Source organism: Micromonospora sp. NPDC048947 (assembly GCF_040649495.1).
In the GTDB taxonomy this organism is placed as follows: domain Bacteria; phylum Actinomycetota; class Actinomycetes; order Mycobacteriales; family Micromonosporaceae; genus Micromonospora; species Micromonospora alfalfae.
In genome coordinates this window covers 1-55,585 of record NZ_JBEZFO010000021.1, presented here as the reverse complement: position 1 = coordinate 55,585, position 55,585 = coordinate 1, and the positions used below count along the sequence as shown (strand labels likewise).

Sequence of the window (55,585 nt, the reverse complement as noted above, 5' to 3'; positions counted from 1 at the left end):
TGACCAACCGCCTGGATGGCGTCGGTGTGGAAGGGCACACCGTGTTCGGCGGCGACGGCGGCCAGTTCGGCCACCGGCTGGACGGTGCCCACCTCGTTGTTCGCCCACATCGCGGTGACCACTGCCACCTGGTCGGCGTGCGCTGCCAACTCGGCGCGCAGGGTCTGCGGGTCGAGCCGACCGACGGCATCGACCGGCAGCCAGCCGACCTCGGCGCCCTCCTGCTGGGCCAGCCAGTCGACAGCGTCCAGCACCGCGTGGTGCTCGACGGCGCTGGAAACCACCCGGCGGCGGTCGGGCCGGGCTGCTCGGCGGGCCCAGAAGACGCCCTTGACCGCGAGGTTGTCGCTCTCCGTGCCACCACCGGTGAAGATCACCTCAGAGGGCCTGGCGCCCAGCACCGCCGCCACCTGTTCGCGTGACTCTTCGACCCGGCGGCGGGCACGGCGGCCCGACGCGTGCAGGGAGGACGCGTTGCCGACCTCGCGGGCGGTAGCGACGTACGCCTCCAGTGCCTCATCGAGCATGGGAGTCGTCGCCGCGTGATCCAGGTAAGCCATCGCCGTTCAGCGTACGGCCGACACCTTGGGGACCGGATGCCGGAGGGGACTGCACGCAACGGCCGGGGTGGAACTCCACCCCGGCCCGATGCGCGCGGACCTGGTCAGACGGGCACCGCGGTGACGACGATGTTGTCGCGGTACTTGCGCGCCTTGGCGTCGAACGGCCCACCACAGGTGATCAGGGTCAGCCGCGGCTTGCCGTCGCGGGCGAAGTACCTGTCCAGCGGGATCCTGGTCTTGGCGTACTCCTCCCGGGCGACGACCCGGTAGCGCCTCGCCTCGCCGTCGCTGCCTGTCGCTGTCAACGTGTCGCCCTGGTCCAGCTCACGCAGCCGGAAGAACGCCCCCTTGCCCTGCTTGGCGCTGTCCACGTGGCCGGCGATGACCACCGAGCCTGCCTCCGCCTCCAGGCCGGGGCCGTAGCGGTACCAACCGATCTGATCGACGCTCGGCGGCACCTCGAACTCGTTGGTCCGCTCATTGATGCCGACAGCGTTGACGGTGGCGGTGACGCCGATCTCCGGGATCAGCAGCCGCACCGGCGGGATGATCTTCGGACCGGCGGGCAGTTCACCCGCGGTGACCGACACCGACGGGGCACTGGCGGCGGTCGGTGCGGGGCTGGCCAGCGTGCTCGCCTCCTCGGCCCCCACCGTCCCGGCCGGCTGGTTGGCGCACGCCACCAGAGCGGCGGCGGTGAGCGCGGCAACGCCGGCGGCCACTGCCGCCAGCGCGCCGCGATTGCGCACCGTCACTTGCGGCCGGTCCGCGCGGTCGCCATCCGCACCCCACCACCAAGCAGCAGGAGTACGCCGGCACCGGTGAGCACGTACCACCAGGTGTCCACGCCCGTGCCGGCCTGGCCGCCGTCACCGCTGGGCACGCCGCCCGGGGCGGAGTGCAGGCCGGTGATGGTCTGGGCCACCACGTCGAGGGTCTTGCCCTCGGCGGAGCCGATCGCGTAGACGATAGTGGCGGTGCCCTCCTTGAGGTTGAGGTCCGCCGGGCCGATGGCGACTGTGTCGGTGCCGGCCAGCACCACGTCCGCCTTCACCTCGCCCGCGTCGACGTCACCCTTGGCCTCGTTCGGGTTGGTGAGGCCCTCGAAGACCGGGGTGCCACCGGCGCGCACGTCGACCGTCGGGGCGGCGGCGGTGTGCCGGACGATCAGCCGCGCCTTGCCGGCGCCGACCTTCGAGACGTCGTTCACGAACGGGGTGATCTTCGGCTTGCCGGCGGCGTCGAGGTGGGCCGCGATGCTGATGTTCGCACCGCCCGGCACCGCGGCGTTGTCGACGGTGAGGATCGCGCTGCCGATCGGCTCGCCCGGCTTGGTGAGCGCGATGTCGTAGTCGCCCTCCTCCAGGTTCAGCGGCCCGGCGACGTCGCCGGGCTTGAAGTTGTCGAGCGTCTTCTTGCCGTTGACGTAGACGTCGACCGGGGTGTCCGGAATGCCGTGCACGACGGAGACCTTCGACGTGGCGGCGTACGCGGGGCTGGCGGTGAGGGCACCGACGCCGGCGAAGGCCAGCGCGGCGACCGCGCCGCCCGCGGCGACCCGACGGAAGTACGAGAGCTGCATGTCTGCCTCCTGGTATTTGGTGCTGATTCGTCAGGCCTGGCTTGCAGAACGGGTTACGCCGGCTCTCGGACGGGCGGATGCGCCCCGGAGGCACTTTTCTTTTTTGGCCACGACCGCATCCGCAGCGGCGTCCGGGGACGAATAGCTGGTGAGATGACATCGACCGGGGAAGTGGGGCGGAGACTGTGGCAGCTACAGTCGGGCATGCCCCATCGAAGGCGAGCCGCCCGATGACGGCGCTACGACAGGAACCGGATCCTCCGGTGGACGACCTCGACCGCAGGTTCCGCGACGGTGACGACGTGGCGCTCCGCGAGGCGTACGACCGCTACGGTCGTGCCGTGCTTCACCTGGCCACGTCCATGCTGGCGAACCGCAGCGACGCCGAGGACGTCACCCAGGCGACGTTCGTCGCCGCCTGGTTGGGTCGCGACACGTTCGACCCGTCCAAGGGGTCGCTGATCGGTTGGTTGCTCGGCATCGGCCGGCGGAAGGTGATCGACCGGATGCGCGCCTCGGCCCGGGAGACCCGGGTGGTGGAGACGGTCCGACAACTGCCCGAGCCGGCGCAGACCCAGCCGGATCCGGACCGCGTGGTTGACCGGTTGGTGATCGCCGACGAGTTGGCTCGCCTCCCGGACGACCAGCGACGGATGCTGGAGCTGGCCTTCTACGACGACCTGACACACCAGCAGATAGCCACTGTGACCGGTGTGCCGTTGGGCACCGTGAAAAGTCACATCCGACGCGGCATGGCGAGCTTGAAGCGCAGATGGGAGGTGGACGGTGCAGCACCTGGACCACGACCGGCTGGTATTTCTGGCACTCGGTGAGAGCGAGGCGGACAACGGGGAGAGCACCCACCTCGGCACCTGCGCGCTCTGCCGGGCGGAGGTCGCGAGCCTTCAGCAGGTGGCGGGGCTCGGCACCGAGACGCAGGGCCTGGCCGACCTGCCGGACCCGCCGGAGCATGTCTGGCAGGGCATCGAAGCCCAGGTCAGGGCCGCGGAGGCCGGGCCGTTGCTGACCGGGACCCGTCGACACCGGGTGCCCGAGCAGGCCGACATCACGACGACCGAGCAGGCCGACTTCACCACCATCGAGCAGAGTTTCGGCGCGGCGGCCGAGGCGACGGTGACCCGACTGGACCCGGCGCGGCGGTCCCGTCGGGGTCGCGGCTGGTCCGGTTGGGTGGCCACCGCGGTGACAGCGGCCGCTGCCGCGGCGGTCGGCGTGGTGGGCACCGTCTCGGTGCTCCGACCGGAGGATCCGACGCCCACCCCGACGCCGGTGGTGGTGGCGAGCGCGCCGCTGGCGGCGTACGGGACGACCCCGCCGACGGCCACTGGTGACGCCCGGGTTTTCCGGGACGGCCAACTACATCTGCATGTGGCGAATCTCCCGAGCGTCGCGGGGTACTACGAGGTCTGGCTCATCAACCCGACGACGATGGAGATGTTCTCGGTCGGCACCCTGGGTGGCGGCTCGGACGCGCTGCTACCCCTGCCCCCGAATGTCGACCTCAAGAGCTATTCGGTGGTCGACGTCTCCGCGGAGCAGTACGACAACAACACCCGCCACTCCGGCGACAGTCTGCTGAGGGGCTCCCTGACGGGCTGATCGGCGGGCCGGCTCAGCTCCCCGGCTCGCCGATCAGCTCCCGATACGGCAGTGGCCGCCCGTTCGAACGGGCGGCCACTGTCGTATCGCTGGCTTACTTGCGCTTGCGGATCTCCTCGGCGGCCTGCGGGACGATCTTGAACAGGTCGCCCACCACCCCGAAATCGGCCAGCTCGAAGATCGGCGCCTCGCCGTCCTTGTTGACAGCGACGATGGTCTTCGAGGTCTGCATGCCGGCCCGGTGCTGGATGGCACCGGAGATGCCGAGGGCGACGTAGAGCTGCGGGGAGACCGTCTTACCGGTCTGGCCCACCTGGAACTGGTGCGGGTAGAAGCCGGAGTCGACGGCCGCGCGGGACGCGCCGACGGCGCCGCCGAGCAGGTCGGCCAGCTCCTCGACCAGCTTGAAGTTGTCGGCGTTGCCGACGCCCCGACCGCCGGAGACGACCACGCCGGCCTCGGTCAGCTCGGGGCGGGAGCCCTTCTGCTCGGCGACCCGCTCGACGACAGTGGCCAGCTTGTCGGTGTCGGTGACCGACACACTGAGCTGCTCGATCGCCGGGGTGGCCGCTGCCGGGGCGGGGGTGACCGAGTTGGGCCGGACGGTGACCAACGGCAGGCCCCTGGTGACCTTGGACTTGACGATGGTGGAGCCGGCGAAGGCAACCTGGGTCGCGGTGCCGTCGGCGTCCAGGCCGACAACGTCGGTCAGGATGCCGTTGTCGAGCTTGACGGCGAGCCGGGCGGCGATCTCCTTGCCCTCCTGGGCCGACGCCAGCAGCACGGCGGCCGGCTGCACCCGCTTGACCAACTCGGCAAGCACTGTCGCCTTCGGGGCCACCAGGTAGCCGTCGATCTCGTCACCCTCGGCGGCGTAGATCTTCTCCGCGCCGTACTCGCCCAGCTTGCCGCTCAGCGCCTCGGCGGCGCCAGCGCCGCCGAGCACCACAGCGCTCGGGGTGCCCAGCTCACGCGCGAGGGTGAGCATTTCCAGGGTGACCTTCTTGACGCCGAATTCCTTTGTGGCTTCGACGACGACGAGAACCTCGGACATGTCTGACCCCCCTCTCACACGAACTTCTCGGTGGCGAGGAACTCGACAAGCTTGACGCCGCCCTCGCCCTCATCAGTGATCTTGGCGCCGCCGGAGCGCGGGGGACGCTTGGTGTGCTCGACGACGGCGCTGGTGGCGCCGTCGAAGCCCACCTCGTCGGCCGCGACCCCGAGGTCGGCCAGCGAGAGCGTCTGCACCGGCTTCTTCTTGGCGGCCATGATGCCCTTGAAGGAGGGGTAGCGCGGCTCGTTGATCGTGTCCCAGACGGAGACCACGGCCGGGGTGGCGGCGGTGACCACCTCGTAGCCCTCCTCGGTCTGCCGCTCGACGGTCAGCGTCGCGCCGTCGACGGTGAGCTTGCGGGCACCGGTGAGCGCCGCGACGCCCAGCCGCTCGGCGATCATGTGCGGCATGACCTGGACCCGGCCGTCGGTGGACTCGGCGCCGCAGATGACCAGGTCGGCATTGAGCTGACCGAGAGCGGCGGCGAGCACCTTCGAGGTGGCGACGGCGCACGAGCCGTGCAGGGCGTCGTCGAGGACGTGCACTGCCTTGTCCGGGCCCATGGAGAGCGCCTTGCGGATCGACTCGGTCGCCCGGTCCGGACCCATGGTCAGGATGGTGACCTCGCCGCCGTGCGCCTCCTTGATCTTCAGCGCCTCCTCGATGGCGTACTCGTCCATCTCGTTGATCACGTTGTTCGCCGAACCGCGGTCGACGGTGTTGTCGTCATTGCGCAGGTTGCGGTCCGCGCCCGAATCAGGCACCTGCTTGACGAGTACGACGATGTTCATCGCGCTTCGACGACCCTCCTGTGTGGTGTTGCGATTCGCTCGCCCGGTCTGGGGCGCAGCGTCGCGCGTCGGTCGACGCCAGGTCAACCGCGGGCGGTTGTGCAGTTGCCCACGGCGCAATGTTACCTGCCAGTAGGTTGCGCTCCCGCAGCACTCAGAGTGACACAGCTCACCGACGCGCCGCCGGTCAGGCCGGCTCTGCCAACGCGACCCGGATCTGGTCGATGGCCGCCGCCTCGGCGGGTGCCACTCCGTCGTGCGCGCGGGCCACCTGGTCCGCGGCGGCCAACACCAGTTCGCGGTACGCGTCCACATCCCGTGGGGACTTCTCGCGCAGGATCCGCACCGCCTGCCCCAGCGCCGGCAGCACCACCGACTCGATCTCCAGCTGCGAGTCCCGGGGAAGTCGCGGCAGCGGGCCGGTGGTCAGCGCCTCCTTGACAGTGCCGCTGGCACCGGCCAACGCGCCGGACGCGGCGATGCTCTCCCGGATCACCCCCAGCACACCGGGGTCGGCGTTGGAGACCAGGAAGACGGCGCCGAAGGCACCGGTCTTGAGGGTCAACCGCTCCTCGTCCGTCAACCGCTGCTCCATGATCACGGAGTGTAGACGTACGGGGTGGTGGTGGTGACCGGGACGAGGCCGAGCCGCTGCAGGATGGGCCGGCTGTCCTCGGAACAGTCGACCTGCATGAGCGTGCGACCCCGCTGTTCGGCCAGCCGCGCCCGGTGGTTGACCAGCGCCCGGTAGATGCCCTTGCGCCGCCACTGCGGCAGCGTCGAGCCACCCCACAGCGTGGCGAAGCCGGTGTTCGCCGGGAACCGCACCCAGCCGGCGCTCACCACGGTCCCGTCCGCCTCGGCCACCACCACTGTGATCGAGTTCGGGTCGGCGTCGATCTCCTTGGCCAACCCGGTGACGAGGTGTGAACGGTCCGCCTGCCAGACCTCCTCCTCCATGGCGGCGATCCGCTCCAGATCCTCCCGGGACGTCACCTCACGTAGGCGTACCCCCTCGGGGGTGACCGGCAGCGCGGCGGCCAGCGGCGCTACCGGGCCGACCACGACGGTCTCCCGGTCCTCCGGCACGAAGCCGGCGGCGCGCAGCCGATCCGCCAGGTCCGCCGGTTCGTCGTGCTCGTTGAGCTTCCACTCGACCGACAGGCCGCGCTCGCGGAACAGCCGCACCTGCCGGGCGATCAGCTCGTCCAGCGCGTCACCGGTCAAACCGCCCAGGTCGCGGTAGGTGAGGAACCCGCCGGCGTCGAGCCCGATGATGCGGACCAGCGGCCCGTCCCGCTCCACAGTGACCCCGGCCGGAACCGGGTCGGGAATCTCCGGGCGGAGTTGGTTGTCGTAGGCGGTCCGCAGCGTCTGCACGTCGAGATCAGTCACCGGACCAGGCTAAGCGGAATGGGAAGCGGATATTCTCCCACTGTGTGGGAGGCGATCAAGCGGTGGTTCGACCCGGCGGAGCTGGGCTCGGTCGGTGAGACACCTGACTACCGTTTCTCGCTGGCCAACGAACGGACCTTCCTCGCCTGGCTGCGCACCGGTCTGGCGCTGGTCGGAGGCGGATTGGCCGCCGCGCAGTTCCTGCCGCCCCTGCCGATGAGTCACCTGCGCGAGGTGATCGCGGTGGCGCTGCTGCTGCTCGGCGCGGCGGTCGCGGTCCGCGCGGTGGACCACTGGGCGCGTACCGAGCGGGCCATCCGGCTCGGCCAGGAGCTGCCGGCGTCCCGGTTCCCCGCCATCCTGGCGCTCGCCGTCGGCGTCGGCGCGTTGCTGCTGGTCGCCGCCGTCCTGATGCGGGCGGTCGGCGGGCGGTGAGCGCCGGACGCGACCCGGGGCTGCAACCGGAGCGGACCCGGCTGGCCTGGCGGCGCACCCTGCTCACGGTGACAGTGGTGACGGTGCTCGCCGTCCGGCTGGCGTCGACCGGCGACCCGACCGGTGCGCTGATCGCCGGTGGCACCGTTCTGGTGTGGGGCGCCCTGCTGGTGCTCTGCTGGCCACGGGGCACCGGCACCGGTCCGGCCCGCACCGGCGGCCGGACACTTCCCCTGGTCACCGTGGGCACTGTGGTGCTGGCGTCACTGGGAGTGCTGCTGGTGCTGCGCGGACTGTGGTGACGCGCGCCGGTGCGTCATCATGGGTGCATGGCCCGGCTTGGCGTACTCCTCTTCCTGGTGCAGATTGTCCTCGCCGTCTGCGCGCTGATCAGCTGCCTCTCCGCCGAGGAGGGCAAGATCCGTGCCCTTCCCCGGATCGCCTGGGTGCTGATCATCTTGTTCTTCCCGCTGGTCGGCTCGATCGCCTGGTTCATCGTCGGCCGGGAGCCCAGCCCCGGCGTGCGCAACGGCTGGTCGGGCGGCGGCGGCGAGCGGCAGCGCCCACGGCCGGTGGCCCCCGACGACGACCCGGAGTTCCTGCGCTCCGTCGAGGAACGCGCCCAGCAGCAGGACCAGGAGCTGTTCCAACGCTGGGAGGAAGACCTGCGGCGACGCGAGGACGACCTTCGCCGCCGCGACGGTGAGCCGCCGCGGGAGGGCGACCGACCGGAGGTGTGAACGCGCCGCCGCCGCCGGCGCAGGAGCGACGGCGGCGGCGGGTGCGACTCAGGCCAGGTTCGACGACCGGGGGTACGCGTCGGTCGGGTCGGTGAGCACGTTCACCAGGTACGGCACTCCGGAGTCGAACGCCCGCTGGAGCGCCGGGCCCAGGTCGGCCGCCTTGGCGACCGTCTCCCCCGCCCCGCCGAGCGCGCTGACCACGGTGTCGTAGCGCAGCTCCGGCTGGAGGTCGGCGGCCACGTCGTAGCCGTACATGGCCCGCATCGGGTGCTTCTCCAGCCCCCAGATGCCGTTGTTGCCGACGACGATCACCACCGGCAGCTTCTGGCGGACCAGCGACTCGACGTCCATCAGCGAGAAGCCGGCCGCGCCGTCGCCCATCAGCACGCAGATCTGCCGGTCCGGGTGACTGACCCGGGCGCCCATCGCGTAACCCATGCCGGTGCCCAGGCAGCCGTACGGGCCCGGGTCCAGCCACGTGCCGGGCTGGGCCGGCTCCAGGTACCGTCCGGCGTACGACACGAAGTCGCCGCCGTCGCCGATGGTGATCGCGTCCGGGGCGAGCGCCCGACGCAGCTCGCCGTAGATCCGGGCCGGTCGGATCGGGTCGGTCTCGGCGGCCATCTCCGCGGCGTCCCGAGCCTTCGCCGCGTCCTCGGCGACGCGCAGGTCGGCGATCCAGTCGGCGTGGTCGGCCCGATCGCCGGAGTGATCGGCCAGCGCGGAGAGGATCAGGCGCAGGTCACCGGCGGGCGCGACGGCCGGCTGGACGTGCGTCGCCCGCTGGCTGGGGGCGTCGACGATGTGCACCACCTTGGCGTCACCGAAGTCACCGAAGCTGAGCCGGAAGTCCAGCGGGGTGCCCACCACCACGACCACGTCGGCGCCGGAGAGCGCAGCCCGTCGGGCCTTGGCGAACGCCAGCGGGTGCTCCGGCGGGAGCGAGCCGCGACCCATGCCGTTGGTAAAGACCGGCACCTGCAACGCCTCGGCCGCCTCGCGCAGCGCGGCGACCGCGTCGCCCGCGTACACGTCGGAGCCGGCGATGATGACCGGCCGCTGCGCACCGGCGATGAGCATCGCCGCGCGGCCGACCTCCTCCGGGTCCGGTACGACCGGGTCGACGCCCGTCACGGCGGGCAGGTCGGTCTCGGCGACCGAGAAGACCGTCTCCAGCGGGAAGTCGAGGAAGGCCGGGCCGCGGTGCGGGGTGAGCGCCGCGTTCAGCGCCGCACCCACCGCACGCGGGATGTCGTCGGTGCTGAACACCGTTTCGGCGTGTTTGGTGACCGGGGCGACCAGCGGCAGGTGGTCCATCTCCTGGAGGCTGCCCGAGCCCCAGCGGAACGCGGGCGCGCGCCCACCGAGCACCAGCACCGGCGAGGCGTTGAAGAACGCGCTGGTCATGCCGGAGATGCCGTTTGTGACACCGGGCCCGGCGGTGAGCACGGCGAGGCCGGGGCGGCGCTGGAGCTTGGCCACCGCCTCGGCGGCGAAGACCGCGGACTGCTCGTGCCGGACGTCGTAGATCGGGAAGTCGGTCTTGTACGCGGCGTCGTAGAGCGGGAAGACGTGCCCTCCGGACAGCGTGAACATCTCCCGTACGCCGTGCGCGCGTAGTGCCGCGAGCGCCAACTCGCCGCCGTGACCCTCGATCCGCTCCGTCATGTCGCTCCCATCGTCCGTGGCCGGGATCACAGGTTACCGGCCAGTCACATGGCCCTGCGACCGTGGCCCCGGCCACCGGACGTTGCCAAGGTCAGGGCGCCGCCGGGGGGGACGGTGTCGGATCAGCGGCCCGGGTCGGGCGGTGCCGGATCAGCGGCCGGTGAAGCGCGGCTTGCGCTTCTCGACGAAGGCCGCCATGCCCTCGCGCCGGTCGTCGGTGGCGAACAGCGCCGCGAAGAGCTGACTCTCCCAGGCCAGGCCCGAGTTCAGGTCCATGTCCAGGCCACCGTCGACAGCCAGCTTCGCCGCGCGCAGCGCCTGCACCGGCCCGGTCAGGTACGGGGTGATCAGCGCGACGGCGGTGTCGTACACCTCGGCGGCCGGGACGACCCGGTCGGCCAGGCCGATGCGCAGCGCTTCCTGCGCGTCCACCATCCGCCCCGACATGATCAGGTCCTTGGCCCGGGCCGGGCCGACCAGGCGGGCCAGCCGCTGGGTGCCGCCGGCACCCGGGATGATGCCCAGCTTGATCTCCGGCTGGCCGAGCTTGGCGTCCTCGGCGACCACCCGCCAGTCACAGGCCAACGCCAGTTCACAGCCGCCACCCAGGGCGTACCCGGTGATCGCGGCGACCACCGGCTTGGGGATCCGGGCGATCGCGCCGAGCGCGCTGGACAGGTTCGCCGCCCGGTCGGCCATGTCCACGTAGGACATGTCGGCCATCTGCTTGATGTCGGCGCCGGCGGCGAAGACCTTCTCCCCGCCGTACACGATGACGGCGCGGACCTCGGGGTCGGCGGTGGCCGCCGTGGCGGCGGCGCGCAACTCCTCCTGCACCTGGGTGTTGAGCGCGTTCATCGGCGGCCGTTCCAGCCGGATCGTGCCGATGCCGTCAGTGGTCTCCAGCCGAACGAACTCGCCCACGCTGCCCTCACTTCCTCGTCGAAGTCGCGTGCCAACCTTACGACCCGGCTCGTTTGGGTAAGTAGTGTGGTGTCAGCCCCGTGGGCGGGAGTCCAGCCATGATCACGTATTACGACGACAAGTCGGTGCAGGTCACCTCCACCACCCTCCGTGTCGACGGTCGCAGCTACCAGCTAGCCGACATCACAATGATCTGGCACCGCCGTGGCACCCGTTCCTGGCGCGTGCTGGTGGGGCGGGGTGCGATCGGTGCCGCGCTCGCCGGCCCACTGGTCGCCGCGGTGCTCGGCATCGGTGTGGCCGTCTGGCTTCACCGCTCACCCACAGTGACGATCGCGATAGTCGGCGCGTCGGTGCTGGTCGGGTTGGCCGTCGGGCCGGTCGCCGACTTCCTCTTCGAACACCTGGACCGCTCGTACGCCCGGGGCAGCCGCCAACTGGAGATCTGGGCCCGTTGGCGGGGTCAGCCGGTGCGTCTGCTGCGCACCGGTGACGCGCTGCGCTTCGGGCAGATCTACCGGGCGGTGCAGCGCGCGGTGGAGCACAGCCAACCGGCCCGCCCCGGCACCCGCCGCTAGTCAGCCTGGTTCCGCCGCACGTCCCGACCTGACCGAGGGCCGGTCCCCACCGGTGAGACCGGCACAGCGGGCGCGGCGTTCCCTCAGGGGGCGGGCGGGCGCAACGTTCCCGCAGCGCCTTTGGAGCTGATATCGAAAACGAATCGGACCGAGGGCCTGCGGTGCCGCTGTGCCGTACCGCCGCAGTTCGCAAGGCCACGGCCCGGCGGGGCGCGGCGGACGCGCGATGTCGCAGACGATTCAGCTCCAAAGGACCGCCGCAACACCACCGCTACCGTCGGGCGGCCCGTCGGATCCTCTGTGAGGAGGCGCCGATCTTCTGCGAAGAAGGCCAAGCGCCGTGGTCCGCGCGAGGCGAGGTTTGCCTGGCGGTGGTTAGGCTTAGTGATGACCCTCTATTACCGGGACGACGCGGTGCAGGTGACCTCCGAGTCGATCCGGGCGGGCGGTCAGGTGATCGCCCTGTCTGACGTGACGTTCGTCTGGCACGCCCGGGGGCAGAAAACTCTCGCCGTGCGCGGCCGTGTGCTGGGGCGCGGTGTCCTGGTACTGCTGCTCTCGCTGCCGCCGCTGGTCGCCGTGGTCTGCGTGCTGTCGCTGGCCTGGTCGGCTCAGGATCGGGGCAACTGGCAACTGGCGCTGATCATCCTCGCCGGCTGCGCGGTCGGGGCGCTGGTGTCGCTGCCGTTCCTGGAGATCCCCCTCGGCTGGCTGGACCGCTCCTACGAACGCGGCAGCCACGTGCACGAGCTGTGGGTGCAGCACCACGGCCGGGAGGATCTGCTGGTGCGCACCCCGGACGCGCTACGGTTCGGGCAGATCTACCGGGCCGTGCAGCGCGCCGTCGAACAGCAGGGGGACCATCGATGACCACCCGTCGCGGCGAGGCAGTCGCGCTGGCCGGCCTGCTCGCGGCGGCCGGCGTCACCCACCTGCTGCGACCCGGCGTCTACGACCCGATCGTGCCGCGCGCGTTGCCCGGCCCGCCCCGATTCTGGACGTACGCCAGCGGCGTCGCCGAACTGGCGGTGGCGGCGACGGTCGCGAACCCGGCCACCCGGCGGGCCGGCGGTCGGGCCGCCGCCGCACTCTTCGTCGCCGTCCTACCGGCGAACGTGAAGATGGCAGTGGACTGGCGCGAGCGCCGCCCGACGAAGCGGGCCATCGCGTACGGCAGGGTGCCGTTGCAGGTGCCGCTGATCTGGTGGGCGCTGCGGGTGGCCCGCGCCGCCACCGCCGGTCGACGGCCCCGCTGACCGGCTCCGTCGGGCGGTTGTGGTGCGGCCGACGCACACTTGACCCCATGGCGATTCCCCTCCCCACCCCGGCCGCCGTGGTAGGCCTGACCCGCTCCGCTCTCGACCAGGCGCTCGGCTCCGCGGCCTCGATGGCGGCCGTGCCCGCCCGCGCGTTCGCCGTACTGGACGGGGTGGAGGTGCTGCTGGCCCGGATCAACGGCGTGGTCGACCGGATCGAAACGACACTGGATCGGACCGATCAGGTGCTCACCGACGCCGAGGCCGCGGTCCGCGAGGTGGCAGTCATCAGCGCCGCCGCGACCACCGCCATCGACACCGCGACCGAGGTGGCCACCGCCGCCGCAGTGGTGGTCGCCGAGGCCGACCGGGTCTCCCGGGTGGTAGGCACTGTGGTCGCGGAGGCCGACCGGGTCGCGAACCGCGCTGCCACCACGGTGGGCACCGCGACGGAGGCCGCCGCCACGGCGGCAGAACTGCTGGCGGCGTACGAGCCGGCGTTGCGCCGGGCCGCGCCGATGGCCGGGCGGTTCGTGGAGGAGCTGAGCCACGAGGAGATCAGCGCGGCGATCCACCTGATCGACGAGTTGCCGAAGCTCAAGGAACACCTGACGGCGGACATCCTGCCGATCCTGGCCACGCTGGACCGGGTCGGGCCGGACCTGCACGACCTGCTGGACGTGACCCGCGACCTGAAGCTCGCCGTGGCCGGCATCCCCGGGTTGGGCATGCTGCGCCGACGCGGCGAGAAGCTCACCGACGAGCCCGTCGCCTGACGACCGGCCCGCACGGGCGAGCCGGCCGGTGTGCTGCGGGTGCGGTCAGGCAGGTACGTACAGCTCGTCGATCTCGGCGCGTTGCGGTAGCGCCACCGAGGCCCCGAGCTTGCGAACGCAGGCAGCGCCGGCCGCCGACGCCCAGCGCACCGCATCGACCAGGTCGCGCCCTTCGCCCCAGCCGACGGCCAGCGCGGCGGTGAACGCGTCACCGGCGGCGGTGGAGTCGACCACGTCGACAGGTACCGCCGGCACGTGCACCTCGGTGCCGTCCCGGTCGACGTACCAGGCGCCCTCACCGCCAAGAGTGAGCACGGCCCGGGGGGTCAGGTCGAGCAGCGCGCGCGGCTCCTCCCGACCCCGGCCGGCGAGCGCCTGCGCCTCACCCTCGTTGACTACCAGCAGGTCCACGGCGGCGAGCAACTCGGGTGGGAGGTCCCGCGCCGGTGCGGCGTTCAGGATGACCCTGGTGCCGGCCTCGCGGGCGGCCACCGCGGCGGCCGCCACGGTCTGCACCGGGATCTCCAGTTGGGCGACGAGGACGTCCGCCGCACGCACAGTGGTCAACTCCTCCTCGGTGAGGCCGACCAGGGCGTCGTTCGCGCCCGGGGTGACCACTATGGCGTTCTCCCCCTGGGCGTTGACCATCACCAGCGCCACTCCGGAGGCGCCGTAGACCACCCGAAGCTGACTGGTGTCCACGCCGGCCGCGGTGATGCGGGCCTTGAGGGTGACGCCGAAGGCGTCCGAGCCGATCGCGCCGAGGAAGGCGCAGGAGGCGCCGGCCCGGACCGCGGCCACGGCCTGGTTGGCGCCCTTGCCGCCGGGCACCATCACGAAGTCGGTGCCGAGCATGGTCTCGCCCTGTCGAGGCAGCGCGGGTGCCATCGCGACCAGGTCCATGTTGGCGCTGCCCACCACGGCAACCCGGGTCTGCGGCACGACCGTCTCCGCCTGTCCGGCGCTCAGGCGGCGCGAGCCGTGAAGCGGTCGCCCGACCGCTCGACCACAAGTGGCAGCCCGAAGGTCTTGGAGAGGTTGTCACCGGTCAGCGTCTCGGCGAGCAGGCCCTGGGCGACCACCCCACCCTCGCGCAGCAGCATCGCGTGGGTGAACCCGGGCGGGATCTCCTCGACGTGGTGGGTGACCAGCACCATCGCCGGGGCGTCCGGGTCGTACGCCAGCTCGGCCAGACGGGCGACCAGGTCTTCCCGACCGCCCAGGTCGAGCCCGGCCGCGGGCTCGTCGAGCAGCAGCAGCTCCGGGTCGGTCATCAGGGCACGGGCGATCTGCACCCGCTTGCGCTCACCCTCGGAGAGGGTCCCGTAGCGGCGTTCGGCGAGCCCACCGACGCCGAGTTGACTCAGCAGTGCCCGCGCCCGCGCCTCGTCGCCACGGTCGTAGTTCTCCCGCCAACGGCCGACCACCGACCAGGCGGCGGTCACCACCACGTCGCTGACCCGCTCGTCGGCGGGCAGCCGCTCGGCGATCGCGGCGGTGGTGAGCCCGATCCGGGTACGCAGCTCGTTGACGTCGGTGCGGCCGATCCGCTCGCCGAGCACGTGCGCGACACCAGTGGTGGGGTGCAGCCGACCGGCGGCGAGGTTGAGCAGAGTGGTTTTGCCGGCACCGTTGGAGCCGAGCACGACCCACCGCTCGTCCAGTTCGACGCGCCAGGTCAGGTCCTGTAGGAGGGCGGTGCCAGAGCGGCGTACGCCGACGCCGTCGAGGCTGACCACCAGATCCGGGTCCACGAAAGCGGCGGCAGGCGCGGCGCCGGCAGCGCCGGGGATCAGGTCACCAGTCACCACACCATCCAACCACGCAGCGCCTCGGTGCCCCCCATGGGCGGCACCTCAGCCATAGGGTGAAGCGCCGTGTCGTTGATCACCAAGCCCGAAGGACGGCCCATGCCCCGCCCACGTACGGAGCCGCGCGGATGAGCGCGGTCATCGAGATCGAGGGTCTGCGCAAGACCTTCCACAGCCTGCGCAGCGGCCGACGGGTGGCGGTGGACGGGTTCGACCTGCTGGTCGAGGCGGGCCAGGTCCACGGTTTCCTGGGCCCCAACGGCTCGGGCAAGACCACCACCCTGCGTGCCCTGCTCGGGCTGGTACGCGCCGACAGCGGCCGGATGACGGTGCTCGGCCAGCCGTCGCCGGAGCTGCTGCCCCGGGTGGCGGGTCAGGTCGGCGCAATCGTGGAGAGCCCGCAGTTCTTCGGCAACTTCACCGGCCACCGCACGCTGCGGTTGTTGGCCCGCGCCGGTGGGGTGCCGGTCTCGCGGGTTGACGAGGTGCTGGATCTGGTGGGCCTGTACGACCGGGGCGATGAGCGGGTGAAGGGCTATTCGCTGGGCATGAAGCAGCGTCTGGCGGTGGCGTCCGCGCTGTTGAAGGACCCGCGGTTGCTGATCCTGGACGAGCCGGCGAACGGGCTGGACCCGGCGGGCATCCGGGAGATGCGCGACCTGACGCGGTCGCTGGCGGCCAACGGGGTGACAGTGCTGGTGTCCAGTCACATCCTGGGCGAGATCCAGCTGATCTGTGACCACGTCACGATCATCTCCCGGGGGCGGCGGGTCGCTACCGGTCGGGTCGACGAGGTGCTGGCGGGCCACGACCGGCACGAGTTCCTGGTGCGGGTGGCCGAGCCGGAGCGGGCCGTCGAGCTGCTGCACGCGGCCGAACTGACGGCGGTCGTGGACGGCGGGGCGTTGGTGGTGAGCGGGGTGGACGACCCGACGGTGGTCAGCCGGGTGCTCGGTGAGCAGGGTCTGTGGGTGGGCGAGCTGACGCCGCTGCGGCCGGATCTGGAGAGCGTCTTCCTGGAGCTGACCGACGCGTACGAGCATCCGTCGGTGCCCCGGCAGGTCGGCGACTCGTCGCTGCCGCAGGGCGAAGCTGTGATCGACCTCGATCGGGGAGTGGAAGCGTGAACCTGGTGCGTGCCGAGTTGGAGCGGCTGTCCGCGCGTCGCTTCGTGCAGCTCATGGTCGTCCTTTTGGTGTTGGCGTTCGCCGTCACGGCGGCGACCACGCTGGCCGGTTCCCACAAGCCGACCGCCAGTGAACTGAACTCGGCGCGGCAGCAGGCCGTCGACGCGCGACGGAGTATGGAGACCACGCACCAGGAGTGCCTGGCCCGCCTGCAGGAAAGGTCGCCGACCGACACGAGCGAGTATTTCGCCGACTGCGCGGACCTCGACCCGATCCGGCAGGACCGGCTGCCGATCGCCGCCGACTTCCTGCCGGGGGTGTTCAGCTTCGCTGAGCAGGCCGAGTCGTTGCTCCATTTCCTGATCGCGTTCCTGGTGCTGTTCGGGTTCCTGGTCGGCGCCTCCTACATCGGCGCGGATCTGAACTCGGGCGGTGTGGTGAATCTGCTGCTCTGGCGACCGCGCCGGTTGACTGTGCTCGCGGCGAAGTTGGGCACCCTGCTGGGCTCGGTGCTGGTGCTGTCCCTGCTGGCGTCGGTGGCCTACCTCGCCACGTTCTGGATGATCGGGCAGAGCGCCGGGTTGCCGGGCCGGCTCGACGACGGCTTCTGGCGTTCGCTCGGTGCGGTGCACGGCCGGGGCCTGGTGTTGGTGCTGCTGGCCTCGGCTGTGGGCTTCGCGATCGCCACGCTGGGTCGGCACACCTCTGCGGCGCTGGGGGCGGTGGCGGCGTACGCGGTGGTGTGGGAGTTGGGCGGTCGTCTGGTGTTGCAGATCATCGACGTCCGACGGTCGGACCAACTGATGCTCTCCAGCTACATCGGGGCGTGGCTCAGTGGCGAGTCGCGGTTCTTCGACCCGCGGCTCTGTGCCGGCACCTCGGGTACCGGCTACTGCTCGGGCCTCTACAGCCTGACCTGGGGCCCGGCGCTGCTGGTGCTGGTCGCGGTGACCGGCGGGCTGACCGCGGCGGCGTTCGCCGTGTTCCGTCGCCGCGACCTGATCTGAGTTGCGGTCCGCCGGGGGCTGACGCGGCCCTCGGGCTCCCCCGGCGGGCCGGAACCGGCAAGAGCTTGCGACTCACCATGTAGCGGTGAAATATTCCTTCACGTGACCGCCGCGACGGGCTCAGCCGACGGTGGAGCCGAACACCTCGTCGCGTACCGCGTCCAGGGCGGTGCGCAGCGCGCCGTGCAGGATCGGCTCCTCGGTCAGCCCGGTCGGCACCACTCGCGGCTGGACCAGGGTGATCGCCGCGACCTCCTGCTGCACCCGGTCGGCGAGTGCCGCGCCGCCGGCCTGGCCGACCTCACCGGCGAGCACTACCAGCGGTGGGTCCAGCACCACGCAGGTGCTGGCCACGCCGAGCGCGAGCCGACGGGCCAGTTCGTCGAGCATCGGACCACCGTCGGCACCGGCCGCGACGGCCGCGCGGACCGCCTCGGCGGCGTCGGCGTCCGGGTAGCCGTGCTCGCGGGCCACAGCGCGCACCGAGTCCGCACCGATCAGCTGCTGAAAGGCCGGCTTGGCACGACGGGAGACGTCGCGCGGAATGGGCGCGCCGGGCACCGGCAGGTAGCCGATCTCGCCGGCCGCGCCGCTGCTGCCGTGGTGCAACCGCCCGCCCAGCATGATCGCCAGACCGACGCCGGCGCCCACCCAGACCAGCACGAAGTCCGACAACCCCTGCGCTGCGCCGGACTGCGCCTCGGCCACCGCGGCCAGGTTGACGTCGTTCTCGAAGACCACCGGTGTGTGCAGGTCGTCCCGCAACGCGGCGAGCAGACCGCTGTGCCAGCGCGGCAGATTGAAGGCGAAGGTGATGTCGCCGGTGCCGGGGTCGACCAGGCCCGGCGTACCGAGCACGATCCGTCGTACGCTGCTCAGCTGCGCCTGGGCGCTGCTCGCCGCCTGCACGACGGCGTTGTGCACCACGCCCACCGGGTCGTCGGTGTCCCGGGTCGACTGCTCCACCCGGCCGATGACCGCACCGGTGATGTCGGCGCAGGCGGCCACCACCCGGTCCGGCCCGACGTCCACGCCGACCACGTGCGCGCTGCCCGGGCGGACGGCGTAGAGCTGGGCGTTCGGCCCCCGCCCGCCGGCCTGCTCGCCGACCCGCGCGACGAGACCGCGCTCCTCCAGCCGCTCCACCAGTTGCGAGGCGGTGACCTTCGACAGCCCGGTCAGCTCGCCGAGTCGAGCCCGGGTCAGCGGGCCGCGTTCGAGGAGCAGTTCCAGCGCGGCACGGTCGTTGAGCGCCCGCAACAGACGGGGGGTGCCGGGCAGCCGGGTCGCACTCATGACACGTCCTCTAGTTTTAGTAAACTTTGCTAACTGTAAACCTACCTGCGAACGGGTAGCCGTAGCGTAACGGCCACTCGACTGTGGGACGCTCCGCCAAGTCGGCAGGGCCAGGACCACCACCGGTACGACGTTTCGTACCCGCGGGGCACCGAAGGGGGAAGATCACGTGGGGTTGGATCCAGGACTGCGCCGGCTCGCGCTGGGCACGCTGCTGGCCGCGTACCCGGGACCGGTCCCGCCCGACTGGGCGGTCGACCTGCTGGCCGACGGGCTGGCCGGGCACACCCTGTTCGGCACCAACGTGCACGACCCCGCGCAGGTGGCGGCGAGCACCGCAGCGCTGCGCGCCGGTCGACCCGACGCGCTGATCGCGATCGACGAGGAGGGTGGCGACGTGACCCGGCTGGCGCACGCCACCGGCAGCCCGTACCCCGGTAACGCCGCCCTCGGTGCGATCGGCGACGTGGCGCTCACCCGACGGGTCTACCAGTCGATCGGCGCCGAACTGGCCGCGCTCGGCATCACTGTCAACCTCGCCCCCACTGTCGACGTCAACACCGCCGACGACAACCCGGTGATCGGCACCCGGTCCTTCGGCGCGGATCCGGTGCGGGTGGCCGCCCACTCGGCCGCCGCCGTGGCCGGGTTGCAGGCTGCCGGCGTGGCCGCCTGCGCCAAGCACTTCCCCGGGCACGGCGCCACGGTCACCGACTCCCACCACGAACTGCCCACAGTGGACGCCCCGCTGGGCCTGCTCCGCCAGCGGGACCTACCGCCGTTCGCGGCAGTCGTCGCCGCCGGGGCGCGGGCCGTGATGACCGCGCACATCCGGGTGCCGGCGCTCACCGGCGCCGACCCGGCCACCTTCAGCCGGGCCGTCCTTGTCGACCTGCTGCGCACCGAGTACGGCTTCACCGGCACCGTCATCACCGACGCGCTGGAGATGAAGGGTGCCGCGGTGGCCGCCGGCGGGGTCGGGCCAGCTGCGGTCCGGGCCCTGAGCGCGGGTGCCGACCTGCTCTGCATCGGCGCGAAGGTGGACGCCGAACTGGTCGAGCGGGTGGCCGCCGAGATCGTCGACGCGCTCGCCGACGGCCGGCTGGCGAGGGCGCGGGTCGAGGAGGCGGCCGGCCGCGCCGCCGATCTCGCCGCCTGGACCCGGGCCGCCAGCGGGTCGCCGGTCACCGGCGACACCGAGCTGGGGTACGCGGCGGCGCGCCGGGCGGTCCGGGTGGACGGCCTGCTCACCGGCCTGGAGCAGCCACTGGTGGTGCAACTGCACACCGAGTCGACGATCGCCGAGGGTCGGGTGCCGTGGGGCCTCGGTCCGCACCTGGACGGGGTGCCGGAGATCCGGGTGATCGCCGCGGAGACCGACCCGGACACGCTGCGCGGATTGGCGGGCGACCGTCCCATCGTGCTGGTCGGGCGACACCTGCACCGGCTACCCGGCGGCCCGGAGCTGATCGCCGACCTGGCCGCCCAGCACCCCGTGACAGTGGTGGAGATGGGCTGGCCGGCACAGTGGCGGCCGGCAGGCGTCCGCGCCTTCGTCACCACCTACGGCGCGAGCCACGCCAACGGTCGCGCAGCGGCCGAGGTGCTCGGTCTGGCCGGCTGAGCCACGGCGCTCTCCGGCCGGGCGGAAACGCTCGGCCGGGCGTCGCGCTCCAGCGCCGCGCCGGAGTGTCCACAGTCACTCGTCGCCACTTATTGAACATGTTCAACAACGGCCCTAGTCTGATGACATCGGTAGTTGAACACGTTCAAGAAGGGCGTCCACATGGACATCAAGGTCTGGATGTACGTGATCTACCTGGCGGTCAGCGTCGGCCTGACCATCTGGGTGGCGCGAGCGCTGTCCCGCAACGGGCTGGTCTTCCTGGAGGAGGTCTTCGCCGAGAAACGACTCGCCCAAGCGGTCAACAGTCTCCTGGTGGTCGGGTTCTACCTGCTCAACCTCGGCTACGTCACGGTGGCGATGAAGCACTCCGACCCTGTCGATTCGACAAGCCAGGCCATGGAGGAGCTGTCCCTCAAGATCGGCCTGGTGCTGCTGGTGCTCGGCGCGCTGCACTTCTTCAACGTCTTCGCGCTCGGCCGCTACCGCCGAAACCGACTCCGCCAGCTCGCCACCCACCCCCCGCTCGCCCCGATCGGCCGACTCCCCATGCAGTCCGCCCCTCCCGGATCGCAATTGGTCGGCGCGTACCCGGGCGGACCACAGCCGACCGGCGCGCACCCGACCGGCCCTCAGCCGGCCGGTCCGCAGCCGGCCGTCGGCCCGACGAACAACCCACCAACCCGATGACAGTGCCCCCGACCGGTGGCGGCGGTCGGCTCCCGGATCCCACCGCTCACTCCGGCGGTGGGATCCGGGGGTTCACCGTCCTGTTCGACGCGGCCTGCCCACTCTGCCGCGCCGCCCGCCGCTGGTTGTCGTCCCGCGCCCAGCTCGTACCCCTGGAGTTCGTGCCGGCCGGGTCCGCCGAGGCCCGGCGGCGCTTCCCCGGCCTGGACCACGACGCGACGCTGCGCGACCTCACGGTGATCGCCGACACCGGCGAGGTGTACGCGGGCGACGGCGCCTGGTTCGCCTGCCTCTGGGCGCTGACCGACCACCGGTCCACTGCCGAGCGGCTGGCCCGACCACACCTGCTGCCCCTCGCCCGGCAGACGGTGGCCGCCGCCTCGGCGATCCGGGAGCGGATCCGCGACCCGTGGGCCGAGCCGACCGACGAACCGGCGGGATACGGTGACCCCGATGACCGAACAGCCTGCGCAGACGACCACTGCGGGTGACCCAGCCACCGCCCGAGGCGAGCAGACCCGGCAGCTGATCCGGGACACCGCGATGCGGCTGTTCCGCGAACGCGGGTACGCCCAGACCACGATGCGGGCGATCGCGCAGGAGGCCGGCGTGGCGGTCGGCAACGCCTACTACTACTTCGGTTCCAAGGACCACCTGATTCAGGAGTTCTACGCCCAGTCCCAGGTCGAGCACCGGGCCGCCGCGCAGCCCGTGCTCGACCGGGAGGAGGCGTTCGGTCCCCGGCTCGCCGGGGTGCTGCACGCGGGGATCGACGTGTTGACTCCCTCACACGGATTCGCGGCGACCTTCTTCAAGACGGCGGCGGAGCCCACCTCCCCGTTGAGCCCCTTCTCCGCGGAGTCCTCCGGCCCCCGACAGGCGGCCATCGACCTCTTCGGCGAGGTGTTGACCGGATCGACGGCCAAGGTCGACGCCGAACTGCGCCCACAGCTGCCCGAGCTGCTCTGGCTCGCGTACATGGGCGTGATCCTCTACTGGGTGCACGACCGATCGCCGGGCCAGACCAAGACCCGCCAGCTCATCGACGGGGCCGTACCCCTGATCGACCGGCTCGTGGCGCTGTCCCGGCTCCGGGTCCTGCGGCCGGTGACCCGCCAGGTGCTCGACCTGATTCGCACGCTCCGTCACTGATCCGGCCGGCTCCTTCGGCCGGCGAAGCAGCAGGTCAAGTCCACTTTTCGACACTCCGAACCGACAGCTTCAACCTTGCCCCGAGCCTGTTCGATACGTAGCGTGATCGACACGTAGCGGCACGCCGCTACACCCGGAACCGGGGCCTGGGGGGAGGTTGCGGACCGTGGATCCGGCCCGGGATCCACGGTCCGCGCCCAATGCCCGTTCAGCGCCCCGCCCCGCCGCAACCCCGCCTCCCGCGCCGATCTTGCAGTCTCGGTTGCCGAGATGCATGAAATGCCCGCTATGCCGCAACAGAAAGTGCAAGATCGCGGGCCTCTACAGCTTCGGGCCTTGCTCAGCGCGGATAGACCCCGTACGCGCGCCAGCCCCGGTCCGGAAAACCCGCCGCTTCGGCGACCCGGGCCGAGGCGTGATTGTCCCGCTCGTGCAGGTAGGTGGGGACCGCCCCCTCGTCGAGCACCCGCCGCGCCGCCTGCGCCACCAGCCGACGGGCGAGGCCGCGCCCCTGGGCGGCCGGCACGGTGCCAACTGCCAACTCGTGCCCGTACGCGTCGTGCCGCTTGATCCCGGCACCGGCCAGATAGCCGCCGTCCGGGTCACGGACCACCAGCACCGGCCTGTCGAAGAGTCGCAGCCACGGCGGCAGCCCGGTGGCGGTCGGCTCGGTCCACTCCCCCACGTCGGGCAGCGGGGCGGGCGACACGCTCCACCGGAAGGGGCCGTCGTGTACGCAGAATTCGGGCCGTCCGACGGCCTCCGGCAGCGCGGCGAGCAAGCGAGCCGGCGTACGGCGAACCAGCGCGCGGATCGCCGCCACACGGTCCGGCGCCACGGAGAGCACGGCGCTCTGCCCGGTGTCCACGGCGAGCGCGGGGCGTAGCCGGCCGTCCCAGGCCGGTTCGGCCCGCCGCTGCGAGGCGACCACGTGCAACCCCGGCCCGGCCGGCCACTGGCCGAGCCAGGTGGCCAGGTGCAGGTGCAGTCGCCGGTCGAGCATGCGCACCTCCCCGCGTCACCCGACCCGTCGTCGATCACCGTACGCCGGACGGCGGGGCCGGGCGCAGGATACGTCAGGGCCGAACGGGAAAGGGTGCCGGAACCGGGCGGGCAGATCGACCGTCATATGTATTTCCATATATGGACACCTTTGTTTGGGACGGTGAACGCATGCCGATTCAGCCGAGCGACCACTACCAGCAGGACCCTGAGCGACTCTGGCAGGCGGCGGAGGCCGTCGGAGGCAATCCGCCCCAGCCGCGCTACCGGAACCCTCGGACAATCGGCGGCAGTGCCCTGTCGTGGGCCGGTCTGAACAAGCTGTCCGTCGGCAGCTCCGGTAGGCACCGCCTGAACAACCACTGACGCAGCAACGAGTGGGTGGTGGCACCGACGGGCAGCCTCTGACGTTGGCCCGGGGGCCGACACACCGGAGGAGGTCCAGCGGCGGCTTTCGCACACCTGTCGGGTAATTTCTTGTGGTCCGCCATCCCGGCCTACGACAGGAGAAGCTCCGCGCATGGGCAAGAAGACGATCCACGTCTCCGACTTCACCGGCACGGTTCTGCAGCAGGACGACGAGGTGGTCCGTGTCGTCGTGCTGGAGCACCCGGACCTGGTCGCCGGGCCCGTGCAGTTGGACGCCACCCCGGGCGAGGTGGAGAACATCGACGACGCCGCGCTGGACGTGGCGGTGGTGGAGATCCACGACCGGCACGGTGGCGGCGAGCCCCGCCGGGTGGTGTTGACCGCCAGCGAGTTCGACGCGATGGCCACGGACGTGCCGATGGCGCAACTGTTGAAGACGGCCGAGCGAGTTCGCCCACCCAAGGCCCGCAAGACCACCGAGAAGATCGACTACGGCACGCTGGAACACGCCGGCAAGCCCCACCGGGGCCGGGTCACCGAGGAGGAGGCCCGCCTGGTGCGCGAGCATCTCGACGAGGTCAACAAGCGCCTCGCCGACGCGGGCATACGCCAGATCGACACTGCCGATCCGGAGCACGCCCTGCGCTACGGCTTTCCCGAGGCGTCCTGACCCAACTGCGTCAGCACACCTTCTTCGCCCGATCGCGGAAGGCGGTCTCGGTGACCGCCTTCCGCTTTGTGCCGCCGTCATTCACGAGGACCTGGTCCGGCCTGAGCCCGGTCACCTCGGCCAGGATGAAGTGGACGGGGAGGGCGTTGTGCCGATCCCCGTAGGCGGCGACCGAGTATTCAACGCCGGGTTCGAATGCGGTGAGCGTCTGCTCGTCGGGCGTCCAACCCGCCGGCAGTGCGAAAAAACTCACCTCCGTCACGTCGCCGTCGCCGTCGCCGTTCCGGTCGATTGTCCAACTCGTGGCCGGCGTGGCGTCAACGGTGTAGACGCTGATCCGGTCCGCGGTGAATTCGGCACACTCGGCGACGACCAGAGCAGGTTGCCCGCCGACCACGTGCAGGGCAAGCACCGGCTTCTCCGCCGGAGTGCAGGCGGTCAGCCCTGCCAGCGCCGCGAACGCCACCAGGACACCCATCGCTGTGAATGAGTTTCTCAGGTCGCTCCCCCGTTTCACCGAACGGCCGTGCGTCGATTGGCACCGCACACTGAACCGAGGCTAGGTGAGTGCGATCAAGCGCGAGAACCGCGACGACATTCGCACCTTTCCGGACGTCAGTCGTGCGACCGATGGCTGCCGAGGTTCCTTCCGGGTCGTGCCACCGCGCCGGCCTGGAGTGGCCTGGCCACTCCAGGGCGGCGCGGACGATTTCGGGATGCCTAGCCGGCGTCGTCGCCCTTTGACGCGGCGCTGACCACGGCGGCGAGGGCGGTGGCGAGGTCGGCTTCCACAGTCGCCTTCTCCAGGCCGAGGCTGGTGAGCACGCCGGCGCCGTCCTCCTGCTCGAGCAGGGCGAGCAGGATGTGCTCGGTGCCGATGTAGTTGTGCCCGAGGCGCAGCGCCTCCCGGAACGTCAGCTCCAACGCCTTCTTGCCGCGCGCGTCGTACGGGATGAGGTCCGGAACCTGCTCGGCCCGTGGTGGGAGGACGGCAGCGACCGCCTCCCGTACCACCTCGGGGGTGGCGCCGCGACCAGCCATCACCCTGGCGGCCAGCCCTTCCGGCTCGGCCAGCAGGCCCAGCACCAGGTGCTCGGGGCCGATCTCGGCGTTGCCGCTGGCCCGGGCCTCCTCCTGCGAGGCGATCACCACGTTGCGGGCACGTGGGGTGAACCGGCCGAAGCCGGCGTTGGGGTCGAGCGCGGCCGCCTCGGTCGCCTTCGGCACGAAGCGCTTCTGGGCGGCCTGCTTGGTGACCCCCATGCTGCGGCCGATGTCGGTCCAGGAGGCGCCAGAGCGCCGGGCCTGGTCGACGAAGTGCCCGATCAGGTGATCGGCGATCTCGCCGAGGTGATCGGCGGCGATGACCGCGTCGGTGAGTTGGTCGAGCGCGTCGGTGTGCGCCGTCTTGATCGCCTGGATCAGGTCGTCGAGCTTGACGGGGTTACTTATCTGGAGAGGATCTGTCATGCGTCAACCATAGGTTGACGCACTCCTTGCGTCAACCATGAGTTGACGATCGGCTCCGTTCAGGCGGCATACTCCGGCAGGAGCTGGGCGACGGCCGCCGGCGAGGGCATGGCGGCGATCTCCTCGGCGATCAGGCGTGCAGCGTCTCGCTGCTCGACCTGGCCGTGCCGCGGGAGCAGGCGGTGTGCCTGCTCGGCGATGGCAACCGCATCCACCTCGCCGGGAAGGAGCCGCACTGCGACACCGGCGGCGGTAAGCGTGTCGGCGTTGGCGAACTGGTCGGCGCCCTGCGGCAGCAGCAACTGCGGTACGCCAGCCGCGAGCGCGCCGAGGGTGGTGCCACTGCCACCGTGGTGCACCACCAGGTCGACGAGCGGCAGCAGCTCCGCCTGCGACACCCACTGGTGCACGCTGACGTGGTCGGGGATCTCGCCCAGTTGTTCCACTGGCACCCGGCCCGCCGCGACCACCACCTCGGCGTCCAACGCTGCCAGGCCTGCGATGGCGGTGCGGAGCAGCTCCGGCGTGCCGAACGCGGTGCCGAGGGTCAGATAGATCAGGGGCCGGGACGTCCGACGGCCGACCCGTTCGGGCAGCGGGGCGGTTGTCGAGAAGGCCACCGGTCGCAGCTCGATCCGACGTTCGGTGGCGAGGAAGTTCCTGTCCTGAAGGGAGGGCGGCCAGATGTCCAGGTGCGGCCGACCGATGACCTCGGCGTTCCTGGTGGGCAGTTCCAGGCCGATGCCCTCGGGAAACATCCGGCCGAACCCGTGCCACAGGCCCGGGATCCCGGCACGGTGAGCCGCCACGGCCGCCCCCGGCAGCCCCCACTCGTGCACCACCAGGTCGGGGCGCAGCCGCGCCAGCTCCGGTGCGAGATCCTCGGCGTACACCTCGTAGAAGGCGTCGCCGGGGCGGAACGGCCGCAGGCCGTGCGCGGCGAGCGGCGGGTGCACCTCCGCCCCGGCGGCGAAGTGCACCTCGTGCCCGGCGTCCCGGACGGCGATCGCCAGCGGGATCAGCGGGTAGGTGTGACCGACGGACGCAAGACTGGCGAACAGCACACGCATGGCGTCGGACCCTACCCGCCGCACCGTGAGGCGGGCCCGGTCCGCTGGCCCGTATACGGTGGGCTCCGGTCGAGCGCGGTCACCGGCGGGAAGGGCGGTCATGCGTCTGCACGTGGGGTGCGCGATGTGGAGTCACAAGTCGTGGCCCGGCCACCGGCTGCCGCCCACCGAGCGCCTGCGGCACTACGCCAGTTGGTGCGACGCCGTGGAGGGCAACACCACGTTCTACGCGACCCCGGCCCGGGACACCGTGGCCTCGTGGGCCGCCCAGACGGATTCCGACTTCCGGTTCGTCCTCAAACTTCCCAAAGTCATCACGCACGAACGCCGGCTCACCAACGTCGACGAACCGCTGCGCGTCTTTCTGGACGCCATCGAACCGCTCGGCCCGCGCGCCCATGCCCTCTGGATCCAGTTGCCCGGCTCGTTCGCGCCCGCCGATGTCCCGGCCCTGGGCCGTTTCCTGGAGCAGCTTCCGCAGTCCCACCGGTACGCGGTGGAGGTGCGCCATCCCGCGTTCTTCAGCGACGCCCGCGCGACCCGGCTGCTCGGGGCGACCCTCGCCGCCGCCCGCGCCGAGTGGATCCCCTTCGACACGACCGCCTTCTTCGCGAGCCCACCGACCAGCGATGCGGAGCGGGACGCCTGGACCAAGAAGCCCCGCGTGCCGCTCCGGTCCCTCGCGCTGACCGACCGGCCGATCGTCCGCTACCTCGGTCGAGACGACCCGACGCGCACTGTCGAGGGGTGGCAGCGCTGGGTCGACGTGACTGTCACCTGGCTCCGCGAGGGGCGCTCCCCGACGATGTTCATCCACACCCCGGACAACGCCGACGCGCCGGCGCTCGCCCGCCGGTTCCACGACGAGGTACGAGCACGCGTACCCGGGCTCGGCGCGTTGCCCGAGCCGATCCCGGTCGAGCCGCTGACGCTGTTCTGACCCGACGGGTCAGCCCTGCTTGTCGAGCAGGTCGTCGAGGTGGGTCGCCGTGCTGATCAGCGAGAGGTGGCTGAACGCCTGCGGGAAGTTCCCGATCTGCTCACCTGTCGGCGCGATCTCCTCGGAGTAGAGACCGAGCGGGTTGCTGTAGGTGAGCATCTTCTCGAAGGTCAACCGGGCGTCGTCGATCCGGCCGGCCAGGGCGAGCGCCTGCACGTACCAAAAGGTGCACATGTTGAAGGTGCCCTCGGTGCCGGCGAGACCGTCCGGCGAGGCGTTCGGGTCGTAGCGGTAGACCAGGCTGTCGGAGACCAGGCCGGTGTCCATCGCCCGCAGTGTCGACTCCCACATCGGGTCGGTCGGCGAGATGAAGTTCAGCCCCGGCATCGCCAGCAGCGACGCGTCCAGGATGTCGGACCCGTAGTGCTGCACGAACGCGCGACGTTCCTGGTTGAACCCACGAGTCATCACCTGCTCGTAGATGGCGTCACGTTCGGCGGACCAGCGGGCGATGTCGCCGGGCCGGCCCCGGCGTCGCGCGATGCGGATGGCCCGGTCCAGCGCGACCCAGGACAACACCCGACCGTAGGTGAAGTCCTGCCGGCCGGAACGGGTCTCCCAGATGCCGTCCTCGGGCTGGTCCCAGTGCGCACAGAGCCAGTCCATCAGCCCAGCCGTCTTGCGCCACCCCTCGTACGGCGCGACCAGCCCGTTGCGGTCCGCGAGCTCCAAGGAGACGAGCGCCTCGCCGTAGATGTCGAGCTGGAGTTGGCCCGCGGCACCGTTGCCGATCCGCACCGGCGCGGAGCCGCGGTAACCCTCCAGGTGACCCAGCACCTCCTCGGGAAGGTCCGGTGAGCCGTCGATGCGGTACATGATCTGCAAGGGGAGGTTGCCGTCCCGTGCCTCGCGGATGCGCGCGTCGAGCCAGAGCAGATACTTCTGGGCCTCGTCGGTGAAGCCCAAACGCAGCAGAGCGTGCACGGAGAAGGACGCGTCCCGGATCCAGGTGTAGCGGTAGTCCCAGTTCCGCTGCCCGCCGATCTGCTCGGGCAGCCCCGCGGTGGGCGCGGCGACCAGGGCGCCGGTCGGTGCGTACGTCATCAGCTTGAGGGTCATCGCCGACCGCTCGACCACCTCCCGCCAGCGGCCCTTGTACCGGGAACCGCTCACCCACCGCCGCCAGTAGTCGCGGGTCTCGGCGAGCAGTTCGCACGCCTCGTCGGTGCTGAGTGCTCGGGGCGCGTGCGGGCAGGCCGTCTCCAGGACCACTCCGCCGACGTCGCCGGCGTGCAGGGTGAACGACGCGGACACGCCGTTGGCGTCGCGTTGGACGTCCCTCGTGCCGAACTGACGCAGCGAGTTCTTGAAGGCGGCGAGGGTGAGGGTCGTCGTCTGGCTGCGGAAGACGTCGCCTTCGGGGTGCACCTCCAGTTCGTACGGATCGCGCCCGTAGTTGAACCGTGGGTGGCAGTGGAAGCGGAACTGCATGCTTCCCCGGACCATCCGGACCAGCCGGATCAACCGGTGCCGGTCGGTGGCCTCCGCACCGGTGACGGGCATAAAGTCCAACAGCTCACCGACACCGTCGGCGCTGTGGAAGCGGGTGATCAGGATCGGCGTACCGGGCAGGTAGAGCTGCTTGCTCGTGTAGTCGACGCCGTCGGGCGAGAGCTGGAAGTGGCCGCCGTTGCGGCGGTCCAGCAGCGCGCCGAAGAAGCTCGGCGAGTCGAAGCGGGGCGCGCAGAACCAGTCGACAGTACCGTCCGTGCTGATCAGTGCCGCAGTCTGTAGATCACCGATCAGACCGTGGTTCTCGACTGCCGGGTAGCTGTCCACGCTGTCCCCCGCCACTCTCGTACTGGCAATGGCGGCGACTACCCGGGAGCCAACGAAAGATGCGGTCCGCGGCTCGACACGGTCGAGACCCACCGCTCATTGCGGAAGCAAAGCTTCCGCAATCGTCGATAGCGTCGACACCAACGACATCGACGAGGGGACAACCTGATGAGCCTGCGAGGATTTGCCACACTCAACATCTGGGCGGACGACGTGGCAGCGGCCACCGCCTGGTACGCGGACTTTCTCGGCGTCGAGGCGTACTTCATGCGCCCCGGCCCCGACGGACGCCCGGCATACACCGAGTTCCGCATCGGGGACTACCAGGCCGAACTCGGCATCATCGACAGCAGGTACGCACCGGCCGGCGCGGCGACCGGGCCGGGCGGCGTGGTCATGCACTGGTGCGTCGACGACCTCGACGCGACAGTCGAGCGGCTGCTGGCGATGGGTGCCACGGAGTACCAGCCGACAACTCCCCACGGGGACGGGGGGTTCATCACCGCGGCGGTGGTCGACCCGTTCGGCAACGTGTTGGGAGTCATGAAGAACCCGCACTACCTGGACGTGCTCGCCTCGCTGAAGGCGGCCTGACGCTCGACCTTTCCGACGGGCGGCTGACGGCTGAGCAGTCGTGACAGAGATGCCGGGCAGCTCAATCCCACTCGTCCGGGTCTGCCGTCCGTCGCACCAGCGCTACCGCTTCGCGGGCATCCAGTCCACTGGCCATGAGCAGGTCGTGCGCCGAGGTGCGGAAGTCACCAGCGGCGATCATGCCCGAGTAACCCAACCGGTGGGTGTGCGGGCGGGTGGGATCCGATGCGACATCTCCCTGCGCCTTCCCAACCAGCTCAACGGCGGCCAGGATCTGCTGACGCGCCTCCCGCGGCTCCGCCTGCGTACGGATCGCGCATCTCAGGGTCTGCACACTGACGGCCAGCAGGTCAATGGCCGCCGGTAACTCCTCCGGCAGCGGCTCGTCGTCGAGGACGGCCCTCGTGAGCCGCCTCGCGATCCCGCGACAGCTGTACAGGCTGCGCTCCATATGTCGGACTGCGTCGGTGTAGTAAGACAACGACGGGCGTTCGTGCCAGCGCAGCGGCGCCAGTCGCACCACCTCCTGTGCAGCGTTGAGCCCATCATCCAGTGCGACCAACCGAGGGCCAAGGAGACGTAACGCGCCCAGGCTCCGCTGGGCGCCGTCAAGATCCCGGAGGCGCAGCGCGGCGGCCAGGTCGTGCAGGGCGGTGACGGCCGGATCAATGACCGGTTCGGCCAGCCGCCGCACAGTCCGCTGCGGGTGGATGGGCACCAGCAACAGGCCGACCGCCAACCCGACCAACCCACCGACCGCCGCGTCGACGAAGCGAGGGATGGACAGGTCACGCACGGGCGGTTCCAGGGTGGCGATGAGCACCGCGGTGCCGCCGGCCTGGGTGAGCAGCGAACCACCCCCCTTGAGCAGCACCGCGACGATGATCGCCAGCACGACGACCACACCGGTCTGCCAGGCCCCGATGCCGAAGAAGGGCATGAGCGTGTCACCGACGGCGAGCCCGAGGACGACCCCGATCAGCAGTTCGATGGTGCGCCGCAGGCGTGAGCCCATCGAGGCGGCCACGATGCCGACAGCCGTGGTGGGCGCGAGGACCGGCGCAGGATTGCCCAGAAACTGGAACCCCACGAACCAGGCCAGCGCCGCCGCGACGCCGGCCTGCACGGAGAGCAACCCGTAGAGGCGCAGTCGCCAGGCGCGGGTGCGCAATAAGTGGCGCATCCGCTCACGCAGGCCGTCCCACGTCCGGCCCGCCCGGGACCCCTCGCGCGCGGACGGGTCGCCGCCGGTTGCTGGCTGCTGCTTCGCGGGCATCCGCGCCGCTTACCCAGGGCGGACGACCCTATCCGGCACGGCCGATGCAAATCGGTCAGTGGGCCGGATTCGGCGTGTGCGGCAGTTTGCCGAGCTGGCGCCAGTTCGTCTCGGCGACGTCGACATCGTAGTGCTTGGCGGCGGCGAGGATGTTCTGGAAGGCCAGGTCCCGGTCCTTGTCGGTGACGCCCTGCACCTGATCGAAGCGGGCGATGGCGTTGCGGACGTGGCTGGCATCGGTCATCGGTTCCTTGCGTTTGCCGGGGAACGCGAAGACGCTCTCCGGCAGCTCGCGCTTGTCCTTGTCCGACAGGCCACCGTGCTTCTCGTGGGGCTTCCAGGTTGATGTCATCGTCCGGCATTACCCGCACGCTGTCCGGCAGCACCTCCGAAGCCGAAATTTCCCGGACCACTGCCGACCACAAGATCCATATCACGCCGACACGGCGGGGTGGAGCCGAAGCCCTTCAGACGGCGTCCCTTGTGGAGTGCGAGCATGGCCGACATGGATATCTATGAGGACTCCCGTACGGTGTCACGCTCCGACCTGGCCGCCTGGCTGCGCCAACTGGCGAACCAGCTGGAGGCTGACGGGCGACTCTTCTACGGCGCGGCGGGTGCGGTGACGGTCGCGGACACGGTGCGGTGCGAGCTGGAGATCGAACGGGAGAGCGAGACGGAGGTGTCCGTCGAGATCGAGTTCTCGTGGACCGAGCCCGCGCGCGTCAAGGAGGCGGACGGCGAGGGGCCCTCGAAGGACGACGGGGCCACCGAACCGACCGACGCCGCGCCGCCCGCCGCCTCCTAGCGACGTCGGGAAGCCGGTTTCCGGTCCTACGAACGCTCGCACGCCAAGAGCTCGAACGGCCGGATGCCGATGCTCGACGGCCTGCGCGTGATCTCCGGCGACGCCCAGAAATAGCCGGGGCCAGGCCCGTGTCGGCCTGGCCCCGGGGTCTGCTCGGGTCAGCTACGCAGCGTCCACTGCTGGTTCGTGCCGCCGTTGCAGGACCAGAGGATGAGCTTGGTGCCGTTGGCGGTGGCGGCGCCATTGGCGTCGAGACAGAGCCCGGACTGGGCGTTCGTCACGGTGCCGTTGGCATTGATGTTCCACTGTTGGTTGAGCCCGCCGTGACAGTCCCAGATGATGACAGCGGTGCCGTTGGCAGTGCCGGCCCCGGACGCGTCCAGGCACTTGTTGCCGTAGACGGTCAACTGCTTGCTGGCGGTCTGGGTCCACCGCTGGTTGGTGCCGCTGGAGCAGTCCCAGAGCTGGGCCTGGGTGCCGTTCGTGGTCGAGGAGTTGGGCACCTCGGCACAGCGACCGGACTGGCCACCCACGAGTTGTCCGTTACCCGTACCGCTGCCACCGCCCTGCTGCTGCCTGACGATCGAGGTCGACTCGGCCGACCGGTTGCCCTGTGCGTCGACGACGTAGAGCCGGTACTCGCCCTGGGTGGCCGGCACGGCGATGGAGGTGGCGGTGCCGGTCGCCCTGGTCATCGTCGCCCCGGCGGTGAAGGTGGTGGTGCCGTACGGCGCCAACCAGACCGACTTGGTGGCGTCGCCGATGCTCCGGATCGGGATCGACGCCGTGGCACTGGTGACGAAGGTGCTGGCCGGCAGCGCATAGTTCGGCGCGGAGAAACTGCTCGCCGGAATGATGTCGCGGTACGCGTCCTCAAGGCCGGAATTCGCGGCGATGCTGTACGCCGTCGCCGGCCAGACATAGTCGGAGGAGACAAGGATGTCGGCGACAGTGCTGTTCGGCAGGTTCTTGTTGGAGACCTTGTTGATCGGGCCGTAGATCTGCGTGATGCTCAGATCGTGCTTCCGCCCGAAGTCGTCGGAGTTGATCATCCAGGTGACGTTCTTGTCGATACTCAGAACGTTGTCGCGGAAGGTGATGAACGCCGAGCCCTCGTCCGGGTGCAGTCCGTACTTGTGGCCCGACGGGACGCCCTGGAGATAGTTGTTGGTGATCGTGGTGCCGGGCTGGCTGCCGAGCGTGTAGATCGGAGCCGTGTCGCTGAGGCGCTGCACCGTGTCGATGATGTGGTTGTAGCTGATGGTGTTGTTTCTCGCCGTCGTGGTCGGCCGGTTGGGCACGATCGAGCCCGACGATCCGTCGAAGTTCCACCAGCCCCAGCCGAGCGTGATGCCCGACCACGGGGTCTTCTCGATCCGGTTGCGCTGGATGGTGAGAGTGTCGGCGAAGTACGCGGAGATGGGGCTGTGCCCGTTGAACAGGACCGCGCTGTCGTAGAGGTAGTTGTTCTTGATGTCGATGTTCTTCGGTAGCCCCTCGACCGACGCGGCGTACTTCTCGCGGTTGGTCGACGTGCCGTCCCCGATGTAGACGTGCTGGGGATGACCGACGGTGATGGCGGACCCGGCGATGTCGTTCGTGTGGTTTCCGATCAACTGGGTGCTCTGCACGTCATTGATCATGTTGATTCCGTCGGCGCCGGTGTGCTGGATCCGGTTACGTTGCAAAAGGACCCCGTCGGCGTTCTGGATCTGGATGATGCCGGGCGTCACGTCCACATTCCGGTAGTAGTAGACGTGGAAGTTGCCCTTCGCGTACACCTGGGCGCCGAGGTTGCCCTGCTGTGCCTGCTTGAAGGACGAGCCGGCGACGTTGAACAGGTTCCAGTCGGAGTGCTGGACCGTCAGTCCGGAGAACGTGATGTTGCGCGCGTGGCTGCTGGTCGAGGTGCCGGCCACCCGGAGCAACGTGGTGACGTTGTTCGGCGCGTAGACCGTCGCGGTCGACATGTTCTCGGCGCTGGCCTTGTAGTAGTAGACAGTCTTGGTGCCCTTGTCGAAATAGAACTCACCGGGCGCGTCCAGGAACTCGTACGCGTTCATGAGTTTGTGGGTGCCGCCGACCTGGGCGTTGCCGTTGAACGCGCCCTGCGCGATGGCCGCGCCCGGTTGCTGGAAGAGGGCGACCCGGTTCGCGCCGTCGGAACTCGTGGTCACCTGGCGGACTCCCACGATGGCAGTGGTCCAAGTCGTACCCGTCTCGATCTCGATGTCGTCCTGGTTGCGCGGAACGGCGGGGAAGTCGCTCAGGCTGTATTTCGCACCGTCGCACTGCGACCCCGACTCCCAGGCCCACGAGGCCTGGTTGGCAGTGATGTTGTACGTGCCGTAGCAGCCGGCCGAGCTGATCGTCTTCGACGCCATGTACGCGCGCTTGTCGTTGACGTACAGCGCCCGCAACTTGTTGGCGCGGTCCAGCGGCGCCTTCCAGATGTTGCCGCTGTGCTGGCTCCATCCGGTCACCTGGACGCCACCGTCAAGGACCGGCTTCTCATTGGGGTAGGCCGCGTAACTGACCCGGAATCCGTTGGTGCCGGAGTCGCTCGTCCCGAATTCGATAGTGCTGCTCACCGGGTAGGTTCCACCGCGGAGAAAGACGTTGACGTCGCCGGTCATGTTCGTGGTTACCGTACGAACGATGTCCCGGGCACGTTGCAGAGTCCGGAATGGCGACTGCAGGGTGCCCGGATTGGCGTCGTTACCGTCCGGGGCGACATAGTAGGTCGCCTGGACCGCGGCCGAGGCCGGTAGTTGGTTTGTCAGCACTGCCGGCAGTGTGGCGGCGACAAGCGCCGCCACCGCCAGCACTGACATTCGAGCGGTGGATATGGCTGACTTCACGTCTGTTCCTCTCACTGGTCGTCGATGTGGTGCCCAAAGTGCGTATCGAGCGACGAGTACGGAACAGCGACGCCACTAAGGGCCGGCGGGGACTTTCCGTCGCCCCGACCGCACTCTTTGTTAACCGCCCCGAAATTCTTACTGGGAGCGTAGGTCACACGTCTGACCAATGCAACCGGCAATTGGAGGGCGTCTATGCAGAAATGCCATCGGATCGGGCAGATCAGCCATGCCGCCCGCACCCCCCTGCTTGCGTCGTCCGACGAATCCGCAGCGACGACACGGGGCTCGTCGTCGCTGCCCGCGACCACTCGCACGCACCTCGACGCGCCAGGGCACGCCGGCGGTCCGGCCTTCCTTTGGAGCTGAATCGTCTACGACATCACCGACAGCCGGCCCTCGAACCGTCCCGCGACAACGCCCCCACGCGGGCCCCCGCGACGCCACCGCCAGGCGATTCGCCCGTGCGACACCGCGCTACCACCGTCAGGCGGTTCGCCCGTGCGATGCCGCGCCACCACCGTCAGGCGGTTCGCCCACGCGACACCGCGCCACCACCGCCAGGCAGTTCGCCCACGCGGTTCGTCGCGGCGCCACCGCCACAGACCCCCTGCCTGATTCGTTTGCGGCATCAGCTCCATAGGCACCGAAGCAGCCATCGAACCCCGCCCACAACTGGCGGTCGCGAGAGGCTCAGCGGCCACCCCCGGGCCGGACCGACGACCATCCCACCCAGGAGCCGACGCCGCGAAGCCCGAAAGACTCCGAAAGTTTCGGCGGCTCAGCGAGCCGAGGTCGTGTCCCGGGCATGCCCATGTCAGGCGCACCGCACACCCGCCAGCCGGCCACGGAGCCCACCCATGTGCATGGATCACACATTGACTTGCGTTGATGTTCTGCTTACAGTCACCACCGATATACCGAAAGTTTACCGAAAAGTTGCCCGGAGGTCCGGCCACCTTCCGCAGGTCGCCACGCAGCGACGGCGGCCTGGCGTCGGTCCGCTCCGGCGGTGAACCAGGAGGAACTCCAGCGATGTCGCAGCTCGTCCTGTTCGCGATCGACATCTGCGCGGTGGCGCTGCTCGTCTTCGGGCTCTACTTCCCCCGGCACCGCCGGCGCGACCTGGTCGTCGCCTACCTGGGGGTCAACGTGGGCGTCCTCGCGGTGGCGAGCGCGCTGAGCGCCAGCGACGTGGGCGCCGGGCTCGGGCTGGGGCTGGCGCTGTTCGGAGTGCTCTCCATCATCCGACTCCGCTCGACGGAGCTCGACCAGCACGAGGTCGCGTACTACTTCTCCGCTCTCGCGCTGGGGATTCTCGGCGCACTCAGCACCACGTCGGTCTGGCTCAGCGCAGGCCTGATGGCACTCATCGTCGCTGTGATGTTCGTCGGCGACCACCGACGGCTGCTCCGGCACTACCGGCACCAGATCATGGTGCTCGACTCCGCCGTCACCGATCACGTCGCTCTCGTCGCCCAGCTGGAGCAACTGCTCAACGCCCGGGTACACAACGCCATCGTCCAGCGGCTCGACATGGTCAACGAGACCACAGTCGTCGACGTCCGATACTCGGTCGCCCGGCGCAGCACCGCGGCCGGCACCAGCAGGTCGGCACGGGCCGGGGCGCTCCGATGAGCGCGCCACAGCTGGCGACGCTGACGCCGATCGCACTCGCCGAGGTGATCGACCGGGCGGCGCTGCAGTGCAGGGTGGACCGCAAGTACGTCATCGCGGTGGACGAGTTGCCGCACCTGCTGGACCACCTCGCCCCGTACGCCCGGGTGCTGGACATCGATGGTGAGCGCAGCTTCCGGTATGAGTCCGTGTACTTCGACACGCCCTGCCTGGCCAGCTACCACTGCGCCGCGTACCGGCGGCGCAGGCGCTTCAAGGTACGGACCCGGACCTACCTCGACTCCGCCCAGTGCTGGCTGGAAGTGAAGATCAGCGGAGCACGCGGACAGGTCACCAAACACCGACTGCCGTATCTCGCCGAGGACCGCCGCACCGTCCGGTCCGGGCGCGGGTTCGTCAACGAGGTGCTGGACCGGGAGTCGATCCTGTCCAATCTCACCGGCAGTCCGCTCGAGCCGGTGCTGGTCACCAGCTACCGTCGCTCCACTCTGCTGCTGCCCGCAACCGCGAGCCGGGTCACCATCGACACCGGGCTCACCTGGCAGGACGGTGACCGCACACTGCGACTGCCCGGCATCGCCGTGGTCGAGACCAAGACCAGCTCGGCCCCCTCGCTGGTCGACCGCGCGCTGTGGCAACGCGGGACCCGGCCCGTACGCATCTCGAAGTACGCCACCGGCCTCGCGGCTCTCCGCCTGGACCTTCCAGACGTGCCGTGGCGACGGACGCTACGCCGCCACTTCCGCGCCGACCCGTCCTCGGCACTCCTGGAGTTGACAGTTCCCACCCGATCAGAACAGGAGGCATCGTGCGCATGACCACCCGCACCACAGGTCTTCCGGTGGCGGCCCTTCGTGCCGCCGGGATCGCCGCCACCGCCGTGTTCGTCGCAGGCCTGCTCGTGGTGTCTTCGCCGCCGGCCGGCGCCGAACCCGTCGCCGCCGCCCAGGCCGCCCAACCGGTCACCGAACTCCTCGCCGGCACCCCGGCCACCGATGCCGCCGCGGCGGACGACCTGGTCGGGGACATCATCTTCTCGGTTCCCAGCGGCACCTTCCAGAGCGAAGTGGCGGTGACGCTGAGCAGTACGGTCAGCGGCGCCCAGATCCGCTACACCACAAACGGGCAACCGCCCACCGCCCAGTCGTCGCTCTATTCGGGCTCGGCGCTGCGCTTCACCCGCACCACCCAGTTGCGCGCACAGGCGTTCGTCGGCCAGACACCGACGGGTGCGCCCGGCACCGCCATGTACGCCGCCCAGAACGTCACCACCGCCCACGACCTGCCGGTGGTGCTGATCGACTCCTACGGCGCCGGCCGGCCCGATCGTGAGTACTTCGACGCCACCACAATGATCTTCGAACCGACGGGCGGCGGCACCACATCGTTGGCGGCCGCCCCGACGCTCAGCACCCGAGCGGGATTCCGGCTGCGCGGCAACTCGTCGGCGACATTCGAGAAGACGCCGTTCCGGATCGAGTTCTGGGACAACGAGGACGACGACGCCGACCACCCGGTGCTGGGCATGCCCGCCGACTCCGACTGGGTGTTGCGCGGCCCGTTCCCCGACAAGGCGCTGATCCGCGAGGCGCTCGTCTACGACCTCGGACGCGAGATGGGGCTGCCGGCTCCGCGCTACCGGTTCGCCGAGTTCTACCTCAACACGGACGCCGGCCCGGTGGGCGCCAGCGACTACATGGGCGTCTACATGTTCATGGAGACGATCAAGAACTCCAAGGATCGTCTCGACCTCAAGCAGTTGGACTCCGACGATGTGACACTGCCGAAGATCCAGGGCGGGTACATCTGGAAGTTCGAGTGGATGGCGGCCGAGGAGCCCACGTTGCCGTGCACCGGGCCGGCGGCCACCTGTTGGAACTACCTTGAGGTCGCCGACCCGTCGCCCCTGCAACCGCAGCAACGGGACTGGTTGCGCGGTCACCTCCAGGAGTTCAACGACGTGCTGCACTCGTCGAACTTCGCCGACCCGACCACCGGATACCGCAAGTACATCGACGTCGACTCGTTCATCGACCTCATGATCGTCAACGAGCTGAGCCGGGAGATGGACGCCTACGTCCGCAGCTCGCACTTCTACAAGGACCGGGACAGCAAGATCTTCGCGGGTCCGCTGTGGGACTTCGACCTCAGCTTCGGCGTCGGTGGGTTCTTCGGCAACGACCAGGTGTCGGGCTGGCAGCACCAGCAGACCCGGCAACCGTTGCCCAGCGACTGGTTCGCCCAGTTGCTGCGCGACCCCGCGTTCGTCAACCAGGCCCGAGCGCGCTGGCAGACGCTGCGACGGGGCCTGCTCTCCGACGCCGCGCTCCAGACCCGGATCAACGCTCTCGCGACCCCGCTGACCAACGGGGCTCAACGCAACTTCCAACGCTGGCCCAACCTGACGTCGCCGACCGTCAGCTTCTTCCGCACCCCGACCTCGCCCACCTGGCAGGGGCAGGTCCAGGTCATGCGGGACTGGATGCTGTGGCGCGCCGCCTGGTTGGATTCCACCGCCGGCTGGGGCGGGTCCGTCACCACGCCGCCTCCCACCACGCCGCCGCCCACCACCCCGCCGCCGCCGACGGCCGGCTGCACCGCGACGTACGCGGTGACCAGCCAGTGGACCGGCGGCTTCCAGGGCGAGGTACGGGTCACCGCGGGAACCTCGGCGATCAGCAACTGGACCGTGACGTGGACCTTCGCCGGTGGCCAGAGCATCGCCCAGGCCTGGAACGCGACAGTCACCAGCCAGGGCTCGGCGGTCACCGCCCGCAACGTCGCCTACAACGGGGCACTCGGTGCCGGTGCCAGCACCGCGTTCGGGTTCCTCGGCTCGTCCACAGGCACGCCCAGCACACCGACGTTGACCTGCACGGCGAGTTGACCAGCCACAGGCCCGGGGCCGGGTCGACGATCGACCCGGCCCCGGCCTCGGTCACCTGATGGAAAACTCGGCCAGCCGCAGCGGGGAGTCGAACACCAGGTAGACGTCGTGGGTGCCGACGGCCCGGGTCAACTCGGTGCTGGTGCTGACGTAGCGGTAGTCGTCGCCGGTGCTGGGCACCGTGGCCGTGCCGAGCAGCCGGCCGGTGGGCGACCCCCTCCGGATCTGGATCGTGCCGGCACCCGCACCGGCCTTGGCGACCTTCGCGCTGAAGGTGCCCGCGCCGGCACGCAGCGCGGAACCGTCGAAGGAGATCCACTGACCGGCGGCGGTGGCACCGACCGCCGTACCGCTGGGTTTCGTCTCGTCGACGAGCCGGACCCCCGCGTACCTGTCGAAGTTCTCTGCCCTGGTGGGCCGGGACAGGTCGCGGGCCGGGATGGTCTCACCGCGGACCCGGACGGCGGCGCGGGCCCGGATGTCCTCGACGGACGCCCCGACCATCAGGTCGTGGACCGACGACTCGACCACCCACCTGCTGCGGGTGACGTCCCAGTGCGCCAGGTCGGCGGCGGGCAGGCGCAGGGTCACCGTACGGGTCTGCCCGGGCGCGAGTTTCACCTGTTGGAACGCCTTGAGCTGGCGGATCGGGGTGGTGTCCCGCGAGGTGCGCTGGTGGGTGTAGAGCTGAACGACCTCGGTCCCGGCCCGGCTGCCGACGTTCGTCACGTCGACACTGGCCGTGATGGTGCCGTCGGCGGCTACCGACTGCGCACCGGTACGCAGTTGGCCGTACCGGAAGCGGGTGTACGACAGCCCGTGGCCGAACGGGTAGAGCGGCTTCGCGCGGCTGTACAGGTAGGTCTGCCCGGACGAGATGATGTCGTACTCCAGCAGGTCCGGCGGTAGTTGCGAGTCCGAGCGGTACCAGGTCTGGGTGAGCCGGCCGGACGGGTTGCGGTCGCCGAAGAGGACGTCGGCGACGGCGTGACCGGTCTCCGCCCCCGCGTGGGTGGTCCAGACGATGGCCGGTACGTGCTCCTGCTCCCATCGGATGGTGACCGGGTAGCTGGTCTGGAGCACGAGCACGGTCCGCGGGTTGGCAGCGGCCACGGCCTTGACCAGCGCCTCCTGGCCGGCGCTCAGCGCCGTCGAGGTCCGGTCGTGCGCCTCGCGGCCGTTGATGAACGGGTTGCTGCCGACCACCAGCACGGCGGTGTCGGCAGCCTTGGCCGCCGCAACCGCCCTGTCGATTCCGCTGCTGATCAACTCACGACTGAAGTGGGTCGCGGCAGCCGGGGTCGATGCGCCGAGCTTGAGGGCACCGTCGTCACCGATCGTCACGTACGTGTCGGCACCGAACCAGCTCTCCTTGGTCTCGTAGCCGACGTAGCGCAGAACCACAGTTCCGTCGGCCTGCGGCTCCAGCTTGAACTGCTGCTGGACGTACCAGCCGTTCGGTTGTTCGTCACGGGTGACGAACGGCCCCCAGTTGTAGCCGAGGTAGCGGCCGTTGGCGGCGTTGCGCAGCGTCACCACGTCCTGTCCCCAGTCGACAACGTCGAACTGGGCGACCAGCGCCGGGGTCGCGCCGGTCCCGAGGACCGGGTTGGCGTCGGTGGTGCCGGTGGCCGAGACGTACCGGCCGGTCGCCGTGTCCTTCAGGGCGATCCGGTCCGCCCCGTCGAGCCCGTTCACACTGGCCGAGCTGCCCAGCCGTTCGCGGATGCCGTCCAGCGCCGTCACCTGGTAGGGCAGGTCTGCGCCGTACCAGTCGGAGTAGAGGGTGTCGGCCAGCGGGCCGAGCACCGCCACCTTGCGGGTCCGGGCCGGGTTCAGCGGTAGCGCCTGCCGCTCGTTCTTCAGCAGCACCATCGCCTCACCGGCGGCCTGCCGGGCCAGTCGCTGGTGTTGGGGGCTGTTGATGACGTCAGGGGTGATGCCGCCGTACCGGCCGCCGCCCGGGTCGAACTCACCCAGCCGGAACCGGATGCTCAGGATGTCCCGGATCCGGGCGTCGATGTCCGCCTCGGTGAGCAGGCCGGTGGCGAGGGCCTGCTTGATGGCGGTGACGGTGGGCTGGGCGTTCGTGTCGTCGGTGATGAAGCTGCTGAGTCCGGCCTTGATGATCGCCGCGTTCGCCTCGGCCTGGGTCGGGTAGTACTGCTGCGAGTTCACCAGGTTGTTCGGCGCCCAGGCGTCGGTGACGTTCATCAGGGTCTGGTCGGTCCAGCCGCGGACAACAGTGTCCAGGTCCGGGTCGACCGTGGCCGGACGACCGTTCACCAGGTTGTACGCGGCCATCATCCCGGTCGCCGCGTCGGCGGCGATGGCCGGTTTGAAGGCGGCGCGGTCGTACTCGTTGAGCACCCGAGGCGGCACGTTCGAGGAGGTCACGTCCCGACGGACCTCGTTGTTGTAGGCCAGGTAGTGCTTGAGCGTCGGTGCGCTCTTCAGGTGGTTCGGGTCACCGCCGGTCATTCCCGACCCGTACGCGGTGGAGATGGCCCCGGTGAGCAGCGGATCCTCGGAGTATCCCTCCTCGTTGCGGCCCCACCGGGGGTCGCGCAGCAGGTTGACCACCGGCGCCCAGAGGTTGAGCCCCCAGACCCGGGGGTTCTGCGCGTGGTAGCCGCGCGCCTCGTCGCCGACGGCCGAACCGACCTGCCGGATCAGCTCGGTGTTCCAGGTGCTGGCCATGCCCACCGGCTGGGGGAACGTTGTGCCGCGGGCCTTGACCACAGCGCCGTTGTTGTCGATGTCGGTGGACCAGGCCACCCCGTGCAGCGCCTCGGTGCCGGTCTTGAACAGGCCGATGCCCAGCCGGGGAACGGCCGGCTGGTACTGGTGCAACCAGGAGATCTTCTCGTCCAGGGTGAGGCGGCCGAGCAGGTCGTCGACCCGGGCCTGCACGGGTAGGTCGGGATCTCGGAACGGGTAGGTGGGCTCGGCGAGCGCCGTGCCGGGGAGGGCCGGTAGGGCGAGCAGGGCAAGCGCGAGCGCGGTGATTCCGCGCCGAAGGCGCCAGTTCCGCATGCGGTTCTCCTCATGTCGTACGACAGACGCCCAGCGGGCGCCGAGCGACAGACGCCCAGCGGGCGCCCAGACCGACGTGACCAGGCTCGACACCCGGCTGACGGGCCTGTACGACGAATCGTCGAAGCGCTTCGACGACCCCGCCGCGTCACCACGGCCATGATTGTTGTGATCCGCGCAACTATAGATGCGCACCTATGGCTCGGCAATACCGGCCGGCACCCGCCGCACCCCACCGTCGACGGCCGGGGCGACCGTCTCCGGAATACCGTCGCCCGGCAGCGCGGCGAGACGCTTGACGAGCCAGGCGGACGCACCAGAGCCAGCGGCGCTCCGGCGCCCACCCTCCTGATGGTGCGCGACGACGATGCCGCCGGTCCGGAATCGCCATGTTCGGCGGACCAGGACGCGGTCGCCGTGCGCGAGGCTGGGCACCATACTGTGCCCCACAACCGTAGGCTGCTGCTGATCATCGTCGATTCGCCGCCGCCGACCGGGCCTCACCGTCCGGTCGGCGGCAGCATGCTGGAAGGCCACACGATGGGGGGGCATGGTGCGTCGATGCTGGGGATAGCCGCGTCGCAATGGCGCGTACGGCTGCGCCGGTCGCTGGCCCTGCTCTCGATGATCGCCGTCGCGGTAGCCGGGTTCACCCTGCTCACCGGGGCGGCGGTGACGTCCCGGCTGGATGCGGTGGGCGCGGTCAGCGCCAACTACCGCCCGGTCTACGACCTTCTGGTCCGCCCGAAGGACGCGGTGCTACCGCTGGAGCAGGAACGCAATCTGGTCCAGTCGGGCCAGTTGGCGGGTATGCGTGGCGGCATCACCCACGATCAGTGGCGCGAGATCCAGGCGGTGCGTGGGGTGTCGGTGGCGGCACCGGTCGCGATGGTCGGGTACGTGATGCGCACGGTGCCCGTGACCGTCGACCTGTCGGACCACCTTGACCCGACCGCCGAGCGTCAGGTGTTGCGGGTCCAGCCGACCTGGGTGACGGACGCCGGGCTGAGCCAGATCCCGGACGGGCCGGCGTTTCTCTACGCGACGCGCAACCGGCTCGACGTGCTGCCCAACAGCGAGCTGAAGAGCGGCGGGGGCCTGCCACCACCGGAGGAGGTCGACGCCGACGGCCAGCGGGTCAAGATCTGCCCAGCGTCGGCGGCCATCGCCACTGACGACTGGCTCGCACCAACGGACCTCCGCGCCCGATCGTCGTTGACGTGCGTCGGTGGCATGGGTTCGACGGATCGCGAGGGAAAGGCGACGCGGCCGACCGTCACGTTGGCGTGGACGGTGCCGCTCCTGATGGCCGCGGTCGACCCTGAGTCGGAGGCCGCGCTGGCCGGACTGGACCACGCCGTCACCTCGGGCCGATACTTCACCTCAGCCGAAGCGCCGACGTCGCGGCGACTGGACGGAATGCCGTACCCCTACTCGGTGCTCCCGATCCTCATCGCGGACCGACCTCAGGTCGACAGGACGCTCGACGTCACCGTGCAGCGCCTGAACCCGGACGCGACCGAACTGGTCCGGACGTCCGCCGACGACCAGCGGCTACGCGCGGCTCTCGGCGACGAGTCCGGCACCCCGATCGCCCAGAAGTCGACGTCGGTGGCGGAGCCGTACCAGGACATGGTCAACCGGATGCTCCACCCGGGAGACCTGGGCGTCGAATACGACTTGGCGACGGCGAACACCATGTGGCTCCACCAGTTCTGGACCGTCGGGCCGGCGAAGACGACGCGCGACGGGGACGGTCTGCGTGCCCAACCGGATCCGTACGACCTGAAGGTCTGGGGCCAGGGGGCCGACGACGGCGGGTCGTCCCGGCACGTACCGATGGAGTTCGCGGACACCAGCGTCCGCAGTGGCGTGGCCGTCCACCGGAACCTGGCCCACGGGTACGAGCCGCAGCCCGGGGACGTGAGCATGCCTGACGCGGCGCTGGGCGCGGTGGGCACCTTCGACCCCGCCAAGGTTTCGCTGGGCAGCGCGCTGTCGGCGGTGCCCATGGACACGTACTTCAACCCGGGCGCCGAGGGCGCCGACGAAGCGTCACGGCAGGCGCTGGGCGGCCGACGCCTGGCCCCGAATTCGAACGTCACCGGCCTGCTCAGCCAACCACCGCTGATGCTGACCACGATGGCGGCCCTGCCGGCCATCTTCGACTCCGGCGCGTACAGCACGGAGCCCAGCTACCCGGAATACCAACTCAACACCACCGCACCGATCAGCGTGGTACGCGTCCGGCTGGCCGGAGACGTCGGCATCGACCCGGTCTCCAGGGAGCGGGTCCGTGTGATCGCCGAGGAGATTGCGCAACGCACCGACCTGCAGGTCGACATCACCCTGGGGTCCTCCCCCACCGCGATGACTGTGCACTACCCGGCGGGCAACTACGGCCGGCCCGACCTCGCCGTGGCCGAGCCCTGGGTGCAGAAGGGCGTCGCGTCCGTGCTTGTCCGCGCGGCCGACCGCAAGAGCGTGCTGCTGTCCGTGCTGGTGCTCGCGGTGTGCGCGCTGGCGGTGCTCAATGCCAACACCGCCGCCATCCGCGCCAGACGCACCGAGTTCGGCATCCTCACCTGCCTCGGATGGGGCCGACGACATCTTCTCCAGCTGATGTTCATCGAGATCGTCGGTATCGGTCTCGCCGCGGGCCTCGCGGGCAGCGGGCTGGCGCTCGGGATCGCGCTCGGTCTCGGGCTGAACATCGCGTGGAGCCACACGCTGCTCGCCGTACCCTCAGCAGTGGCCCTTGCCCTGCTCGCCGGCGGCTGGCCGGCCTGGCGGGCGGCCCGCCCAGACCCCGGCGAGATCATCCGACCCGCCGTCTCGGGTCTCGCCCTCCGCCGGCAGGCGCCGCGCGGGCTGGCTACCCTCGCCCTGGCCAACCTTGCCCGCACTCCCGGTCGGACCAGCCTCGGCGCGTTGAGTCTGATGATCGGGGTGGCCGCCCTGACCATGTTGTTGGCGATCACGTTCGCGTTCCGTGGGGCGATCACCGGCACCCTGCTCGGTGATGCCGTCACCCTCCAGGCCCGCACCGTCGATCACATCGCCGTCGCGGTCACGATCGTGCTCGGCATCGTGTCGGTCGCCGACGTGCTCTATCTCAACATCTCCGAGCGCGCCGCCGAGTTCGCCCTGTTCGGTGCCGTCGGCTGGACCGACGCGATGCTGAACCGGCTGGTCGTGATCGAGGCCGTCGGCATGGGCGCCATCGGTGGCACGCTCGGTGCCGCTGCCGGCCTTGGCGCGGCAGCGGTCTTCGCCGGGGGCGTCACCGCTCCGATCCTCTGGTGTTCTGGAGCCGCCCTGGTGTTCGGCGTCGCCGTCTCCGCCCTGTCGGTGGTGGTGCCGATCGCCGTGCTCCGCCGACTGCCCACCGCCCACCTGCTCGCCGAGGGGTGAGCGGCAAAGGAGTAGGTCCGATGAAACGGACGTCAGCTGCGGCGTCGAGCACGCTCACCGTGCCGCTTGTGTGTCTCACGCGGGTACGGAAGTCGTTCCCGCTGCCCGACGGAGCACCGCTGGTCGCGGTCAACGACGTCAGCCTCGCGATCGCCGCCGGCACCGCGATCGCGTTGACCGGGCCGAGCGGCTCGGGCAAGTCGACGCTCCTGCACCTGATCGGCGCCATCGAACAGAGCGACGGTGGCACGATCGACGTCGGCGGCCAGGAGGTGACCGGCTTGTCCGGCCGGGCATTGGCGGCCTACCGGCGACGGGTCGGCTTCGTGTTCCAACGGTTCCACCTGCTGCCCACGCTCACCGCCCTGGACAACGTCATGGCGCCGCTGATTCCGTTCCGCACCGATTTCGACAAGGTCGCTCGTGCGCGTGAGCTGCTGGCGATGGTGGGGCTCGCCGACCGGGCCGCCGCCCTGCCGTCGCGGCTCTCCGGCGGGCAGCAGCAACGGGTCGCCATCGCCCGTGCGTTGATCAATCAACCTGCCCTGTTGCTGGCAGATGAACCCACAGGCAATCTCGACAGTCAGAACGGCACCGCGATCGTCGACCTGTTGCTGCGGCTGCGCGACGAGCAGGGTACGACCCTCATCATGGCCACCCACGACACCGGCATCGCCGCACGTTGCGACCGGGCCGTCCAGATGCGGGACGGGTGCCTCACCAGCCTGGACCGGTGAGGCGCGGGCCACCCCTCGGTCACCAGCGGTGGAGCACATTCACCGCCAGCGCGGCCACCACGGTCACGAAGAACACGACCCAACCCACCAGCTGTCGGGAATGGTGACAGTGACGTAAGCAGCGAACACTCTTCCTCCGTTGTGGTCGTTCGCCGCCTGGACGATCCAGCACGGTGGATGTGAAGGGTGCCGGGTGGTGCCGCGATCAGCTCGCTGGCCGCAGCGACCCGAACCGCACGCCGGTGGCCTGTTCGGACATCTCCCACAGACGGCGGCCGTGCTCCGGGTCGATCGCCGCCGCGGACAGCTTTCCCGGCGCGGGGTGGCCGCGCAGCTCGGCTGGCCCACCGGGAGCGATGAGCCGTCCCGGTTGCGCCCCGGGGTCGGTGGCGGCGAACAACTGCGGCCAGACACCGCGCTCGACCGGCTGGGCGAGAAGCGGGTTGCCGATCCGGCCCAGCAACAGCCGCCAGATCGGCGTGCTCGCGCTGCTCTGCAGGTTCGTCGCGGTGTACCCGGGATGGGCGAGGAAGCTGCGCAGTGGGCTGACCGCGGCGTCGAGCCGCCGATGCAGCTCGTAGCCGAAGATCGCGTTGGCCAGCTTGGACGTGTTGTAGAAACCCATCGGGGAGTAGCCCCGCTCGCCGGTCGGGTCGTCGAAGCGCACCTTCGCCTGGCGGTGGTTGACCGAGGTGACAGTGACCACCCGCGGATCCCGGCCGGCCAGCAGGAGGTCGAGCAGGAGGCCGGTGAGCGCGAAGTGCCCGAGGTGGTTCGTGGCGAACTGCATCTCGTGACCCTGCGGGCTGAGGGTGCGCGGCAGGGCCATCACCCCGGCGTTGTTGATCAGCACGTCCACCCGACGGTGGTCGGCGTGCATCCCGTCGGCGAAGGTCCGCACCGAGTCGAGGTCGGCGAGGTCGATCCGTCGGACGTCCAGGTCGACGCCGGGCCTCTCCGCGGTGATCTCGGCCGCCACCCGCCGACCTCTCTCCTCGTCGCGGACCGCCATGACGACGCGTGCGCCACGGACGGCGAGCGCCCGGGTGGTGACCAGGCCGAGGCCAGCTGCGGCACCGGTGACGACGAAGGTACGGCCACTCAGGTCGGGGATCTGTTCAGTGGACCAGCCATTGACAGTCATGCGACCTACTGTGCTATCGGTGACACTCAGTGTCAAGCAGTGCGCTTGATGCCAACAAGGGCATGATGTGGCACCGAATGACGTAGCATCGACGGATGAGATCTCGTGCCGACAGCAGCCTGGCCGAACGTAAACGCCAGCTCGTTGCCGACGAGCTGCGCGACGCCGCCCTGATGCTGCTCGCCACAAAGGGTTTCGACGCGGTGACCGTCGACGACATCGTGGCGGCGGCCGGCATGTCGCGACGTACCTTCTTCCGCTACTTCGCGTCCAAAGAGGACGTTGTCGTCCGGTTCCTGGCCGACACCAGCGCGGACATCATCACCGAACTCGCCGCCCGGCCGCCCGCCGAGCCACCGTCGGTCGCGCTGCGCCACGCTCTCTGGGTGCCGCTCGCCGCCTGCAACGACCACCCGGAGCACTCCGAGCGAGCCCGGGTCGTCGTCCGTCTGATCCTTGACACAGCCGCCCTGCACGCCCGCTGGCTGGAACGCCAGATCGAGTGGCGAGCCGAGCTGGCCGCCGAGTTGGCCAACCGCCGTCGCGTCGACCCGCACACCGACCCCTACCCACGGATGGCCGCCGGGATGGCACTGCTGGCACTCGACACGGTGCTTCAGCGGTGGCAGCCGGGCGACGACGAGCAGCACCTGGCCGAGCTGATGGACCAGGCGTTCGCCGTCGTGGCACCGGCCCTCGACGCGCCCGCCGCGTCACAGGCCGCCGGCTGATCGGCACCCTGCGCGAGTCAGCGCGGTTTCAGCGCCCTTTCCGGCCAGCTCAATACGTTCGCGGCATGACACTCAAACGTTCCACGCGCACCAGGCGCGGGACTGCCGTGCTGGCGATGATCGCGGTCACCGCGACAAGCGTGCTCTTCGGTGAGCCCGCGTCGGCCGATCCCGTCCCCGTCCCTGTCTCTCAGGCGGCGCTCACCGACCGGGCCTTCGGCCAGGTCGCCGAGATCCATCTCCAGGGCGCCGCTCGGATCACTACCGTCGTCCTGTCGGCCGAGTTCGTCCAGTGGCACCGGCTGCACCCGAACGCCACCGCCGAACAGGCACAGGCCCAGCTCACCGCACGCCAGCAACTGCTCGACGACTCGTTGACCACGTTCGACCCCCTGCTGCCCGAACAGGACCTGCTGCTCAAGTCCGTCGACATCCTGCTCGGCGCGCCCGGCGGCGACACCCGGACCTCGCCGGAGATCACCGGCCTGGTCGAGGCCGTGATCGGCAGGACGGTCGAGCCGTGGGACACCCGCGAGGAACTCGCCTCCGGCGCGCTGCGGACCGCCCAGTGGCTGCGCGGCCGTGATGACGCCCTCGCCGCTGTGTGGTCCGCGGTCCGACAGGCAGGGGCCGCGAGCACGCCGGTCGCCACCGCCTGGAACGCCGTCCTCGGTGAGCCGGTCGGGGTGGACATCACCAGCACCTACGACGAGTTCCAGCAGGACCCCGGGCTTTCGCATGTCGACCTCGACGCGATCCTGGCGCTGCGGGACGACCCGGCGGCGTACGTCGCGGCGGCCAAGCAGCAACTGGCCTCCCTGCACGCGCAGTTGCTCGGCCTGAGCCTGGAGATCCGTCTCGAAATCGGCGAGAACGACCAGAAGTGCCCGCCGGAAGGGCCGCCGAGCGCCGCGTGCACAGCGGCGGCGAAGAAGGCCGCGGAAGACCGGGACAAGGCCCGGCAGCAGACGATCTCCGACATCAAGGCCGGGGTGGGCATGGTCTCCACCATCATCGGGTTCGCCGACCCCGCCGCCGGCAAGAAGTCCAAGGTGATCGGGGAGGCGGTCCTCACCACGATCAGCGCGATCTCCAAGTACGCGGCGGCGATCAGCGGCCGTGGCCTCGCAGGCTCGGTCTTCAGCACCGCGACGTTGGCGATGACCGGCAACATCTTCGGTGCGGTGATGTCGGTCGTCGGGCTCTTCGGCAGCAGCGGACCCTCGCTTGACGCGCAGATCCTTGCCCAGGTCAAAGCGTTGCGCGACGAGGTGCGGGCCCTCGGCGACGAGATGCGGGCCAGCTTCGCGCGGGTCGAGGCCCAGATCAACACGGTGTACGCGAACATGATGGCCCAGTTCGACAAACTGAACGCGGCGATCGTCGGCAACACCGCGCAGATCACCCTCGTGCAGCAGCAGGTAGCCCAGCTCGGCCTGCGCCTGGAGGACATCGCCGCCACAGTGCTCGCCGCGATCGGCGGCGCCACCCTGCACGACGCCCGCGCCGACATCAACAGGTACATCGGGTACCGGGAGAACTTCGGTCAACCGATCCCGACGTACAACGAGTTCGTCGGCCCGGAGAACGAGTTCCACCTGACCTCGACGCAGCTGGCCAGCGGCGCCGCCTTCGTCGTGCCGAAAACCGACGCCGACAACCCGGCGGTAGACCCGACCACGGTGCTGAACAGCTTCGGCGAAGCCCGGTCGATCAACTACCTGGCCCGGGTCGCCAACGGGCGTGACCCGTCGATGGCCGAGCCGTCGACGCCGGTCGGCAACCCGGCGGTGTGGAACCTCGGCGCGCAGTCGTACGCCATGTTGATGCTGCAGAACCCGACCTACGCCGCCCAGGTCAGCGCCGGCCGCGCCGCGCAGATCGAGGCGGAGGGCACCCGCATCGCCGACCTCGCGGCCAGCTTCGGTCGACCGGCCGACGGCAACGCCAACGGCCTGATCACCGGGCTGGTCACCGAGTACGTCGCCGCCACCAATGAGCTGTCGACGGCGCTGGCCGCTTTCCGGACCAACGAGGTCCAGGTCCGCTACGAGCCGGACGCCAACGGCGTGCAGGTGAAGACGCCCAAGAACTACGACCTGTTCTGGGACACCGACAAGCCGCTCGCCCCGGCACCGGCGAAGGCCGACGAGGCGACGGTGCCCTCCTGCGAGAGCAGCAGGCAGATCGACCGGCCCAGCAACGTTCGCTACGACCTGATGTCGAACATGGTGCGGGCACTCCAGTACGCGTACACACCGCGCCACGACGAGCCGCCGGGCGGTGTACGGGAGTTGCCCGAGGTCGGCCACTGCTACACGCCGAGCTGGGTGCACACCCGGACGACGGGCAACGGGAGCGGAGTGATCCGCTCATACGGCAAGCTGCGGTTGCAGATCCACAGTCGGTTCCGGCTGAACTCGTCAGCGGCCTGGCAGAACTCGCGTACCGCCGACTACACCTGGCCGGACGAGCAGGTCTACCAGGTCTACTGCGAGTTCTTCAGCTGTAGCAGCCAGACGACGCCCGAGCAGGCCCTGACCCAGAAGTGGCCGTCCGGCCGGTACGCCTTCGCGAGCGGCGCGACGGCAGTGAACAACACGGCACTGGACACCACGCTGACGCCGACCCTGCGCGGTTTCCTCCAGGCCCGGCAGAAGTCCATGTACGACCGGGTACGGGACCAGAGCACCCAGGTCAGCGGGCCGGTGCCCACCGCCCTGAAGAAGGTCAACACGGCGGCGCGGCTGCTCCAGGCGTACACCCGGTTGGGTCTGCCCAACGCCCTCGACTCGGACGACGTGTTGTCCGCGAACCTGTTCGGGCAGTACCAGATCCCGGTGAACATGCCGACGGACGCCAAGATCGGTAATGCCTATGCCAAGGCGAGCGGGAACTACGCCCAATGCGGCCCCACGCCATGCTCGCCCGACCCCAGCCGCCCACTGCGCGACCAGGCCAGCCTCAAGGTGCCCTGCGAGCCCGCTGTCGACTCGTCCAACCTGCCCGGTGACCCACTGGGCGACTGCCTGATCACCAGCGCGCGATCCCGCGCCAACACGCTCATGCAGCGGTACGAGGTGTGGGCGGACCAGATGACCGCCGGCCTGCACCGCGAACGGGTGCCGTGGATGAACGACACCCTCCTGGGCCTGCGCATCACCACACGCCTGACCCACGCCAACTGACCGGAGCGTTGCCGGCGTCTGCGGACGCCGGCAATGCCTTGTCTCAGGTTCAGTGGCGATCCAGTGATGATCACCACGTTCGGTGAACTCTCCAGTAACGGAAGGGTAGCTTCGCTGGCGGCGCTCAAGGCGAGGCCGCATCGCTCCCCCCGGCGACCGTGACGTGTCCGGGCAATGCCGCCCTGACGCCGATCTACCGACTGTCGCTGATCGGCGGGTAGCTGCCGAGCGCGTCCACGGGACGCCCGAGTGGAAATGGCTGTATGTCTTCTGTGCTGTCCGCGGTCAACCGGCCGCGTCTGTCCCGTCCGTCCTGGTTGTCGCCGAAGGTGTTCCGCACCGAGGTCCTCGCCGGTCTGGTCGTCGCCCTGGCGTTGATCCCGGAGGCGATCTCGTTCTCGATCCTCGCCGGTGTCGACCCCCGCGTGGGGCTGTTCGCCTCGTTCACGATGGCAGTCACCATCGCGATCTGCGGAGGGCGTCCGGCGATGATCTCCGCCGCGACCGGAGCCATCGCCCTCGTCGTCGGGCCGCTGGCGAAGGAACACGGTCTGGACTACCTGATCGCGGCGGTGATTCTCGGCGGCGCGATCCAGATCCTGCTCGCCGTGCTCGGCGTGGCGAAGCTGATGCGGTTCATCCCGCGCAGCGTCATGGTGGGTTTCGTCAACGCCCTGGCCATCCTCATCTTCGCCGCCCAGGTCCCGCACCTGCTCGGAGTGCCGTGGCTGGTCTACCCGCTCGTCGCCGTCGCCCTGGCGATCATGGTGGGGCTCCCCCGGCTCACCCGCGCCATCCCGGCGCCGCTGGTCGCCATAGTGGTCCTGACCCTGGTCACCGTCTTCGCCAGCGTCGCGGTGCCGACCGTCGGCGACGAGGGCGCCCTGCCGGACAATCTGCCCACCCTCAGCCTGCCGCAGATTCCCTGGACCATGGACACCCTCACCCTCGTCGCTCCCTACGCCCTGGGGATCGCCCTGGTCGGGCTGATGGAGTCGCTGATGACCGCCAAGCTCGTCGACGACATCACCGACACCCCCTCCAGCAAGACGCGCGAGTCCTGGGGCCAGGGCGTGGCCAACATCGTCACCGGTTTCTTCGGCGGCATGGGTGGCTGCGCCATGATCGGACAGACGATGATCAACGTGAAGGCGTCCGGCGCTCGTACCCGGCTGTCGACGTTCCTGGCCGGTGTGTTCCTGCTGGTCCTGGTCGTCGCGCTCGGCGACGTGGTGGCGGTGATTCCGATGGCCGCCCTGGTCGCCGTGATGATCATCGTGTCGGTGTCGACGTTCGACTGGCACTCCGTCGCCCCGGCCACGCTGAAGCGGATGCCGTACGGCGAGACCATCGTCATGGTCGCCACAGTCGCCACCACCCTGGCCACCCACAACCTCGCCATCGGCGTCGTGGTCGGCGTCCTCACCGCCATGGTGATCTTCGCCCGGCGGGTGGCCCACCTTGTCGAGGTCACCAGCGTTCTGGACCCGGACGGCACGACACGGATCTACTCGGTGCGCGGCGAGTTGTTCTTCGCCTCCAGCAACGACCTGGTGGGCCAGTTCGACTACGCGAACGACCCCGAGTCGGTGGTCATCGACATGACCCACGCCCACGTCTGGGACGCCTCATCCGTCGCCGCCCTCGACGCCATCACGCACAAGTACGCCACCCGCGGCAAGACCGTCGAGATCATCGAACTGAACAAGCCCAGCGCCCGCATCCACGACACCCTCGCCGGTCAGCTCGGCGTCGGCCACTGATGGCCACCACCAGCCGGGAGACCGGGCCGGAGCAGCACGGCTCCGGCTCGGCCACCGGCCGCCTCATGCAGATCGGCGAGGCCGCCGAACGGGTCGGGCTGAGCATCCGCACCATCCGCCACTACGAGGAAGCCGGCCTGATCGTCCCCTCCGCCCGCAGCGAGGGTGGCTTCCGCCTCTACACCGAGCCCGACCTCGACCGCCTCGCCGTCGTCAAACGCATGAAACCCCTCGGCTTCACCCTCGACGAGATGCGGGACCTCCTCACCGTCCTCGACGCCCTCGACACCGCCACCGGCGCCGACCGCGCCGCCCTGCTCGACCGGCTCGCCATGTTCCACACCGCCGCCACCACCCGCGTCACCGCCCTCCACGACCAACTCGCCATGGCCGAAGGCTTCGCCGACACGCTCCGCGCCGAACTCGACCACCACAAAGGCCCGACTGTCTGAACGCCCCCGGCATCGGTGGCCCCGATCTGTGCCGACCGGTCGGCACGCTTGCCGGAGCGTCCGGCTTGCATCCGGTACTCAGGTACAGGCTTACCGTCGTTGGTATGACCACTGACTCCCAGGCGTGGGTGCCCGAGTCGTGCACCTTGCCGAGCGGGCAACGACCGCTGCGGCTGGCCGAATTCGACAACCTGTTCGCCACCGCCCTGCTGGGGCAGCAGCGGCTGTCCCCCACCGAACTGCTGTGGCGTCTCGACCCGAGCGCCGAGGCGACCGCACGGGACCTCATCGGCCGGGAAAGCTCCTGCTGCTCGTTCTTCTCGTTCACTCTCGGCGTCGACGCCGGCACGCTGTGCCTCGACGTGCAGGTGCCGGCCGCGCACGTCGACGTCCTCGACGCGCTCGCGCTGCGAGCCGCCGGGCCGACGGCGTGAGCGGATTGCGCAGCGGCCAGGTCGCCGCCGCAGCCGGGGTGAACCCGCAGACGCTGCGCTACTACGAACGCCGCGGCCTCCTCGCCGAACCAGACCGAAGCCTGGGTGGACACCGCCTCTACCCAGCCGAAACGGTCACCGTGCTCAGAGTGATCAAAGCGGCGCAGCGGCTCGGGTTCACCCTCGACGAGGTCGCCGAGCTTCTCGACGCGGGCCGACACCGTCACGGACGCCACCCCGACGCCGGCCTGCGGGCCCGCGCCCAGGCGAAGCTCACCGAGGTCGAGGTGAAGATCGCTGACCTGCAGGTCATCGCCGGCACACTGCGCGCCGCGGTGAAGGCCGGCTGCGACGACCTCATCGAGTGCGCCGACCAGCCGTGCTGCCCAATCCCCTTCGCCACCATCGCTCCACCAGGCGCCTGTTCGACCGGGTCACCGGCATGATCGGGGTCCGCGGGCGCATCGGTACGGTCCACCCATGACCGTCGTCCGCTCGATCCTGCTGTTCATCGTCGCCGCCCTGTTCGAGATCGGCGGGGCGTGGCTGATCTGGCAGGGCTGGCGCGAGCACCGCGGCCTGTGGTGGATCGCCGCCGGAGTCATCGCCCTCGGCGCGTACGGATTCGTCGCCACCTTCCAGCCCGACCCGAACTTCGGGCGCATCCTCGCCGCCTACGGCGGAGTGTTCGTCGCCGGATCCCTCGCCTGGGGCATCATCGTCGACAAGTTCCGGCCCGACCGGTGGGACATCATCGGCGCCGGCATCTGCCTGATCGGCGTCGCCCTGATCATGTACGCGCCGCGTTCGGCGGGCGGCTCCTGACAGTAGGTGAAGGCGTCGGCGAAAAGTCGTGCTCGACCAGGGCGCAGCCCCGGCCGTGCCGGCGTCGTAGCTCGCGGGCGATGCTGCTCTTGCCGGAGCCGGAGTTGCCCCGGATGCAGACGAGGATCGTGTCCGGGCTGCCAGTGGGTTCAGCGAGCACGACGCCTCCTCGGCTTCAGTCGTTTCGCACTGTGAGGCCGAGGGCGGCCACGGTCAGCTGGGTGAGGTCAGGAAGTTGGTCTTCGCCGAGGGTGACGCCGCGCAGGTTGTCCAGCGGCGTCTTGAGGCCCTTCAGCCGGTTGCCCCGCAGGTCGGTGCCGTCGAGGTGGCAGGAATCCAGTT

Annotated in this window: 55 protein-coding genes and 2 pseudogenes (1 of these 57 cut by a window edge); 32 read left to right on the top strand and 25 right to left on the bottom strand. The window is 70.1% G+C overall.

Features of this window, described 5'->3' with window-relative positions:
- From AB0B98_RS26535 to AB0B98_RS26525, 3 genes are all read right to left on the bottom strand, one after another.
- Positions 1–560: the 5' end (the start) of a cysteine desulfurase family protein gene (locus tag AB0B98_RS26535; RefSeq protein ID WP_357366146.1), read on the bottom strand. The gene continues 616 nt to the left of window position 1, outside the view; the window shows 560 of its 1,176 coding nt (coding positions 1–560); the start codon lies at positions 558–560; its stop codon lies beyond the left edge, outside the window.
- Positions 561–664: 104 nt separating this feature from the next.
- Positions 665–1,318: a class F sortase gene (locus AB0B98_RS26530; RefSeq protein ID WP_357366144.1), complete on the bottom strand. Its 654-nt coding sequence runs from the start codon at positions 1,316–1,318 to the stop codon at positions 665–667.
- Positions 1,315–2,145, bottom strand: coding sequence for a DUF4397 domain-containing protein (locus tag AB0B98_RS26525; protein ID WP_357366142.1), 831 nt, complete (start codon positions 2,143–2,145; stop codon positions 1,315–1,317). Before AB0B98_RS26525 ends, AB0B98_RS26530 begins: the two co-directional genes overlap by 4 nt.
- A gap of 230 nt (positions 2,146–2,375) precedes the next feature.
- Here AB0B98_RS26525 and AB0B98_RS26520 point away from each other — a divergent pair, with 230 nt between their 5' ends.
- Both AB0B98_RS26520 and AB0B98_RS26515 read left to right on the top strand, forming a co-directional pair.
- Complete coding sequence (locus AB0B98_RS26520) at positions 2,376–2,978, top strand: RNA polymerase sigma factor (protein ID WP_238670977.1); 603 nt, start codon at positions 2,376–2,378, stop codon at positions 2,976–2,978.
- Entirely contained in the window at positions 2,932–3,765 is an 834-nt protein-coding gene (locus AB0B98_RS26515; RefSeq protein WP_357366140.1) for an anti-sigma factor, read from the top strand. The genes AB0B98_RS26520 and AB0B98_RS26515 overlap by 47 nt, the downstream gene beginning before the upstream one ends.
- Positions 3,766–3,859: 94 nt before the next feature.
- Here the strand turns inward: AB0B98_RS26515 and AB0B98_RS26510 are convergent, their stop codons facing one another.
- The 4 genes from AB0B98_RS26510 to AB0B98_RS26495 form a co-directional block, all read right to left on the bottom strand.
- Positions 3,860–4,819: an electron transfer flavoprotein subunit alpha/FixB family protein gene (locus AB0B98_RS26510; protein WP_238670975.1), complete on the bottom strand. Its 960-nt coding sequence runs from the start codon at positions 4,817–4,819 to the stop codon at positions 3,860–3,862.
- A 14-nt stretch (positions 4,820–4,833) separates the two neighbouring features.
- A complete protein-coding gene (locus AB0B98_RS26505; protein ID WP_112582103.1) occupies positions 4,834–5,613 on the bottom strand; it encodes an electron transfer flavoprotein subunit beta/FixA family protein in 780 nt (259 codons plus the stop codon).
- Between the two features lie 187 nt (positions 5,614–5,800).
- Complete coding sequence (locus tag AB0B98_RS26500) at positions 5,801–6,214, bottom strand: hypothetical protein (RefSeq protein ID WP_357270206.1); 414 nt, start codon at positions 6,212–6,214, stop codon at positions 5,801–5,803.
- A complete protein-coding gene (locus tag AB0B98_RS26495) occupies positions 6,211–7,008 on the bottom strand; it encodes a GNAT family N-acetyltransferase (RefSeq protein ID WP_238670973.1) in 798 nt (265 codons plus the stop codon). The genes AB0B98_RS26500 and AB0B98_RS26495 overlap by 4 nt, the downstream gene beginning before the upstream one ends.
- A gap of 42 nt (positions 7,009–7,050) precedes the next feature.
- Here AB0B98_RS26495 and AB0B98_RS26490 point away from each other — a divergent pair, with 42 nt between their 5' ends.
- Genes AB0B98_RS26490 through AB0B98_RS26480 form a run of 3 tightly spaced genes read left to right on the top strand, consistent with a single transcriptional unit; the run spans position 7,051 to position 8,183 of the window.
- A complete protein-coding gene (locus AB0B98_RS26490) occupies positions 7,051–7,443 on the top strand; it encodes a DUF202 domain-containing protein (protein WP_238671081.1) in 393 nt (130 codons plus the stop codon).
- On the top strand, positions 7,440–7,745 hold the full coding sequence (locus AB0B98_RS26485) for a DUF202 domain-containing protein (protein ID WP_238670972.1): 306 nt from the start codon (positions 7,440–7,442) through the stop codon (positions 7,743–7,745). The genes AB0B98_RS26490 and AB0B98_RS26485 overlap by 4 nt, the downstream gene beginning before the upstream one ends.
- Positions 7,746–7,772: 27 nt before the next feature.
- A complete protein-coding gene (locus tag AB0B98_RS26480; RefSeq protein WP_357366137.1) occupies positions 7,773–8,183 on the top strand; it encodes a PLD nuclease N-terminal domain-containing protein in 411 nt (136 codons plus the stop codon).
- Positions 8,184–8,231: 48 nt separating this feature from the next.
- Here the strand turns inward: AB0B98_RS26480 and AB0B98_RS26475 are convergent, their stop codons facing one another.
- Together AB0B98_RS26475 and AB0B98_RS26470 are read right to left on the bottom strand one after the other, a co-directional pair.
- Positions 8,232–9,854 (bottom strand): acetolactate synthase, encoded by a 1,623-nt coding sequence (locus tag AB0B98_RS26475; protein WP_357366135.1) that lies wholly within the window; start codon positions 9,852–9,854, stop codon positions 8,232–8,234.
- Between the two features lie 150 nt (positions 9,855–10,004).
- Positions 10,005–10,778: an enoyl-CoA hydratase-related protein gene (locus AB0B98_RS26470; RefSeq protein WP_238670969.1), complete on the bottom strand. Its 774-nt coding sequence runs from the start codon at positions 10,776–10,778 to the stop codon at positions 10,005–10,007.
- A gap of 98 nt (positions 10,779–10,876) precedes the next feature.
- Here AB0B98_RS26470 and AB0B98_RS26465 point away from each other — a divergent pair, with 98 nt between their 5' ends.
- The 4 genes from AB0B98_RS26465 (at position 10,877) to AB0B98_RS26450 (ending at position 13,388) form a co-directional block, all read left to right on the top strand.
- Positions 10,877–11,356 carry a DUF6232 family protein gene (locus tag AB0B98_RS26465; RefSeq protein ID WP_238670968.1) on the top strand — a complete coding sequence of 160 codons (480 nt, stop codon included), beginning with the start codon at positions 10,877–10,879 and terminating at the stop codon, positions 11,354–11,356.
- 387 nt (positions 11,357–11,743) lie between these two features.
- The gene (locus tag AB0B98_RS26460) at positions 11,744–12,226 is read left to right on the top strand and encodes a DUF6232 family protein (RefSeq protein ID WP_357366132.1); all 483 of its coding nucleotides are present in this window, start codon (positions 11,744–11,746) and stop codon (positions 12,224–12,226) included.
- Positions 12,223–12,612 carry a hypothetical protein gene (locus AB0B98_RS26455; RefSeq protein ID WP_357366130.1) on the top strand — a complete coding sequence of 130 codons (390 nt, stop codon included), beginning with the start codon at positions 12,223–12,225 and terminating at the stop codon, positions 12,610–12,612. Before AB0B98_RS26460 ends, AB0B98_RS26455 begins: the two co-directional genes overlap by 4 nt.
- A gap of 47 nt (positions 12,613–12,659) precedes the next feature.
- On the top strand, positions 12,660–13,388 hold the full coding sequence (locus tag AB0B98_RS26450) for a hypothetical protein (RefSeq protein WP_357366128.1): 729 nt from the start codon (positions 12,660–12,662) through the stop codon (positions 13,386–13,388).
- A 45-nt stretch (positions 13,389–13,433) separates the two neighbouring features.
- On the opposite strand, the gene AB0B98_RS26445 is transcribed toward AB0B98_RS26450, so the two are convergent.
- Together AB0B98_RS26445 and AB0B98_RS26440 are read right to left on the bottom strand one after the other, a co-directional pair.
- On the bottom strand, positions 13,434–14,330 hold the full coding sequence (locus AB0B98_RS26445) for a ribokinase (RefSeq protein ID WP_238670964.1): 897 nt from the start codon (positions 14,328–14,330) through the stop codon (positions 13,434–13,436).
- Between the two features lie 23 nt (positions 14,331–14,353).
- The gene (locus AB0B98_RS26440) at positions 14,354–15,196 is read right to left on the bottom strand and encodes an ABC transporter ATP-binding protein (RefSeq protein WP_091397101.1); all 843 of its coding nucleotides are present in this window, start codon (positions 15,194–15,196) and stop codon (positions 14,354–14,356) included.
- Positions 15,197–15,327: 131 nt separating this feature from the next.
- Between AB0B98_RS26440 and AB0B98_RS26435 the strand changes: the two genes are divergently transcribed.
- Positions 15,328–16,326, top strand: coding sequence for an ATP-binding cassette domain-containing protein (locus AB0B98_RS26435; protein ID WP_357366126.1), 999 nt, complete (start codon positions 15,328–15,330; stop codon positions 16,324–16,326).
- A complete protein-coding gene (locus AB0B98_RS26430; protein WP_357366124.1) occupies positions 16,323–17,333 on the top strand; it encodes an ABC transporter permease subunit in 1,011 nt (336 codons plus the stop codon). The genes AB0B98_RS26435 and AB0B98_RS26430 overlap by 4 nt, the downstream gene beginning before the upstream one ends.
- A gap of 120 nt (positions 17,334–17,453) precedes the next feature.
- Here the strand turns inward: AB0B98_RS26430 and AB0B98_RS26425 are convergent, their stop codons facing one another.
- Complete coding sequence (locus AB0B98_RS26425; protein ID WP_238670961.1) at positions 17,454–18,629, bottom strand: ROK family transcriptional regulator; 1,176 nt, start codon at positions 18,627–18,629, stop codon at positions 17,454–17,456.
- 169 nt (positions 18,630–18,798) lie between these two features.
- Here AB0B98_RS26425 and AB0B98_RS26420 point away from each other — a divergent pair, with 169 nt between their 5' ends.
- The 4 genes from AB0B98_RS26420 (at position 18,799) to AB0B98_RS26405 (ending at position 22,095) form a co-directional block, all read left to right on the top strand.
- The gene (locus AB0B98_RS26420; RefSeq protein WP_357366122.1) at positions 18,799–20,253 is read left to right on the top strand and encodes a glycoside hydrolase family 3 N-terminal domain-containing protein; all 1,455 of its coding nucleotides are present in this window, start codon (positions 18,799–18,801) and stop codon (positions 20,251–20,253) included.
- A 135-nt stretch (positions 20,254–20,388) separates the two neighbouring features.
- Positions 20,389–20,943: a hypothetical protein gene (locus AB0B98_RS26415; RefSeq protein ID WP_357366120.1), complete on the top strand. Its 555-nt coding sequence runs from the start codon at positions 20,389–20,391 to the stop codon at positions 20,941–20,943.
- Positions 20,940–21,434: a DCC1-like thiol-disulfide oxidoreductase family protein gene (locus AB0B98_RS26410; RefSeq protein ID WP_238670958.1), complete on the top strand. Its 495-nt coding sequence runs from the start codon at positions 20,940–20,942 to the stop codon at positions 21,432–21,434. The genes AB0B98_RS26415 and AB0B98_RS26410 overlap by 4 nt, the downstream gene beginning before the upstream one ends.
- The gene (locus AB0B98_RS26405; RefSeq protein WP_112582130.1) at positions 21,397–22,095 is read left to right on the top strand and encodes a TetR family transcriptional regulator; all 699 of its coding nucleotides are present in this window, start codon (positions 21,397–21,399) and stop codon (positions 22,093–22,095) included. The genes AB0B98_RS26410 and AB0B98_RS26405 overlap by 38 nt, the downstream gene beginning before the upstream one ends.
- Before the next feature lie 340 nt (positions 22,096–22,435).
- Here the strand turns inward: AB0B98_RS26405 and AB0B98_RS26400 are convergent, their stop codons facing one another.
- Complete coding sequence (locus AB0B98_RS26400; RefSeq protein ID WP_357366118.1) at positions 22,436–23,098, bottom strand: GNAT family N-acetyltransferase; 663 nt, start codon at positions 23,096–23,098, stop codon at positions 22,436–22,438.
- Between the two features lie 170 nt (positions 23,099–23,268).
- Between AB0B98_RS26400 and AB0B98_RS26395 the strand changes: the two genes are divergently transcribed.
- On the top strand, positions 23,269–23,463 hold the full coding sequence (locus AB0B98_RS26395) for a DNA repair protein (RefSeq protein WP_357366117.1): 195 nt from the start codon (positions 23,269–23,271) through the stop codon (positions 23,461–23,463).
- Positions 23,464–23,617: 154 nt separating this feature from the next.
- A complete protein-coding gene (locus AB0B98_RS26390) occupies positions 23,618–24,136 on the top strand; it encodes a hypothetical protein (protein ID WP_357366115.1) in 519 nt (172 codons plus the stop codon).
- A 10-nt stretch (positions 24,137–24,146) separates the two neighbouring features.
- Here the strand turns inward: AB0B98_RS26390 and AB0B98_RS26385 are convergent, their stop codons facing one another.
- The 3 genes from AB0B98_RS26385 to AB0B98_RS26375 form a co-directional block, all read right to left on the bottom strand.
- Complete coding sequence (locus AB0B98_RS26385; RefSeq protein WP_357366113.1) at positions 24,147–24,602, bottom strand: hypothetical protein; 456 nt, start codon at positions 24,600–24,602, stop codon at positions 24,147–24,149.
- A gap of 254 nt (positions 24,603–24,856) precedes the next feature.
- Positions 24,857–25,606: a Clp protease N-terminal domain-containing protein gene (locus AB0B98_RS26380; protein WP_357366111.1), complete on the bottom strand. Its 750-nt coding sequence runs from the start codon at positions 25,604–25,606 to the stop codon at positions 24,857–24,859.
- Positions 25,607–25,665: 59 nt separating this feature from the next.
- Positions 25,666–26,676 (bottom strand): glycosyltransferase, encoded by a 1,011-nt coding sequence (locus AB0B98_RS26375; protein ID WP_357366109.1) that lies wholly within the window; start codon positions 26,674–26,676, stop codon positions 25,666–25,668.
- 124 nt (positions 26,677–26,800) lie between these two features.
- On the opposite strand from AB0B98_RS26375, the gene AB0B98_RS26370 reads away from it, so the two are divergent.
- Positions 26,801–27,616, top strand: coding sequence for a DUF72 domain-containing protein (locus AB0B98_RS26370; protein ID WP_357366245.1), 816 nt, complete (start codon positions 26,801–26,803; stop codon positions 27,614–27,616).
- A gap of 9 nt (positions 27,617–27,625) precedes the next feature.
- Here AB0B98_RS26370 and AB0B98_RS26365 read toward each other — a convergent pair whose 3' ends face one another.
- Positions 27,626–29,455, bottom strand: a complete 1,830-nt coding sequence (locus AB0B98_RS26365) for a glycoside hydrolase family 15 protein (protein WP_357366244.1) — start codon at positions 29,453–29,455, stop codon at positions 27,626–27,628.
- Between the two features lie 168 nt (positions 29,456–29,623).
- On the opposite strand from AB0B98_RS26365, the gene AB0B98_RS26360 reads away from it, so the two are divergent.
- Positions 29,624–30,049: a VOC family protein gene (locus AB0B98_RS26360; RefSeq protein ID WP_357366107.1), complete on the top strand. Its 426-nt coding sequence runs from the start codon at positions 29,624–29,626 to the stop codon at positions 30,047–30,049.
- A 61-nt stretch (positions 30,050–30,110) separates the two neighbouring features.
- Here AB0B98_RS26360 and AB0B98_RS26355 read toward each other — a convergent pair whose 3' ends face one another.
- Complete coding sequence (locus AB0B98_RS26355) at positions 30,111–31,325, bottom strand: FUSC family protein (protein ID WP_357366105.1); 1,215 nt, start codon at positions 31,323–31,325, stop codon at positions 30,111–30,113.
- A 55-nt stretch (positions 31,326–31,380) separates the two neighbouring features.
- Positions 31,381–31,677, bottom strand: a complete 297-nt coding sequence (locus tag AB0B98_RS26350) for a DUF6582 domain-containing protein (protein ID WP_357366103.1) — start codon at positions 31,675–31,677, stop codon at positions 31,381–31,383.
- A 144-nt stretch (positions 31,678–31,821) separates the two neighbouring features.
- On the opposite strand from AB0B98_RS26350, the gene AB0B98_RS26345 reads away from it, so the two are divergent.
- Positions 31,822–32,133 (top strand): amphi-Trp domain-containing protein, encoded by a 312-nt coding sequence (locus tag AB0B98_RS26345; RefSeq protein WP_357366102.1) that lies wholly within the window; start codon positions 31,822–31,824, stop codon positions 32,131–32,133.
- A 158-nt stretch (positions 32,134–32,291) separates the two neighbouring features.
- On the opposite strand, the gene AB0B98_RS26340 is transcribed toward AB0B98_RS26345, so the two are convergent.
- Positions 32,292–34,994 (bottom strand): ricin-type beta-trefoil lectin domain protein, encoded by a 2,703-nt coding sequence (locus tag AB0B98_RS26340; protein WP_357366101.1) that lies wholly within the window; start codon positions 34,992–34,994, stop codon positions 32,292–32,294.
- A gap of 1,035 nt (positions 34,995–36,029) precedes the next feature.
- On the opposite strand from AB0B98_RS26340, the gene AB0B98_RS26335 reads away from it, so the two are divergent.
- Genes AB0B98_RS26335 through AB0B98_RS26325 form a run of 3 tightly spaced genes read left to right on the top strand, consistent with a single transcriptional unit; the run spans position 36,030 to position 39,519 of the window.
- Positions 36,030–36,632, top strand: coding sequence for a DUF4956 domain-containing protein (locus AB0B98_RS26335; protein WP_357366099.1), 603 nt, complete (start codon positions 36,030–36,032; stop codon positions 36,630–36,632).
- Entirely contained in the window at positions 36,629–37,450 is an 822-nt protein-coding gene (locus tag AB0B98_RS26330; protein ID WP_357366097.1) for a polyphosphate polymerase domain-containing protein, read from the top strand. The genes AB0B98_RS26335 and AB0B98_RS26330 overlap by 4 nt, the downstream gene beginning before the upstream one ends.
- The gene (locus AB0B98_RS26325) at positions 37,447–39,519 is read left to right on the top strand and encodes a CotH kinase family protein (RefSeq protein ID WP_357366243.1); all 2,073 of its coding nucleotides are present in this window, start codon (positions 37,447–37,449) and stop codon (positions 39,517–39,519) included. The genes AB0B98_RS26330 and AB0B98_RS26325 overlap by 4 nt, the downstream gene beginning before the upstream one ends.
- Before the next feature lie 51 nt (positions 39,520–39,570).
- On the opposite strand, the gene AB0B98_RS26320 is transcribed toward AB0B98_RS26325, so the two are convergent.
- Positions 39,571–42,555 (bottom strand): glycoside hydrolase family 3 C-terminal domain-containing protein, encoded by a 2,985-nt coding sequence (locus tag AB0B98_RS26320; RefSeq protein WP_357366095.1) that lies wholly within the window; start codon positions 42,553–42,555, stop codon positions 39,571–39,573.
- Between the two features lie 195 nt (positions 42,556–42,750).
- Complete coding sequence (locus tag AB0B98_RS26315) at positions 42,751–43,005, bottom strand: S24/S26 family peptidase (protein WP_357366093.1); 255 nt, start codon at positions 43,003–43,005, stop codon at positions 42,751–42,753.
- A gap of 111 nt (positions 43,006–43,116) precedes the next feature.
- Between AB0B98_RS26315 and AB0B98_RS26310 the strand changes: the two genes are divergently transcribed.
- Together AB0B98_RS26310 and AB0B98_RS26305 are read left to right on the top strand one after the other, a co-directional pair.
- Positions 43,117–45,969, top strand: coding sequence for an ABC transporter permease (locus AB0B98_RS26310; protein WP_357366091.1), 2,853 nt, complete (start codon positions 43,117–43,119; stop codon positions 45,967–45,969).
- Between the two features lie 20 nt (positions 45,970–45,989).
- The gene (locus AB0B98_RS26305) at positions 45,990–46,706 is read left to right on the top strand and encodes an ABC transporter ATP-binding protein (protein WP_357366089.1); all 717 of its coding nucleotides are present in this window, start codon (positions 45,990–45,992) and stop codon (positions 46,704–46,706) included.
- 205 nt (positions 46,707–46,911) lie between these two features.
- Here the strand turns inward: AB0B98_RS26305 and AB0B98_RS26300 are convergent, their stop codons facing one another.
- On the bottom strand, positions 46,912–47,850 hold the full coding sequence (locus AB0B98_RS26300; protein ID WP_357366087.1) for an oxidoreductase: 939 nt from the start codon (positions 47,848–47,850) through the stop codon (positions 46,912–46,914).
- Positions 47,851–47,945: 95 nt separating this feature from the next.
- Here AB0B98_RS26300 and AB0B98_RS26295 point away from each other — a divergent pair, with 95 nt between their 5' ends.
- The 7 genes from AB0B98_RS26295 to AB0B98_RS26265 all read left to right on the top strand — a co-directional run bounded on the left by AB0B98_RS26295 (position 47,946) and on the right by AB0B98_RS26265 (position 55,243).
- Entirely contained in the window at positions 47,946–48,581 is a 636-nt protein-coding gene (locus AB0B98_RS26295; RefSeq protein WP_357366085.1) for a TetR family transcriptional regulator, read from the top strand.
- A gap of 65 nt (positions 48,582–48,646) precedes the next feature.
- On the top strand, positions 48,647–51,769 hold the full coding sequence (locus AB0B98_RS26290; protein WP_357366083.1) for a hypothetical protein: 3,123 nt from the start codon (positions 48,647–48,649) through the stop codon (positions 51,767–51,769).
- 263 nt (positions 51,770–52,032) lie between these two features.
- Positions 52,033–53,532, top strand: a complete 1,500-nt coding sequence (locus AB0B98_RS26285) for a SulP family inorganic anion transporter (protein ID WP_357366081.1) — start codon at positions 52,033–52,035, stop codon at positions 53,530–53,532.
- Between the two features lie 65 nt (positions 53,533–53,597).
- Positions 53,598–53,984 carry a MerR family transcriptional regulator gene (locus AB0B98_RS26280; RefSeq protein WP_238671078.1) on the top strand — a complete coding sequence of 129 codons (387 nt, stop codon included), beginning with the start codon at positions 53,598–53,600 and terminating at the stop codon, positions 53,982–53,984.
- 104 nt (positions 53,985–54,088) lie between these two features.
- Positions 54,089–54,418, top strand: a complete 330-nt coding sequence (locus AB0B98_RS26275; protein ID WP_357366079.1) for a hypothetical protein — start codon at positions 54,089–54,091, stop codon at positions 54,416–54,418.
- Complete coding sequence (locus AB0B98_RS26270; RefSeq protein ID WP_357366077.1) at positions 54,415–54,864, top strand: MerR family transcriptional regulator; 450 nt, start codon at positions 54,415–54,417, stop codon at positions 54,862–54,864. The genes AB0B98_RS26275 and AB0B98_RS26270 overlap by 4 nt, the downstream gene beginning before the upstream one ends.
- A 34-nt stretch (positions 54,865–54,898) precedes the next feature.
- The gene (locus tag AB0B98_RS26265; RefSeq protein WP_357366075.1) at positions 54,899–55,243 is read left to right on the top strand and encodes a YnfA family protein; all 345 of its coding nucleotides are present in this window, start codon (positions 54,899–54,901) and stop codon (positions 55,241–55,243) included.
- Between the two features lie 22 nt (positions 55,244–55,265).
- Here AB0B98_RS26265 and AB0B98_RS26260 read toward each other — a convergent pair.
- A pseudogene (locus AB0B98_RS26260) lies at positions 55,266–55,403 on the bottom strand (kinase); the annotation flags it as partial.
- Between the two features lie 15 nt (positions 55,404–55,418).
- A pseudogene (locus tag AB0B98_RS26255) lies at positions 55,419–55,585 on the bottom strand (pentapeptide repeat-containing protein); the annotation flags it as partial.

Excerpts from the sequence above, each read along its gene's own strand:
- AB0B98_RS26525 (WP_357366142.1), bottom strand. The coding sequence starts at position 2,145 with ATGCAGCTCTCGTACTTCCGTCGGGTCGCCGCGGGCGGCGCGGTCGCC.
- AB0B98_RS26520 (WP_238670977.1), top strand. The coding sequence starts at position 2,376 with ATGACGGCGCTACGACAGGAACCGGATCCTCCGGTGGACGACCTCGAC.
- AB0B98_RS26510 (WP_238670975.1), bottom strand. The coding sequence starts at position 4,819 with ATGTCCGAGGTTCTCGTCGTCGTCGAAGCCACAAAGGAATTCGGCGTC.
- AB0B98_RS26505 (WP_112582103.1), bottom strand. The coding sequence starts at position 5,613 with ATGAACATCGTCGTACTCGTCAAGCAGGTGCCTGATTCGGGCGCGGAC.
- AB0B98_RS26480 (WP_357366137.1), top strand. The coding sequence starts at position 7,773 with ATGGCCCGGCTTGGCGTACTCCTCTTCCTGGTGCAGATTGTCCTCGCC.
- AB0B98_RS26475 (WP_357366135.1), bottom strand. The coding sequence starts at position 9,854 with ATGACGGAGCGGATCGAGGGTCACGGCGGCGAGTTGGCGCTCGCGGCA.
- AB0B98_RS26465 (WP_238670968.1), top strand. The coding sequence starts at position 10,877 with ATGATCACGTATTACGACGACAAGTCGGTGCAGGTCACCTCCACCACC.
- AB0B98_RS26460 (WP_357366132.1), top strand. The coding sequence starts at position 11,744 with ATGACCCTCTATTACCGGGACGACGCGGTGCAGGTGACCTCCGAGTCG.
- AB0B98_RS26455 (WP_357366130.1), top strand. The coding sequence starts at position 12,223 with ATGACCACCCGTCGCGGCGAGGCAGTCGCGCTGGCCGGCCTGCTCGCG.
- AB0B98_RS26450 (WP_357366128.1), top strand. The coding sequence starts at position 12,660 with ATGGCGATTCCCCTCCCCACCCCGGCCGCCGTGGTAGGCCTGACCCGC.
- AB0B98_RS26435 (WP_357366126.1), top strand. The coding sequence starts at position 15,328 with ATGAGCGCGGTCATCGAGATCGAGGGTCTGCGCAAGACCTTCCACAGC.
- AB0B98_RS26425 (WP_238670961.1), bottom strand. The coding sequence starts at position 18,629 with ATGAGTGCGACCCGGCTGCCCGGCACCCCCCGTCTGTTGCGGGCGCTC.
- AB0B98_RS26410 (WP_238670958.1), top strand. The coding sequence starts at position 20,940 with ATGACAGTGCCCCCGACCGGTGGCGGCGGTCGGCTCCCGGATCCCACC.
- AB0B98_RS26405 (WP_112582130.1), top strand. The coding sequence starts at position 21,397 with ATGACCGAACAGCCTGCGCAGACGACCACTGCGGGTGACCCAGCCACC.
- AB0B98_RS26400 (WP_357366118.1), bottom strand. The coding sequence starts at position 23,098 with ATGCTCGACCGGCGACTGCACCTGCACCTGGCCACCTGGCTCGGCCAG.
- AB0B98_RS26395 (WP_357366117.1), top strand. The coding sequence starts at position 23,269 with ATGCCGATTCAGCCGAGCGACCACTACCAGCAGGACCCTGAGCGACTC.
- AB0B98_RS26390 (WP_357366115.1), top strand. The coding sequence starts at position 23,618 with ATGGGCAAGAAGACGATCCACGTCTCCGACTTCACCGGCACGGTTCTG.
- AB0B98_RS26380 (WP_357366111.1), bottom strand. The coding sequence starts at position 25,606 with ATGACAGATCCTCTCCAGATAAGTAACCCCGTCAAGCTCGACGACCTG.
- AB0B98_RS26375 (WP_357366109.1), bottom strand. The coding sequence starts at position 26,676 with ATGCGTGTGCTGTTCGCCAGTCTTGCGTCCGTCGGTCACACCTACCCG.
- AB0B98_RS26370 (WP_357366245.1), top strand. The coding sequence starts at position 26,801 with ATGTGGAGTCACAAGTCGTGGCCCGGCCACCGGCTGCCGCCCACCGAG.
- AB0B98_RS26360 (WP_357366107.1), top strand. The coding sequence starts at position 29,624 with ATGAGCCTGCGAGGATTTGCCACACTCAACATCTGGGCGGACGACGTG.
- AB0B98_RS26355 (WP_357366105.1), bottom strand. The coding sequence starts at position 31,325 with ATGCCCGCGAAGCAGCAGCCAGCAACCGGCGGCGACCCGTCCGCGCGC.
- AB0B98_RS26350 (WP_357366103.1), bottom strand. The coding sequence starts at position 31,677 with ATGACATCAACCTGGAAGCCCCACGAGAAGCACGGTGGCCTGTCGGAC.
- AB0B98_RS26345 (WP_357366102.1), top strand. The coding sequence starts at position 31,822 with ATGGCCGACATGGATATCTATGAGGACTCCCGTACGGTGTCACGCTCC.
- AB0B98_RS26335 (WP_357366099.1), top strand. The coding sequence starts at position 36,030 with ATGTCGCAGCTCGTCCTGTTCGCGATCGACATCTGCGCGGTGGCGCTG.
- AB0B98_RS26330 (WP_357366097.1), top strand. The coding sequence starts at position 36,629 with ATGAGCGCGCCACAGCTGGCGACGCTGACGCCGATCGCACTCGCCGAG.
- AB0B98_RS26325 (WP_357366243.1), top strand. The coding sequence starts at position 37,447 with ATGACCACCCGCACCACAGGTCTTCCGGTGGCGGCCCTTCGTGCCGCC.
- AB0B98_RS26320 (WP_357366095.1), bottom strand. The coding sequence starts at position 42,555 with ATGCGGAACTGGCGCCTTCGGCGCGGAATCACCGCGCTCGCGCTTGCC.
- AB0B98_RS26310 (WP_357366091.1), top strand. The coding sequence starts at position 43,117 with ATGCTGGGGATAGCCGCGTCGCAATGGCGCGTACGGCTGCGCCGGTCG.
- AB0B98_RS26305 (WP_357366089.1), top strand. The coding sequence starts at position 45,990 with ATGAAACGGACGTCAGCTGCGGCGTCGAGCACGCTCACCGTGCCGCTT.
- AB0B98_RS26300 (WP_357366087.1), bottom strand. The coding sequence starts at position 47,850 with ATGACTGTCAATGGCTGGTCCACTGAACAGATCCCCGACCTGAGTGGC.
- AB0B98_RS26295 (WP_357366085.1), top strand. The coding sequence starts at position 47,946 with ATGAGATCTCGTGCCGACAGCAGCCTGGCCGAACGTAAACGCCAGCTC.
- AB0B98_RS26290 (WP_357366083.1), top strand. The coding sequence starts at position 48,647 with ATGACACTCAAACGTTCCACGCGCACCAGGCGCGGGACTGCCGTGCTG.
- AB0B98_RS26285 (WP_357366081.1), top strand. The coding sequence starts at position 52,033 with ATGTCTTCTGTGCTGTCCGCGGTCAACCGGCCGCGTCTGTCCCGTCCG.
- AB0B98_RS26280 (WP_238671078.1), top strand. The coding sequence starts at position 53,598 with ATGCAGATCGGCGAGGCCGCCGAACGGGTCGGGCTGAGCATCCGCACC.
- AB0B98_RS26275 (WP_357366079.1), top strand. The coding sequence starts at position 54,089 with ATGACCACTGACTCCCAGGCGTGGGTGCCCGAGTCGTGCACCTTGCCG.
- AB0B98_RS26265 (WP_357366075.1), top strand. The coding sequence starts at position 54,899 with ATGACCGTCGTCCGCTCGATCCTGCTGTTCATCGTCGCCGCCCTGTTC.